Here is a 55213-nt window from a genome sequence, read left to right as displayed (position 1 = left end):
TCCCACGACAGAGCTGCTCACGAAGCGGCGCGCGGTCGATTTCTGCCGCGTCGCGACTTCGCTCTGTCGCATGGCCTGAGGGTGATTCCCGCGGCTGCGTGCCGCTTTCCGCGAATCCTTCAGGAGCATCCCGCACGATGCAAATCAACCCGCGTGGCCCACGTTCCGGTGCGGCCCTGACATCCCCGGTTCCCGTGGCCGCCATGGTCCCGCGCAGCGGACGGCTGCTCGCGGCACGGGCGGGTCTGGCACTCGCGGTCGTGGGACTGATCGGATTCGCGGTCGGGCTCGCCCCACCGGCCTTGGGTGCGACAGCAGCGGCACTGCTGGCCGCCTTTCTCAACGCAGCCTTCGGCCACTGCCCCGGCTGCGAAACGTACTTGCTCATCCGCCGTCTACAACCTGGGAGAATGTCATGAGTCGTTCCGCCGTGCTGGTGGACGCCGATTGGGTTGAGGCCAACCTCGACACGCCCGGTGTCGTGCTCGTCGAGGTCGACGAGGACACCAGCGCCTATGACAAGGGCCACATCCGCGGTGCCGTGAAGATCGACTGGAGGGACGACCTCCAGGACCCGGTCCGCCGTGACTTCGTCGACAAGGCGGGCTTCGAGGCCCTGCTGTCGGCCCGCGGCATCGCCAACGACGACACCGTGGTCCTCTACGGTGGCAACAACAACTGGTTCGCCGCCTACGCGTACTGGTACTTCAAGCTTTACGGCCACGAGAACGTGAAGCTGCTCGACGGCGGCCGCAAGAAGTGGGAGCTCGACTCCCGCGAGCTGGTCACCGACGTGCCCGAGCGGCCGGCCACGAACTACCAGGCCAAGGACCAGGACCTCTCGCTCCGCGCGTTCCGCGACGACGTGGTCGCCGCGATCGGCACCCTGAACCTGGTCGACGTGCGCTCGCCCGACGAGTTCACCGGCAAGCTGCTCGCTCCGGCCCACGTCCCGCAGGAGGCCGCGCAGCGGGGCGGCCACGTGCCCACCGCCCGCAACATCCCGTGGTCGAAGGCGGCCAACGACGACGGCACGTTCCGCTCCAACGAGGAGCTCAAGGAGCTCTACGCGGGGGCCGGCGTCGACTTCGGCAAGGACACCATCGCGTACTGCCGCATCGGCGAGCGCTCCGCGCACACCTGGTTCGTGCTGCACGAGCTGCTCGAGCAGCCCAACGTGAAGAACTACGACGGATCGTGGACCGAGTACGGCTCGCTCGTGGGCGTGCCGATCGAGCTGGGGGAGGCTCGCTGATGACAACCCAGGGTTGCGCCGCTCCGGAGCAGACCGTCGCGCTGCCGGCCGGGATCGACCTGTCCACCCAGGCCGTCATCCAGGGGGTCGTCTCCGGCCCCGGTACGGCCTACGCGCGGCTGCTCGACGACTCCGGTGAGTTCACCGGTGAGGTCGTGGTCTCCGACGAGGGCATCTTCCGTTTCTTCGCCGCCCCCGGCCAGTGGACGGTCCGCATCATCGCGGGCGGCGGCGTCACCAAGGACGTGTCGGTCGAGGCCAAGCTCGGCGAGGTCGCCCAGCTCGCGGTCACCGTCTGATCGTCTTCTTCCGCATCCACCGAAGGCCGGTGCGTTCCGCCGCGAATGCACCGGCCTTCGCGCTGTACGGCTGAGGCGCAGGCTCCGGGGCCTGGTCCGCCCGTCCCGTGATGAGCCCTACGGTTTCGCCGGGGTCCGTGCGTGTGCACGGTGATCGGAGCCCCGGTCTCGACACCGGCCCGCGCCACCGCCCGCATCGTGCGCTCCACCCGGCGACCGTATGTATGCCGGTCAAGCTCGTCCCCTCCCCACGACTGCTCGCCGTGGGCCGTTCCGCGTTAGGCGAGGAACTCGAGGACGCGCGGGATGACGGTGTCCGGGGCTTCGAGGCATGGACTGTGACCGGCGGTCTTGATGCGCCAGAGTTCGGCGTTCGGAATCGCCTCGAACATCTCGTCCGACCAGGCCGGCGGGCGGGCCTGGTCCTGGGTCCCAGAGATGACGAGTGTCCGCGCGGTGATCAGAGGCAGCAGGTCGAGCGCGCTCTCTCGCTGGACGACGCCCCGTGCGGCATGAGCGATCCTGGGGGAGAGTTCGCCGAGACGCTTGGTCCACGTCTCGTGAATGTCCGAGCGAGCCGGGTCGTTGAGAACGGTCGCCGCGAACAGGATGCCCTTGACGAAGTCGACGACCTCAGGGGTGAATCCCTCCCGCTCGAACCGGTCGACGAACGCCCCGAACAGGTCGAGGTTCTCGTCGGTCTCGGCTCTCGCCGACGAGCCCATCAGCACCAGCTTGTCGACCAGATCGGGCCGGCGAGCCGCGATGCGGACCGCGACGTCGCCGCCCATCGACTGCCCGACCATCGACAGGGAGGTGAGACCGAGCCGGTCGACCAGGGCCAGCACGTCGTCGGTGCACTGATCCATGGTCACGGTCGCATCGACTTCGTCAAGGCGGCCGACCTGTCCGAGGAACTCCGGTGCTATGAACCGGAACCGCCCGGCTCCCGCGGCGACGAGACCGTCGAAGGCGCGCGGATCGAGGAACAGTGAGTGCAGGCAGAGCACCGGGCTCAGATGCGTTTCACCGGTGTCGATGGTCATGGGAACTCCAGATCTTTGGTGGTGGGGGGCCGGTGGAGTGGGGGCCGGGTGCGCTCACCATCCGACGGTAGGAGTCACGTCATCGGCATGTCAATAACCGCATGCTGTTTCAAATAATGAAAAATTCGATAGTTGACACAGGATTCACAGTTTGAAACATTGCGGAACATGACCACTGTCGCCGACGTCATCGCACGCACACTGGCCCGCCACGGGGTCGAGACGATCCTGGGCCAGAGCAATCCGACCGAGTTGATGCTCGCCGCCGAGCGCATCGGAATCCGCCAGATCCTGTACCGGACGGAGAACGCGGGCGGCGCGATGGCCGACGGCTTCGCTCGGATCTCCGGCCGGATCGGGGTGGTGGCGGCCCAGAACGGCCCTGCCGCGGCCCTGCTCGTCGCCCCGATGGGAGAGGCGCTCAAGGCGTCGATACCGATGCTCGTACTGGTTCAGGAGGTGCCGTCAGGCAGCCGGGATCGCAACGCGTTCCAGGAGCTGGACCACTTCGCGCTGTTCGCGAGCGTCTCGAAGTGGACGCGGCGCATCGACGATCCCACACGGGTGGAGGACACCATCGACCAGGCGGTCACGATGGCGAACAGCGGACGGCCCGGGCCGGTCGTGCTGCTCGTCCCCCGGGACGTCCTCGGAAAGCCGGCCGTGCCCGGGCGATTCGCGCGCACCGCGGATCTCGGGGCCTTCCCGCTCGATCGTCCCCGGCCGGACGCCGCCGCGGTATCGCGGGCGGCACGGCTCATCGCCACGGCCCGGTCGCCTCTGGTCGTCGCGGGCGGCGGAGTTCACGGTTCGGGTGCGGTGGCCGAGTTGGCCGCGCTGCAGGAGATCGCCCATCTACCCGTGGTCACGACGAACATGGGCAAGGGCGCCGTGGACGAATCGGGTCCGCTGTCACTGGGGGTCGCCGCCAATGTCACCGGCGAGCGCGGACCCGCGCACTTCCACCTCCCCCTGATCGCCGAAGCCGATGTCGTCCTGCTGGTCGGCACCCGGACGAACGAGAACGGCACCGAGGGCTGGACGCTGACATCCCCCGACGCCACCTACATCCACATCGATGTCGACCCGCTCGAGGTGGGGCGGAACTATGAGGCGATACGCCTGCTCGGTGACGCCCGGGCCGCGCTCGGGGACCTCACGGCCGCCCTCGCGGCGACCGATCTCACGCTCCGCGTCGCTCGGTCAGAGGGGCTCAGAGCCGCCATCGCCGCCGGCCGCCAGCGGCACTTCGAGGCCGTCACCCCGCTGTTGGAATCCGGGGAGACCCCCATTGCCCCGGAGCGCCTTTTCGCCGAGCTCGGCCGGCTCCTGGAGCCCGACGACATCGTGGTCGCCGACGCCAGTTACTCCTCGTTCTGGATCGCCGGTTACCTCCTGGCGAAGCGGCCCGGCCAGCGCTTCGTCATGCCACGAGGTCTGGCCGGTCTCGGTTGGGGACTGCCGCTGGCCCTGGGAGCGAAAATCGCCGCGCCTGGGCGACGCGTCATCGCGGTCGTCGGCGACGGTGGGTTCGCACACGTCTGGTCCGAGCTGGAAACCGCGGTGCGAGAGCGTCTTCCGGTGACCGTCGTGGTGCTCAACAACTCGGTCCTGGGAGCCCAGAGGCATGTCGAGAACGCCGTGTTCGGCGAAACGACCACCGGCGTGGAGCTCGATCCCGTCGACCACGCCGCCATCGCGACCGCCGTGGGAGCCACCGGGATCGTGGTGGATCACCCGGACGCCATCGCCCCCGCATTGCGGAAAGCGTTGGTCTCCGGCCACACCACGGTGATCGACGTGATCGTCGACCCCGACGCCTACCCGCCCGTCCGGGCGTTCGACCCGTTCACCGACCGGCTCAATGCCCCGCTTCATCGGGCCATGCCCGCCTCGCATGCCTGATAATTTCAGATAGTGAACAGTTCGTCGGCCAAGTCCACACAGCAGACCCTGCAGACCGTCGAGCGAGCGCTGAGCTTTCTCGAGTACGTGGCGGCCGCCGACCCTCCGCCGACGGTGAAACAGGTCTCCGTCGGCCTCGGCCTGAACATCACGACCTGCTATCACCTGATGCGGACTCTGCTCGCGCGTGGCTACATCGAGCGCCGAGCCGACGCCACGCTCCGGCTCGGAGCCGGCGTAGGCGCCCTGTTCCGGACCTACCAGCGCAGTTTCAACATCAACGACAAGCTCGCGAGCATCGTCGGCGAGCTTGCCGACACGACTGCGGAAACCTCGTTCCTGTCGACTCTCGACGACAAGAACCTGATCTTGAAAGTTCTGGTCGAAGGGTCGCAACCGCTCCGTGCGAGCGGGCTCTACGTCGGCCTCACCGGCAACGAGCCACACCGCGCTTCGGGCAAGGCCGTGCTCGCCCACCTCGATGCCACGCTGCGGGACGAGATCGTCGCACGCAACCTCACCGGCATGGCACCGTCCGCACAGCGGCGGTTTCGCACGGCTCTGCTACGGGAACTCGAGGAGGTCAGGGCGAGGGGGTGGGCCGTTGACGTCGACTCCAGCCCCGGCATCACGGCGATCGGTTCCCCGTTCTTCGAACATGACGGTTCCGTGGCCGGCGCCGTCGGAATCGTCGCACCGACATCGCGGTTCAGCGAAGCCCGGGACAAGATGGTCGGTACGGTGCTCGACGCGGCGAACAAGGCGACGTCGGTCCTCGGTCTCGCACCATGAGGCCGCGTGGCGCATACCCGCGCGTGGCCGAGTCGGTGTGGGTGGCAGCAGGGGTGACCGCCGGCCGGACCGGCGAGGTCATCTCGTCATGACGTTGCCGACGGGGGCGGGAGCGAGCCGATAACATGCGGCAGGTGTCTGGAACGTCCGCGATCGCCGCTCCCTCCCAGGCCGCCGGTGCCGAGAAGCCGACCTGGATGCTGTCGCCGTACGCGCTGCCGTTGCACGCCTTCCGCATCGCCGCGAAGTGCGCGCTGCCGCTGATCATCTGGTTCTCGCTGGGGCGCCTCGTTCGGTGGGGGCTGCTCCTGCTGGCCGCGACGCTCTCGCACGGGTCGTGGTACCAGGCACGGCTGGTCGTGGTGATGTTCCTGTTCACGCTCGTCGTGATGACGTCGCTGGCCACGACGGCCGGAATGCTGTACGTCATCCGCGACGCCCTCATGGAGACCGGGGCTCGCCGGGAGGCGGGCGAGGGCAGGGAGAGCCTGCTCGGCGCGCTCAACCGCACCGCCCTCGTCTTCGCCGGCATCTACCTCACCTGGGGCTTCGTCACCCAGGACGTCCGTGACTTCATGGAGATCGACCTACGGCGGCAGCCGGATCGCATCCTGGTCGACGCCTTCGCGGGTGAGGACAGCGGCGTGATGGCCGGGCTCATCGGCCTGGACGCGAAGGTCTCCCTGGTGACCATGGTGGTCGCCTATGTGATCAAGACGTTCTTCGGGCGGCGGCACGAGGCCGGCGCCGGGCGTTTCTCCGGGATCCTCGCCACCTTCGGCGAGCTCGCCTTCGTGTTCTACGGGATCAACGCGCTGCATGCGGCCGTGGGGGCCCGCTCCGACTGGCTGGGCGGCCGGGCCGTCGTCACCGCATGGCACGACTGGACGGATCAGGCCAAGGCGAGCGTTCCGGGCTGGGAGCAGGTCACGGGCTTCATCGGCGCCGTCTGGCCGTACGTCATCGACGCGCTGGTCGTTCCGCTCGCCTGGCTGACGGTCGGCATCCTGGTCTACGGCGCGTACGCGGAGGACACCCGGACCACGATCAGGGGCACCCGGCTGGAACGGGCGGCGGAGCATGTCGAACGAGCGCACAACTGGACGCGACTCGCGCTCATCAGGCTGAGCGCCGGTTGGACGGGGCGTTGGATCCCGCTGCTCAACTCGCTGCGGCTGACCATACGCGGCGGAGCCCCGCTCTTCGGGCTGTTCGCCCTGTGCTACGTGGGGCTGCGCGTGGGCGGGGACTACCTCGGGCGGGCGGGCCGCTATCTCGCGGCGTTCGACGAGCCGTACATCTGGTTCATGACCTATGTGCCCGTCGCCATCGTCGTCGATCTACTGGTGACCACGCTGAGCATGTGTCTCATCGCCGCCACCTTCGACCTGGCCGCGAGCAGGCGGCGGCGCGGCCTCCAGTAGTTCCAGGGTGCGGTGGTTCCAGGGCGCTGCGCCGTCGGCTCAGCGCAGGAACCGCAGCACGTGGTCCGGCTTCTCCTCCGTTTTCACGGACTCCTTCATCATGTCCTCGACGGACTGTCCGGGGACGCTTCTGGAGATGCTGGGGCGCAGCAGGATCTCGACCTGATCGGCGACGGGCGGCGGCACCACGCCGACCAGCTCGATCCGGTACGGCGTGCCGACCTTGTTCTCCTCGGTGTCGGCCGGCGTCTCGTTGCTGAGCTCTTCCATGAGCCAGATCCGGCCGGTCTCGTCGGTCAGCCGCACCTCCGGAGAGCCGTGGCGGATGGCGCCCTCGCCATCGATGGCGGTCCTCGTGACGACGGCCTTCATCCACTGCCGGTCAGAGGTGTCCGGTTTGCCGGTCGGATCGGGGATCTTCTCGAGCCTGGCCTGCCACGAAACGTGCTGCCAGGTCGCGGAGCGTCCCGGCTCGACGAGGTGCACCTGGTCGCTCGGGCGGGCGTACTTGTAGACGTTGTAGCCGAACCAGGTGGGCGCGCCGATGGAGAGGACGAGGGACAGTGCCGCGCCCACTCCGAGCAGCGCCGTACGCCGGCGGCCTCGTCCGGTCTTCCCGCCGCCGGAGGAGTGGTCCGATGGAGCGGCCGGGTCGGCGGGTGACGGTCCCGCGAACGGTGATCCGGCCGATGGCGAATCCACCGGTGGATGCTCCGGTGAAGGCGAATCCGCCGATGGCGGCAGGGCGGGGGAGGCCCCGCCGTGCGACGGGGAGGAGGCGAGCGGGGTGGCTCTGAGGGCGGGGAACGGCTGGGTCGAGTCCCCCTCATGGAGGGGCGGCCACACCCGGACGTCCTGCGGCTGCCGCAGGGTGCCGGGAATCGGGATCGCGGCCGGTGCCTGAGGCGGTCCTTGCGGCAGCGGACCGCTGTAGGTGATGTCGGACGGGTCGTCCGGGATCTCCGTCGGCTGGCTCGGCGGGGGCGCGAACCAGTCGCGCTCACGCGGCGTTTCGTCGGCCGGGGTCCGGTTCGTGCGGGGCTCGTTCATCGCATGTTGCTCACGAGTGAGTAATAGTCCTCCGCCTGTGCGATGAACCGGCGGGCGGTCCCACCGGACAGGCCCAGGTCGATCTCGGCTTCGGGGGCGGAGTAGTCGGTGATGAACCCGGTCGGGGGCGCGACGACGAGACGAGCGCCCGACACGGCGTCCTTGGGCACCTCGAAGACCAGGACTCCCCTCGACCAGAACCCGGGCTGGTAGTGCCGGTTGAACGCGGTGAGGCTCTGGTTCACCTTGTCAGTCGTCTGGTAGCGCCGGCCGTCCCTGGTGAGCAGCACGACATTGGGGCCGGGGCTCAACCGCATCGGCTCATTGGCGGTGGTGACCGAGATGTCGGCCACGAGGAACAGGTTGCTGGTGCCCACCTTGGTCACCTGGTCGCCGTAGTCGGTGGTGTCGACCGCGAGCGCGGCGGTCATCGAACTCACCTTGATGCTGAACCGGTGGGTCTCCACCACCTCGCCGATCTGTCCCTTGATGGTGATGAGCGAGGAGCGCTGTTCGGCCGGCAGGGCGAAGGTCTGCGCGTAGACGGCGGCCGCCGCGAGCGCGACACCGACGACGGCGGCGACGAACCGCGCGCCGAGCCTCCGCTTCCCCGGTGGTCGTCGGTGTGTCTCGGCGGAGTGCCGGGCCGGGCGGGAGGTCTCGGGCTGCGTGACGGCCATCATGTCCGCTCCTGCCGTACGGGCAGGGAGACCCGCGCGGCGACGGTCGGGGTGAACTCGCCGTCCTTGTCTTCCTCCCCGACGAGCCGCCAGTAGTGCGTCTGGTCAAGCGTGCCGTGCGGGGCGTAGACGAGCCGGCCTACATCCACCCGTATCTCGGGGGGCACCGTGGCCGTGGGCTCCAGCTCGTACTTCACGACGACCGTGGTCGTGATCCCCGGATGGAGCTGACGGCTCTTGATCCCGTAGCTCAGCACGCTCACGTCGGCGCCGTACTTGCTCTTGATCTCCGGTTCGACGCGGAGCAGCGAACCGGCGAAGGAGTAGGGGATCTCCGGGATCGCCTTGCCCGGCTCGGGCAGGAGCCCGACGGACGTGGTCGCCTTGCCGAGGTTGGTGACCTTGATGGTGATTTCGAGGATGCGCCGGGCCGTGCCGAATTCGCCCTGCTCGATCGTGTCGATCGCCTCGAGCAACTCCGTACGGAACTGACCCTGGTCGATGGCCTGCCCGGGAGCGACCTGAGCGGGCTTCTTCGGCGGAGCCTCGTTCAGCCCGCCGAACGCGGCGGTGACGCCGACCCCCGCGGCGGCCAGCGCCGCGGCGACCGGGACCAGGACCGGGCGTCGGCGACGGATGCCATGACTGGGTGACGTCATGGCAAGCGATGGTAGTACGACCACACTTGCCTCATCTGCCCCGTTGATCCTTTTCCTTGCCGGGGCGCGCCGTGGATCCCGGGACTGTGCCGTTGATCCCGCCTCCGGCGGGACTGTGCCGTTGGTCCCGCCTCCGGCGGGAAATAGCGCACGAATGGCGGGAAGCCCACCCTGACAGGGCTTCCAACTCCTACGCTGGTGATCGAGGCGGACATGGAGGACTGGGCTCGTGGGCGACCCGCACCCTGAGCATGCCCAGCCTCAGGCAGATCGGATCTACCTGGGCTGGCAGTACGCTCTGCTGTACCCGGATCCCGGACCACCACCGAAGCGTCCGGCCCGGGATGACGTCGTCGCCGAGGAGGACACGGCCGGGCAGGACGACGAGTGGCTCCGGCGGGCACGGCTCCAGGAGGATCTGCTCAACCGCCCGGTACGGATCTTCCGTACGTTCATGACGGTCGTGACGGCGGTGATCCTCGTCCTCGGCCTGCTGGGTCTGCTGGCCTGGCCGCTCGTGCTGCTCGGCCTGGTGGCGGCCGGCGGTATCGCCGGCATCTGCGCGTACGCCATCCGGCAGGGCAACCGGACCGTCGACGCACGGGTGAGCCAGCGCAGGGAGCTGGCGCGGCGCGAGCAGGAGCGGCGCCGCCGCGAGATCGCCAAGGCCCAGGAGGAGCACGCGGCCAGATATCGCGACTGGGCCGAGAAGAAGAACAGGTTCGACCGCCAGCTCACCTGGTACGCGGTGGCCGTGCCCGACGAGATCGACCGGGTCGACGTGGCGGGCGGGACGCTGCCGGGGTGGTCGGCGCTGATCACGCTGATCGGCGCGACCCGCCTCTACAGCGGGGGCCATCTGACCGTCCTCGACCTGTCCGAGGGCGCGATCGCCAAGGACCTGATCGAGCTGGCCAGACGGGGCGGCGACGATCCGCTCGTGTGGGTGCTCCCGGTCGACCTGCCCCGCCTCGATCTCGGTGCGACGCTCAAGCCCGAGGCGTTCGCCGACGTGCTCGCGCACGTGGTCAGCGTCAGCGAGGAGACGAGCCGGGACATCGGCTTCGACAACGCGATCCTGGAACGGGTGCTGGAGGTCCTCGGCGAGAACGCCACGATCAGCCAGGTCACCGCGGCGCTGCGGGCCCTGGCCCAGGTGGGCGACCCGCGCGACGACATGAAATTCGGCCTGCTGACCGCGACCCAGCTCGAACGCATCGGCATGCTCTTCGGCCGGGGCGTGGCCGACCGTGTGGTCATCGAACGGGCCTGGGCGCTGGAGTCCCAGTTACGCAAGCTGGAGACGCTCGGCACCGAGGCCGTACGGCTGCCGCCCGCCCGGCTGCGCGTGGTGAGCATGGACCGGCAGGCCGGCGTCTTCGGCAACCGTGTCCTGGGGACGTACGTCGCGACCGCGCTCACGCACATCCTGCGCCAGTCGCCGGCGAGCGAGCGGCCCTGGTACCACACGATCATCGTGGCCGGGGCGGACAAGCTGCGCGGCGACGTGCTCGACCGGTTGATGGACGCGTGTGAGACCTCGCGTACCGGGCTCGTCCTCACCTATCGCAGCCTCACCCCGACCGTGCGGGAGCGCCTGGGCCGCGGGCACGCCGCCGTCGCGTTCATGCGCCTGGGCAACGCCGAGGACGCCCGGGTGGCGAGCGAGCACGTCGGCACAGAGCACCGGCTGCAGCTGGCCCAGCTCACCGAGACGTTCAGCTCGGCGGTCCACGGCACGGGCGGGTTCTACACCTCCACCGTGGGCGCCGGCCGGCCCAGCCAGGAGGAGAAGGGCGAGGGAGACCTCAGGGAGGACATCACCGAGTCGACGGAATGGGGCCGCCACGCCAACACGGTCGCCGAGGGGGTGCTCCAGCGGTCGCGCGAGTTCCTGGTCGAGCCGCACCAGCTTCAGCAGCTCCCCACGACCTCCGTGATCGTCACGCACGCGACGGCCGAGGGGCGGCAGGTGCGGCTGGCCGACGCCAACCCGGCGATCCTCACCCTCCCCAAGACCACGTTGTACGAGTTCGGCGAGGTGCGGCGGGCCGCGCTGTCCGCCGAGGCGTCGGAGCCCACCGGGCCGGGGGAGCGGGGAGCCTCGGGTGAGCGGGGGACCTGGACGCGGGACGAGAGGGTCTCATCGCCGGGTGAGCCGCCGGAGGAGACCACCCTGCCCGATGTCGCCGGGCCCGAAGCCGTACGGCCCGACAGGGCGCCGGCCGATCCCCCGCCGGAGGACGCCCCACCGCCGAATCTAGGTCCCCCGCCCCCGCGGCTCGACTGGCGCAGGCGGCCATGACACCGTCGGGAACGGGTAAGGGCATCGTCAACACGGCCATGCGGACATGTTCGTTGAAGGAGTCTCTTCCCTGTTCGTCGTCAACTGAGGGATCTCATGCAGCCGTTCCCCCTGAGCGGGCCGTGGTACCGAATCAAGGCGATCACGGCCCCTTCGCGTAGTTCATCCGCAGAGTGGGACTTCGTCACGGTTCTCCCGGCCGTCCTTTCCGCCGCCCAGCGCAACCGCCCGTTCGTCATCGGCTGGCTGTCCCGGGGCTCGGGCGCACCGCTCGAACTGATCACCAATGCCGGGCCGCTCACCCCGCCCCGTCCGCCCAGGCGGGCGGCGGTGTCCGGCGAGGCGCACGTCTCGGGCCCCCAGCCGCTGCTGTTCCCCGGCGGCGCACGCGGGGTGGAGATCGGCGACGAGTGGCTGGACGACCTGGCCGACCTCGTGTGGACGCCGTGCCCCGGGCGTCAGGCGCCGCCGTTGTACGGCAGGCGCGAGCCGGAGCCCGACGAGCACAAGCGGCCGACGCTGTTCGAGTCGACGCTGGTCACGCTGATGTCCCGGCCGTTCGGCTGGGTCGTGGTGGCCGAGCCGACCGACCTGCTCGACGACGAGGTCGCCCACCTGCGCACCCAGCTCAACGTGCTGCGTCAGTACGGCGACGCCTCCGAGCGGTCGCGGTTCGACGCCGAGCGGGCCGAGCGCAGGATGCAGGAGCTCGACGCCTTCCGTGAGGCCGGGCTGTGGAACGTGCGGGTGCTCGCCGGCGCCGCCGGGCCCGACGAGCTGCGCCAGATCGCGCCCGTGCTCGTCGGTTCCGTGGAGATGAGCCATCACCCCTACCGGCTGCGCAGCGTGATGTCCCTGGCCGCCCTCGCAGGCGGAGCCGATCGCGATCACACGGGTGGTCCGGTGTACGGCTTCGCCGAGGCGCTGGCGGTCAACCTCCAGGACCCGGCCGACCCCGCCGACGGGGCGTCCGCGCCGTTCGCGGCCACGGCGGGGGCGCTGGCCGCGCTCGCCGGACTGCCGCGCCGGGAGGTGCCGGGCGTTCGGGTGCTGGACGCGGGGTTCTTCGACGTGACGAGCGAGGCCGAGGTGGAGGGCTCGGGCGAGCTGATCGATCTCGGTGCGATCGTCGACGGACAGGACCGGGCGGTCGGCACGTTCCGGGTGCCGCTGGCCACGCTCAACCGCCACGCCTTCGTCACCGGGGCCACCGGCTCCGGCAAGTCCCAGACCGTCAGGCACCTGTTAGAGCAGCTCACCGAGGCGGGGATCCCGTGGCTGGCGATCGAGCCGGCCAAGTCGGAGTACGCCGCGATGGCAGGCCGGGTCGAGCACCTGGCCCCGGTGACCGTGATCAACCCGTCGGCGCCGGACAACGTGCCGATCAGCGTCAACCCGCTGGCGCCCGAGCCGGGCTATCCCGTCCAGGCGCACATCGACATGGTCCGCGCGCTCTTCATGGCCGCCTTCGACGCCGAGGAGCCGTTCCCGCAGATCATGTCGCTCGCGCTGCAGCGGGTCTACGAGGCCAACGGGTGGGACGTGGTCACCGGGGGAGCCGTCCCCGGCGCGGCCGTACAACCCGCTGTGCCGACCCTGGAGCAGCTCCAGCAGCACGCGCTCGAGGTGATCCAGGAGATCGGCTACGGCAACGAGGTCCAGGCCGACGTCGAGGGGTTCATCAGCCTGCGGCTGCGCAGCCTGCGGGTGGGCAGCGCGGGCAGGTTCTTCGAGGGCGGCCACCCCGCCGACATCGGCGGGCTGCTCCAGCGCAACGTCGTGCTCGCGATCGAGGACGTCGCCAACGACGAGGACAAGGCGTTCCTGATGGGCACGCTGATCATCAGGATCGTCGAGCACCTGCGGATGCGGGCCAGGCAGGAGACGCGGCACGAGGGCGGGCCTCCCGGGCTGCGCCACGTCATCGTGATCGAGGAGGCGCACCGGCTGCTGCGCGACCGGGGCGCGCGGCGCGCCTCCACCCACGCGGTCGAACTGCTCGCCGGAATGCTCGCCGAGATCAGGGCGTACGGCGAGGGCATCATCGTGGCCGAGCAGATCCCGACCAAGCTGGTGTCCGACGTCGTGAAGAACACCGCGCTCAAGGTCGTGCACCGGCTCCCCGCCGAGGACGACCGGCAACTGGTGGGAGCGGCGATGAACCTGAGCGAGGACCAGTCCCGGCAGGTCGTCTCGCTCCAGCCCGGGCATGCCGCGGTCTTCGCCGACGGCATGGACCGGCCGCTGCGGGTGCACGTGCCGCTGGGGGAGCAGCGGGAGCACCTGGTGGTCAGTCCGGTGCCGCCGATACACGGCCGCCGCTCGGCCGCCTGCGGCGACGCGTGCCGTACGGGCAAGGCGTGCACGCTGGTCGAGCTGCGGGAGGCCGACCTGTTCGCGGCCGCGCCCGAATGGGCCTGGCTGCGGATCTGGACCGACACGGTGATCCTGGCATTCGTGACGAACCGGTCGCTGCCCGGCGTGCCGCGCGTTCTCTCCGACGCCTGGGCGGAGCTGCCGGCCAGGCGGCGCGAGTGCCTGCTGGCCACGCTGATCGAGCGGGCGGTCGCCGCCCGCGCCTGGTCGCTGCGCACGTGGGTCGACCCGACGCTGCTGACCGCGAAGGCGGCCGAGGTCGCGGCCGGGCTGCTCGGCCGGCCGGAGCGGACGCCGCCGATGCGCGCTGGTGAGCGCCCGGGGCCCTCATGGGTGATTCCGCAGGTCCGCTGGCTGCACGAGGTGGACAGGCTGTTCCCACTCGGCCGCCCGGCGCCCGACCTGCGCAGCCCGGCCCCCGCGATGGAATATCCCCTGTTCGGGACCGAGCGCCAGACGACCGGCGCGGCCCGGCCCACCGGGGGTGATCCGGCGGCGGCGGATGGGCGCGACGGCGCGGTGGCGGTGAGCGTACGCACGGAACTGCTCGGCCACCGGGCCAAGGCGCTGCGCCATCACCCGCTGTCGATGGAGGTCGACCGCAACCGGGCGCTGGCCTGGCGGGTGATCCTCGGCGACGACGAGCACGAGGGCATCCAGCGGGACGTGACGACCGTCGCGATCACGGTGGAGCCGCGTGACCGGATCAAGTACGTCGCCCAGACGATGGCCGCCGGCTGGCTGGAGACCGTGCTGTCGTGGCCGCGCCGCTTCGTGCTCCCCTTCGACGGGGAGACCCCCGCCGAGCTCTCCTTCACCGGCCCCGAGGGCCCGGGACCGTCCTGAACGACACCCCGACAACCCGGTGACGGCCCCCGGCAGACGTCGAATGACGTGGCGGGAGGGGGACTAGGATCACGGGCATGAGTCAGCTTCCGTTGCGGGCGCAGCTTGCCAGCGCCCTCGGCCGTACGGCGGCGACGCTGTCGCGGGCCACCGGACGCGGTGACGGTTCGGTCATCGGCGGCAGGGTGGGCCTGATGCTGGAGCCCGACCTGCTGCGCAAGCTCGCGGCGGACCGCAAGCTCGTGCTGGTCAGCGCCACGAACGGCAAGACCACCACGACACGGTTGATCACCTCGGCGCTGCAGGAGCTCGGCGACGTCGCGACCAACGCGTTCGGCGCCAACATGCCGGCGGGGCACGTCTCGGCGCTCGCCGCCGCCAAGGACGCTCCGTACGGCGTGCTGGAGGTCGACGAGAAGTACCTTCCCGAGGTGCTCGACACGACCGGGGCCGGGGTCGTCTGCCTCATGAACCTCAGCCGCGACCAGATGGACCGGGCGGGTGAGATCTGGCTGCTCGCCCAGAAGTGGCGTCGCGCGCTCAGCGGCAAGCCGGCCCATGTGATCGCCAACTGCGACGACCCGCTGGTGACCTGGGGGGCCTCCACCGCCGCCAGGGTCACCTGGGTGGCGGCCGGGCAGCGCTGGCGTGAGGACTCCTGGTGCTGCCCCGAATGCGGTGGCCCGCTCGACCGGTCCGCGTCCGGGGCCGCCTGGGCCTGCCGTGAGTGCACCTTCCACCGTCCCGAGCCCAACTGGGTGCTCGAAGGGGAGGACGTCATCGACCCGCGCGGCGCCCGCTGGCGGCTCGACATCCAGCTTCCCGGGGAGGCCAACCGGTCGAACGCCGCGATGGCGCTGGCGGTCGCCGAGACGTTCTGGGTCGATCCGGCCCGGGCGCTGCCCAGGTTGCGCATGGTCACCTCGGTCGCCGGACGTTACACCATGGTCGAGCGCGACGGCCGCGCGCTGCGGCTGCTGCTGGCCAAGAATCCGGCCGGCTGGCTGGAGGCGTTCGACGTCGCCGATCCCGCGCTGCCGATCATCCTGTCGGTGAACGCGCAGGGCCCCGACGGTCGTGACACCTCCTGGCTCTGGGACATCGACTACCGGATCCTGGCCGACCGTCCCGTGTTCGTGACCGGGGAGCGGCGTCTCGACCTGGCGCTGCGGCTCGCCGTGGCCGGTGTGCCGTTCCAGCTCTGCGACTCGTTCCAGCAGACGATGGCGGTCGTGCCGCTCGGCCGGGTCGATGTGATCGCCAACTACACCGCATTCCAGCAGATCCGAGCGGAGTTCGGCCGTGCAGTCTGAATTGTCCATCGTCTGGATCTATCCGGACCTGCTCAGCACGTACGGAGACCAGGGCAACGTGCTGGTGTTGGAGCACCGTGCCCGAGCCCGGGGCATCGCGACCCGGACGGTCCACGTCCGCTCCGCCGACCCGGTGCCGCAGTACGGGAACATCTACCTGATCGGCGGTGGGGAGGACCGTCCCCAGATCCTCGGCGCCGAGCGGCTGCGCAGGGACGGCGGACTGCGGGCGGCCGTGGCGCGCGGGGCGGCGCTGCTGGCGGTCTGCGCCGGCTATCAGATCATGGGATCGGTGTTCGGCGGCGAGGACGGCCGGCCGGTGGAGGGCCTCGGGCTGCTCGACATCAGCTCGGGCCGGGGCGAGCGGCGCGCGGTGGGCGAGCTGGTCGCCGACGTCGATCCGGCCCTCGGCGGCCTGCCCAGGCTCACCGGGTTCGAGAACCACATGGGCGTCACCAGGCTCGGTCCCGGTGTGCGCCCGCTCTCCCGGACGGTCGTCGGTACCGGCAACGGCGACGGCACGGAGGGCTGCTACGCGGGCAGGGTCATCGGGACCTATCTGCACGGCCCCGCGCTCGCTCGCAACCCCGCCCTCGCCGACCTGCTGCTCAGCTGGGTCGTCGGGCCGCTCGCTCCGGTGGACGACGTCTGGTATCAGCGGCTGCGCGAGGAGCGCCTCGCGGCGGCGCTGCCGGGTGCGGGATCTTCGCTGTAGGGACGGACGGCGGGTCGGCTACGGCACCGCCGGACCACGCCCTGGAACCGGCGGGTGCCGAGCGGTGCGGCCGAAGGCGAGGAGGAACCGATCAGTAGACCAGGGCCTGGGTGTCGTCGGTGAGGATCTCCTCGACGAACGTCGGGGCCCCGGCGATCCGCACGCCGTCGATGACGTCGTCGACGGTGATGCCGCGGCGGGCGGCGCACTGCGTGCACAGCGTGACCCTGCCCCCCGCGAGCACCGCGTCGAGCAGATCCTGCAGCGGCGGCGCCTCCGCCAGGGAGAACTCCTTGGCCCGACCGGGCAGTGCGAACCACGCTGATTCGCCGGTCAGCCAGAGCGAGACCGGTATGCCGGAGGCGAGGGCGGCCGCCGCGACGGTGAACGCCTGGTTGCACCGCTCCGGTGCGTCGGCTCCGGCTGTCACCTTGATCACCAGTGATCGTGCCATGCTCGCAGCCTAGCTCCTGGGTCTCGGGGCGGCGGCGCCACCTGCCCACAAGTACGGATATATGCCTATGCGGGGTGGGACGGGCGATCCGAGGTCCATCGGCGCCGAGCGGTGCCGTACGGCTTCTAAGCTCGTTCCATGGAGCAACATCCCGACCTTGAGCCGATCGCCTTCCTCCTTGGCCGCTGGGAGGGAGCCGGTGTGATCGGCTATCCGACCATGGAGAGCGCCAACTTCGGGCAGGAGGTGGTGTTCGGGCACAACGGAAAGCCGTTCCTCACCTACGAGAGCCGGACCTGGCTGCTGGACGCGGAGGGCGCCAAGGTTCGCCCACTGGCCAGGGAGTCGGGTTTCTGGCGGATCCTGCCCGAGCGTCAGTTGGAGGTCTGCCTCGCCCATCCCACCGGGATCGTGGAGATCTACGTGGGCGAGGTCGTCTTCCACAAGATCGAGCTGCGTACCGACATCGTCGCGCGAACCGCGACGTCCAAGGAGTACAGCGCGGGCCACCGGCTCTACGGCCTGGTGAACGGCAACCTCATGTACGCCTATGACATGGCGGCAGTCGGACACCCGCTGCAGTCGCACGCGTCGGCCGAGTTGAAGAAGGTCGCCGACTTCGCCCCGGACACCGACGCCTGAAGCAGAAAAGAAGAACCCCGGGCGTGCTCCGCTCCGGAGAGAATTCTCACGGAGGCGGGCCGGCTGGACCATGGCAGAGAACGTGACACGTGCTCCGCCGCCGGCTGCCCGGGGTTCCGGTGACTGCTGTGGATTCGCCAGACGTCGTACGACATCTGGACGGAAGGCCCAGATGGACGCCGTCTAGCGGACAGCCACCTCGCTAGCCCAAGAATGATCAACCATTTTTTGGACCACCTCCCTTCTGCGTATCTGCACGCTATGCGAGTGGTCCAGGGGCGGGCAAATGATTATTCGTAGGGATTCCTCCGAATATCGACATGTCGTGTGGTCCCGAGGGGGCGTCCGGCACGCCTAAGATCTGGGCATGGCCGAGACTTGGCATGAGGAGCTGCGCGCACGGGGCTACCGGGTCACCCCACAGCGTCAGCTCGTGTTGGAGGCGGTCACCGAGATGGGCCACGCGACGCCCGAGGAGATCTGCACCCGGGTGCAGGAGACGGCGCGCGGGGTGAACATCTCGACCGTCTACCGCACCCTGGAACTGCTCGAAGAACTCGGGCTGGTCACCCACACCCACCTCGGTCACGGCGCCCCCACCTACCATCTCGCCTCCGAGGCCGATCACGTGCACCTCGTCTGCCGGGGGTGCGGCGAGGTCACCGAGGTCGCCCCCGACCTGGTCCAGGCCCTGGTCTCCACGCTCGACGGCGAACTCGGATTCGCGACCGACGTCAGCCATCTCACCGTTTTCGGCAACTGCCGCAACTGCCGCTGAGCTCGTACGGCTCCCGCAGGAGGGGGCACGCCTCCGGGAAAGGGAGGCCTGATCGTGGGGGCCGTACCGACCGAATAGTCTTGACGGCATGCGGAGCCCATTGCTTGACACACCCGGGGCGGTCGCCGGGGAGACGCCGGACGATTCCGTGGCCGCTCACTACGGCGACCTGTACGGGGAGCAGCGCGCACTCGCGGCGGGCCAGGCGCTCGTCGACCGGAGCAACCGCGGGGTCGTACGGATCTCCGGCCCCGACCGGTTGCGGTGGCTCAACGACCTCAGCTCCCAGAAGCTCGACACGCTCGAAGCCGGGATCCCCACCCAGACCCTGCTCCTCGACGGACAGGGCCGGGTCGAGCACCACCTGACGCTGGTGGACGACGGTGACGCGGTCTGGGCCCATGTCGAGCCGGGCACCTCGGGAGAGCTGGTCGCCTTCCTGGACAAGATGAGGTTCATGCTGCGGGTCGAGGTGGCCGACATCGGCGCGGACTACGCCGTGGTCTCCGTCGCCGCGCCGGGCAGCACTCCCGGCGCCGGCGCCGGCACGGGCGCGGCCGCCGAGGGCGTCGTGGCGATCGGCGGCGATCTGCTGGTGCCGCGTGACCGGCTGGCCGGGCTCCCCGCCGAGCTGGGGCTGCGGCCGGCCGGGCTCTGGGCGTACGAGGCGCTGCGGATCGCGGCCCACATGCCGCGGCTGGGCTTCGAGACCGACCACAAGACGATCCCGCACGAGGTCGGCTGGATCGGCGCCGCCGTACACCTGAGCAAGGGCTGCTATCGGGGCCAGGAGACGGTGGCCCGAGTCCACAACCTCGGCCACCCGCCGCGCAGACTGGTCTTCCTGCACCTGGACGGCAGCGTCGACGTGCTGCCGCCGCACGGCGCGCCCGTGACGCTCGGCGTCGGCAAGCCGGTGGAGGCCGAGCCGGAGGCGGCCGTCGAAGGGGCGGCGGAGCCGGGTCAGCTCGGGTTCGTCGGCTCCTCGGCCCGCCATTACGAGCTGGGCCCGATCGCCCTGGCCGTCGTGAAGCGGACCGTGCCCGTGGACATCGATCTGCTGGCGGGAGGTGTGGCCGCCGCGCAGGAGGTCATCGTCCCCCCGGACGCCGGCCGCAATGTCAAGATCGACCCCGCGCTGCGCCGCCGCATCCGCTAGGGAGTGTTGAAAGCGCCGCCCGTCGCCGCATCCGCCGACGCCCCCAAAAAAGATCCCCCGTGATCTTGCGAATTCTCGCAGCGTCCCCGCCTGACCTGCGACGACTCCAACCGTGATCTTGCAAAAACTCGCAGACTGTGGCGCTGACCTGCGGTGGAGGTCTCCGTGATCTTGCAGTGAGCCGGGGGCGGACGGAGCGGCCGGTCAGACCTCGAGGATCAGGGTGATCGGGCCGTCGTTGGTCAGCGAGACCTTCATGTCGGCGCCGAACACGCCGGTCTCCACCCGGGCGCCCAGCGCCCGCAGTTCCTCGATCACGGCCTCGACCAGCGGCTCGGCCACCGGCCCCGGCGCCGCTGCCTGCCAGGTGGGCCGGCGGCCCCGGCGGGCATCGCCGTACAACGTGAACTGACTGATCACGAGCAGCGGCGCGGCCACATCCGAGCAGGACTTCTCGCCGTGCAGGACGCGCAGCCCCCACAGCTTGGCGGCTAGCCTGGCCGCCTCCGCTCGCCCGTCGGTGTGGGTGACGCCGACGAGCACGAGCAGGCCGGGCTCGTCGATCGCCCCGACGACCCTGCCTTCGACCACTACTGAAGCGGAGCTGACCCGCTGAACGACGGCACGCATGGCCCCGAATTCTGCCATGCCGACCGGGTTCATAAACTGCGGGTCATGGCTGAGCTGATCGTCGAAGTGGTCCGTTCCGGGTTTGTCGAGTCCGTCCACCGCGCGCGAGTGCATGTGGTGAACGCCAACGGATCCCCGGTCATGGTGCACGGCGACACCGGGAGCCTCACCTCTCCCCGCTCGGCGATGAAGCCGCTCCAGGCGCTGGCCATGCTCCGCTGCGGACTGTCGGCGGCGGACGAACTGCTCGCGCTCGCGTGCGCGAGCCACAGCGGGGAGCCCTTCCACGTGGACGGCGTACGGAAGATCCTGGCCATGGCGGGGCTGGACGAGTCGGCCCTGGCATGCCCCGCCGACCTGCCGCTCGACCGGGAATCGCGCGATCGGGTCGTCCGCGAGCACGGCGCGCCGGCCAGGATCTACATGAACTGCTCGGGCAAGCACGCGGCGATGCTCGCCACCTGCGTGGTGAACAACTGGCCGACCGAGGGTTACCTGCGGCCAGGGCATCCGCTCCAGCGGGCGATCAGGGCGACGGTCGAGGATCTCACCGGTGAGCGGGTCGCGGCGACGGGCGTGGACGGCTGCGGCGCCCCGCTGTTCTTCGTCTCGATGGCCGGTGTCGTGCGCGCCTTCCGCCGGCTCCCGATGGCCGCCCCCGGCAGCCCGGAACGGCGCATCGCCGACGCCATGCGCGCCTATCCGGAGTGGACGAGTGGTACGGCACGGCCCGAGGCCGAGCTGATGCGGGCGATCCCCGGCCTGCTGATGAAAGTGGGCGCCGAAGCGTTCAACGCCTTCGCCTTCTCCGACGGCCGGGCCGGCGCCGTCAAGATCGACGATGGTGGCGACCGGGCACGCACACCGGTGACGGTGGCCGCCCTGCGCGCGGTCGGGCTGGACGCGCCCGAGCTCGCGGGACTGGCGACCACGCCGCTGTTCGGCGGCGGCGAGCCGGTCGGCGAGATCCGCGTACGGCGCCCCTGACGCTCTCGCCCCCATCGCAAGCGCGCACGCGCTCCCGGCCCCGACCATCCGGGATATCACCCGTCCCGCATCGTCATTCGGTGGAAGGATGGGGACGTGTTGGATCGCTATCGATGCCCGCCGTTGCTGCAGATCGAGAATCTCGGTTATTCGACCTCGAACACACGACTTTTCGGGGGACTCGATCTGAACGTTCATCAGGGTGAGTCGGTGGTGCTCTGCGGGCCGAGCGGAACGGGGAAGACCACGCTGTTGACGTGCATCCTGGGCCTGACCAAGCCGAAGAAAGGCAGAATCCTGGTGGCGGGGGAGGACCTTACCGGGATGTCGCGGCGGCGGCTCGCGTCCTTTCGCCGGAAGCACATGGGGATGGTCTTTCAGTTCGGTGAATTGCTTCCCGAGTTGTCTCCTGTCGAAAATGTGGCTCTTGCCGCGCTTCTCGCAGGTGCCGATCGAAAAAAGGCGTACGATCTGGCGCGGCACCTGCTCGCGGACCTCGGCGTTCCGCTCGACGGAGCGCCCACCGCCTACCTCTCCGGTGGAGAAAGACAGCGAACGGCCGTGGCGCGAGCACTGATCACCGGGGCGCCGCTGATCCTCGCGGACGAGCCCACGGGTGCACTCGACCAGGACAGCAGGGATTCCGTTGCCGACCTTCTCTTCGAACTGCCGAGACGACGGAACTGCGCGCTCCTGCTCGTGACTCATGACCAGGCCGTCGCCGCCCGCGCCGACCGCAGGCTCGACCTGATCGCCGGTCGCCTGATCGGGACTCAGGCATGAGGCCTCATGCGTTATGGCGTCAACTCCTGCGGATCGGCCTCGCGGCGGGCCGGAATTCGCCGGGCGGCAGACTACGGTTCGCCGCGCTCATCACCGCGGCAGCCGTCGTGACCCTCGTCCTCATGTCCTGCCTCGCTGTCATCGCGACCTACGACGGATGGGACCGGCGGGACGTCGCACGGGGTGTGGAGATCGCCCGGCACGGCGACAGTCCCGTCGTCGCCCTCTACAAGAGGGCAGGGGACTCCGTGGGCACGAGACCGCACGAGGTGGTGTACATCGAGCCGAAGTCACCACAGGCCTCTCCACCCCCTGGGCTTCCCCGCTGGCCGGAACCGGGCGAGGCGTTCCTGTCGCCGGAACTGGTGCGTGTCGGCGAAGGCGAGGGGATCACCCGGCGGTACGGAAAGTTCGCCGGGATCATCGACTCCAGCGGACTCGCGACCCCCTCCGAACGGCTGGCCTATGTCCGTCCAGCGGTGACCGGCCACCATGGCTGGTCCAAGATCGCAAAAATCGGCTCGGCGCGATCCACGCCGATGGGCGACACCCTCAACCGGGTGCCCGCCGGCCAGCTTCTCAGTGCGATCGGGTTCACCGTTGGCGGGGTGGCGATCGTGTTGCTCGTCGTCGCCGCCCGCTGTGGATCGAGTTCGCGAGACCGGAGGGTGCGTCTCCTCACCGCACTCGGCGGGAACCGGTGGCACCTGGCGCTGGTGAATCTCGGCGAAGCCTGCATTCCCGTGGTCATCGGTACGCTGCTGGGAAGCGTCCCCTACCTGCTCATGTCGCTGTGGGACGTCCGTATTCCCCTGATCGACCAGGTCGTCGGCTCCGCTGACCTGCGCGCCTGGGCATGGGTGACGCCGATGGTCGCGCTCGCCGGATGCGGACTGATGTTGTTCGTGGTCGTGGCGCTTCACCTGGCCGGCATCGACGGGGGAGGCACCCGACCCCGGGTCTTCGCCGACAGGATTCCCCGCTGGAGGCTGTACGCCGGACTGCTGGGTCTGATCGCGATTGTCACCACCCCTTATCTTCCCAAGCTGACGAGCTTCCTCGCCTATATCGCCGGCACCACTCTGCTCTGGGGCATGCTGCCTTCCGCCGCCGGTGCGGTGATCCGATATTGGGGGAACTCCGCCGCGTCCTTCGGCAGGTGGGCCGGTCGCGCCGACGTGTTGATCGCGGGCCGCTGGGCTCATGCCCGTCCCGGCGTGGTCGTACGGCTCGTGGCGGTGATGGTCATCGGACTCGGCGTGATCACTCAGGCCCAGGTGTGGACCAGCCGACTGGGCGACTCCGGCCAGAACGCCCGAGCCCTGCAGCGAGAGCTCCACGATTCGGTGCTGGTGGTCACCCCGCAATCGATCACACCCGCTTCGGTGGACGCCTTCACGCGGTCTCTTCCAAAGAACGCGAACATCTTCCTCGTGAACACGGCGAAGAAACCGACGGAGCCATCCGTACTCCGTGGATCATGCGAGGCGATGCGGTCACTCGGAATCGCCTGCTCGTCCGATGGAGACCATATGACAGGCGGCGATGCGCGCATCGCGATCTTGGGGAAGTTCATAGGTTTCGGAGGTGAGATCAAGTTTCGGGAAGGAAATGTCTCCGGCAACACGCAGAAGGCCGATCAAATCGCCGTGGTCTCTCCGCCGGGAACGACGGGTCTGAACGCCCGGGTGAAGGAGACGGCGAATCGCGCGTTCGGGCTCGCTCAGGTGAAGCGGCCGTACGATGGCTGGATACTCGGGGCCGATCGGCTCGTCAACATGGCCGACTGGGTCAAGTTGCTCACCATTCTCACGCTGATCATTCTGGCGCTCGCCGTGGCCTTCAGCTCGGCCGCTGAGTTTCTCGTGTTCACGACCGCGGTCGCGCCACTTGCGGTCCTGACAGAACGGCGGAGATTCCTGCTTGGGATCGCGATCTGGAACCTGACCGTACCCACGGTCATCGCCGTCGCGTTCGGGGTCTGCGTGGCCGCCTGGCAGGGCTCGTTCTTCATCTCCTTGTCGAAGTCCGGGATGTTCTCGTGGAGCCTGCTGGCGGCATGCGCGGCAGGGGCGCTGGTGCTCGCCATCGCCATCGGCCTCATCGGCGGCACGGGCGCGATACGAGCCACCGCCCGCTGGCGTCCTGCCGCTGACTGAGCGGCTTTTTCATGCGCATCAGAGGGAGCGGGTGTGGCGGGCGGCGGAGATCGCGCCGGATGTGGTCATCGTGAACGTCCGCATCGAGTCGGCGAACCTCGACAGGTCCCACTCGGCCGGCCCCTGGTACCAGTACAGATGATCTGTCTGCTGCCCGTTGCCGGTGAAGTCGCTCACCACCCGCGCCCACCGGTCCACGCTGTCGAAGATCACCGCGTACGGCAGATAGCGTGAGAACAGCTCGATCCGCTTGGCGGCGGGCACGTCGTCGATGGTGCCGGCCGCGAGGTGCTCCCGGAACCCCATGACGTGCGCGAGGGCCGTGGCGCCCTTCGCCGTCTTGGCCGGCATGAACTGCCCGCCGTAGGCCAGCGCCGCCCCCGCGATGATCACGGCCAGTCCGAGCACGCCGTACGTCGTGAGCCACGCGAGCAGGGCGGTCGCCGCCATGCCGAGCACGATGACGACCACGCCGACGGTGGTCCACCGGGACCGGACGGAGTCGGGGCGCCTGGCGAACCATCCCTGGGTCACCACATCCTGGTACAGCGCGTCGCGCACCTTGTCGAGCCGGGCGGCGAACGACCCGCGCAACTGCGACAGCAGCACCGCGTCCCGGCCGTCGAAGATCGCGTCGTAGAGTGCGCGCTCGTAGGGGAGCAGGCTGCCCAGCGGTGCCTTGGGCAGCTTGACGAGCCGCCAGTCCGGCGTGTCGTACGTCTGCCGGGGCTGTTCGTCGACGCGCAGATAACCGCGTACGGCGAGATCGACGATGGTGGCGGTCACGTCGATGACGTCGGCGTGCTCGTCGAAGAGCGTGCCGATCTGGCCGGGGCGCACCCCGTCCGGCGGGGTGAAGTGACCGTTCTGGTGCCCGCTGATCTCCCCCGACTCGCTGCCGATGATCCGGGCGTCCCGGCCCCGGGCCCAGTACAGCAGGCCGACGCCGCCCAGGAGCAGGATCAGCAGCCCCACGAGCGACATCACGGTCACCGCGTTCAGCGTGAACGCGTTGGACAGCTCGAACCGGCGCTCCAGGATCGGGGCGGTGCCGGTGGCGCCCTGCGGATAGCCGACGATGACGGTGAGCATCTGCCCGGCGTCGAGACCCTGCTGCTCGAAGAGCGCGCTCGTGCCGGCCTCGTCGACCGATGCCGCCGTGCACGCCATGGCCGAGGTCGGCTCACCGGCGAAACAGGACACGTTCTGCACCCTGCCGGGGCCGGTGACCCGCACCGTCGCGGTGCGCACCGGGCCGGTCACGGCGGACCAGCGGAACTCCTCGCCGGTCGCCCCGGGGGTGACGGCACCGGTCACGTCGTACTCGACGGTGCCGCTGCCCTTGATGGTCAGCGTCTCGCCGTCGAAGGTCGCGCCCTTGACGTTCGAGATCCGGTAGACGCGGTCATGGCCGTCGTCGTAGCGCGTGCGGGTGAGCATCGCCCGCCGGAGCGGACCGCCGGACAGGGCGATCGTCTCCTTGACGTGGAGCACCCCGTCCTTGCCGAGTTCCATGACCACGTCGTCCTTGGTGACGGTCGTCGGGGGCTCGGCGTGGGCGGGGGCGGCCACGAGACCGACCGTGGCGGCGATGGTGAGCATGGCGAGCAGGGCCGCCAGCCCGAGCCGGCGCGCGTGATCCATCATGAACTCGCACCCTACCGGTGCCGAATGTCCGGCTTGTGCATCCACTGGTCCTGGGAGGTGTTTCGTACAGGTCGTCGTGGATCCGGATGGGCGCCTCGGACACCGAGGCGCCGTCCGGGCCGCGCGTAGCAGGACACGGTGGTTGAAACGCAACCTAGGCTGTTGGGTCATGGCACGTACGCGCCTGTACCGGAACGGTGTCCTGGCGGCCGAGGGCTTCCCGGTCGCCGAGGTGTCGGATCACCTGGAGGATCCGTCGGCCGTCGTGTGGGTGGACCTGCACACGCCGACGGAAGACGAACTGCGCGCTATCAGCGAGGAACTGGGCCTCCACGAACTGGCGGTCGAGGACGCGCTGCAGCGCAAGCAGCGGCCGAAACTCGACGTCTACGACAGCCACAAGTTCCTGAACGTGTACGCCGCCCGCTTCGACGTGGAGTCGGGACGGCTGGAGGTCGCCGACGCGGCCGCGTTCATCACCGCACACGCGCTGGTCACCGTCCGCTCCTCCGACGCCTTCGACATCGACGAGGTCGTCCGGCGCTGGGACGAGTCGCCGCGGCTCGCCGAGCACGGTGTGGCCTTCCTGATCCACGGTCTGCTCGACTACGTGGTGGACAGTCACTTCGACACCGTCGAGGCGATGGACGAGCAGATCGAGGTGCTCGAGGAGGCGGTGTTCGACGAGCGGCCGGTCGGCCCCGACGAGCAGCGGCGCACGTTCGAGCTGCGCAAGAGCCTGGTCACGCTGCGCCGGATCGTCATGCCGATGCGAGAGGTGGTCAGCACGCTGCTGCGCCGGAACGGGGAGATCGGTGACGGCGCCCTGGCTCCGTACTTCCAGGACGTGTACGACCAGGTGCTGCGCGCCTCCGAATGGACCGAGTCGCTGCGCGAGCTCCTGGGCAACGTCCGGGAGGCGCAGCTGACCATGCAGGGGAACCGGATGAACCTGATCATGAAGCGGGTGACGAGCTGGGCGGCCATCATCGCCGTGCCCACCATGATCACCGGATTCTACGGGCAGAACATCCCGGTTCCCGGTTTCGGCGAGACGTGGGGGTTCGTGACGTCCACGGCGGCCATCGTCTTCGTGTCGGTGGTGCTCTACCGGGTGTTCCGCGCCCGCGACTGGCTCTGATCGCACGTCATCCGCGGATCACCAGGGACCGTACGGCCCCTGGCTGCTGCTGCCGCCGCCGCGATACTCGTTGACCGCGGGCTTCACGTCGGCCAGATAGATGCCGGCGGCGATGACCGAGGCGATGGTCAGGAGACTCGGCAGCCCCATCCCCGCTCCGTAGTAGTTCACCGCGGCGGCGAAGGTGAACAGCGTCGCGAAGCCCAGGATGATGAGCCAGAGCGGTTTGGTCTGCTTGCCTGCCGCCGGGAAGGCCCGCGTGGGGATGCGCAGCGCGTGGATGAGCGCCCAGGCGCACATCACGAAGGCCGCGATGGAGAGCAGCCAGAATATGAGGGTCAGGATGCTGGTCACCGGCCCGAACATTGACTCTCCCAGACGGTCATGGTCGCTTGACGTCCCCCAGACTAATGTCCTGCGGCGACATCTGTCGCGAGTGCGGACGAGGATCGCCGCCGCGACCGGCGAAACCAACGGCCCGCCTCCCGGATCGCGGGAAGCGGGCCGATGTCACGCCTGGGGCGGATCCCGGGTCTGTGGGCCTCAGGTCCTGCCGGGGCGCCGGTCTCGGGTCCGTTCTTTTCGGACGCCGAGCGCCGTGGACGGCGGACTCAGGACTGGGTCGTCGTCCTCGTGCGGGTGCCGGCCGGGCGGCGAGTGGTGGTGGTCTGAGCGGAGGGAGCCGGCCGGGCCGCGGCGGGCTCGGCCCTCTCCGAGACGTCCTCGAGCTCCAGGGCGGTCTCACCGGTCACCTTGCTGACGATCCTCCGGCCGCGGATGGCGAGGTCGTCGTAGATCCGGTTGAACCGGGTGGTGGCGGCGTCCGCGTACTCCCGGGCCTTCTCAGGGAAGTCCCTGGCCACGGTCTCGGCCTTGCCCTGCATGGTCGACGCGTACTCACGCGCCCGCTCGACGGCGAAGTCGCCGACGCCGGTGAGCGCGTAGAACGGCTTGGAATCCGCGATCCTTTTGACCTGTGTCGCGAGGGTCATGGGCTATCCTTCCTTTACTTCCGGTGTGATGCCGTCGCGCGAGGGAACCGGGTCGTCCCCGAGAGGCTCAGCCGATTGCGGCGGCTGAGCGGATTCGACCCGGTTCTCCTTGCGGAACGATTCGTAGATATCGATGAGCACCTGGCGTTGCCGCCCGGTGAGTGTGACGTCTGCCCGGATCGCGGCCAGCACGTCGCTGTCCTGCTGCCGATCCTCGATGAGGCCCGCCTGCACGTAGAGCGCCTGTGCGGAGATCTGCAGGCCTTTGGCGATCTGGTTCAGGATCTCGGCGCTCGGCTTGCGCAGACCCCGCTCCACCTGACTCAGATACGGGTTGGACACGCCGGCCTGAGCGGCGAGCTGGCGGAGTGAGATCTTCGCCTGCTGCCGCTGCTGGCGGATGTATTCGCCGAGCGAGCCGACCTTGGGCAGTTCCATGGCTCTAGTCTGCCCCCTGGTGCTTGCAATTGCAAACTCGGCGATTAACTTAAGCTAGCGCCCAAGAATCAGCCGGGAATCAGCCACAGCAGCGGCGCCGACGCCGTCAGCACCGCGGAGCCGGCCAGGATGAAGAAACGGTGCGGGGCCGGGATCGTGGTCTCCGGCCGCACGAGACGGTTCACCCTGGCCATCACGTTCGCTCCGGCGGAGGCGCCGGGCAGCCCGAGCCCGCCCGGTGCGCCGAGCGCACCCAGCGCGCCCTCCGGGGCGGGCAGCGTGCTCGCGGCGCCGAACCGCAGCAGTGCCGTGGCCAGTCGCCGCGGGCTGCAGCGCCGGCGGGCACGGTCGTCCGCTGCCATCTCGATGAGCAACTCGACCGACAGCTGCGCGTCCCGGATGAGCTTCGACCACGGCAGCGCGCGGCGCAGCGCCGCGAACGGCAGCAGCACGAGGTCGTGCCGCTCCCGCACGTGCGCGCTCTCATGGGCCAGTACGGCATCGAGCTCGTCGGGGGACAGCAGTCGCAGCGTCCCGTTGCTGATCACGACCTGCGACCTCAGCCCGGGCAGGCAGTAGGCGGCGGCGCCCGGGAAGTCCACGACTCGGACACCCGGCACGGCGGGCTCGTCGCGGGCGATCAGCGAGAGCAGCTCGCGGTGCCGGCGCCGGGCACGCAGCGTACGCGCTCCGGCGACCAGCGGCAGCGCCACGAGGAGGGCCAGGAGCATCAGACCGGCCGCGAGAGCGAGCAGCCTGACGATGTCCCGCGGATCCCCCACGCCGTAGCCGAAGCCCGTGAGCAGGCTCACGAGGCCGTGGACCACGCCCCTGCCGTACGGCTCCAGCGCATAGGCGAGCAGCGCGCCGGTGGTGGCGAGTCCCCAGGTGACGCCGACCGACTGCCACAGCAGGATGGCGGTGCGGGGCGCGTGCCAGGTCCACTTGGCGTGGGTGAGCCCCTCCGCCGCCAGGACACAGGCGGCGGCGAGCGCCGCGAGGACGGCCGCCGCGATCAATTGTCCTCCAGCTCCGTCAGGGCTCTTCGCAGGATCTCCGCCTCGGAACCGGACACCGCCTGCGCGAAGCGCGTCAGCGCGGCGTCGCGGTCGCCGGTCATGTCGAGGGCCTCGAGCATGAGCTCGGCTACGTAGGCGTCCCGGCTCGCCGCGGGCTGGTAACGCCAGGCCCGGCCGTCCCTCGTGCGGTTGAGGAAGCCCTTGCGGGAGAGCCGGTCGAGCACGGTCATCACGGTGGTGGGCGCCAGATCGCGGTCTTCTATGAGGCGCCCGACCTCACGGGCCGTCAACGGGGCGTTCTGCGCCCACAGAATGTCCATGATGGTGCGTTCAAGCTCGCCGAGTCCCTTCACATCCACAAGGCTACCCGGAGTAGTACTACGTGTCGTAGAGAGGTGGGAGTCATGAACATCTCGCTCGTCCAGGGCGATATCACCACGCAGCGGGTGGACGCGATCGTCAACGCGGCCAACTCCTCCCTGATGGGGGGCGGCGGCGTGGACGGGGCGATCCACCGGCGCGGCGGCCCCGAGATCCTGGCGGAGTGCCGGGAACTGCGCGCGTCCCGCTATCCGGACGGCCTGCCGACCGGCCAGGCCGTGGCAACCACGGCAGGGCTGCTGCCGGCCCGGTGGGTGATCCACACGGTGGGGCCCGTTTACTCGCGTGGCGAGGACAGGTCGCATCTGCTCGCCTCCTGCTACCGGGAGTCGCTGATCGTGGCCGCGTCACTGGGCGTCGTCACCGTGGCGTTTCCCGCGATCTCCGCAGGGGTCTACCGGTGGCCGATGCGCGACGCGGCCCGCATCGCCCTGTCGACGGTACGGCAGGCCGGACCGGCCGGGTCGTCCGTCGCCGAGGCGCGATTCGTGCTGTTCGACTCCGCAGCCTATGCCGTATTCGAGGAGATCTTGGCGGAAACGAGGTAAGTATTCGGTTAACCATCGCGGAGCCACTTCAGCATGTAGATCTCGTCGCGGTCGTCACCGGGCGCGACGCGGATCGACCTCGGCACCCGGCCGACCTCGCGATAGCCGACGCTCGCGTAGAACGCGTCCACCCCGGTGCCGCCCCGGCAGGTCAGCTGCAGCGCATCGAGCCCGAGTGATCGGGCGGCGTCGTCGGCCGCCAGCATGAGGGCCCTGCCGTACCCCTTGCCCTGGTGCTTGGGGTGGACCATGACGCGCACCAGCCACCGCCAGTGCGCGCGCAGGCCCGACTCGCTGTCGGCGAGGATCAGCCAGCACGCCGCGCGGCCGTCGTCATCGTCGTCGAAACCCACCAGCAGCGCGTCGGGGGACGCCGACCCGGCCGTGCGGGCGAACGCCTTCTCGGCCGTCGCCCTGATGTCGTCGGCGGTCACCGGCGGCACGAATCCGACGGCGCCGCCGGCGTTCGTCACATCGACCCAGCAGGTCAGGAGGTCCTCGAAGAGTCCGGGTGTCATCTCGGGGTCGAGGACGAAACGCATGCGCCGACGCTATCAGGGGCGACGGCGCTCCAGGGCAGGGTGATCTCGCCGAGCCGCCACCGTGAGGGGCCCCCGGTGGGCGGCGCCGTCGCCACCGGCCAGTCCTCGGCCAGCAACTCGGCCGCCCTGATCCAGCGCTGGCGGGAGCCGTACGCACCGAAGGGCGCGCAGGCGGCCCACGCCCGGTCCCAGGCGGAGAGGAAGCCGTGCACCCGCTCGCCCGGAACGTTGCGGTGGATGAGCGTCTTGGGCAGCCGTTCCGCCAGCTCGGAGGGGCGTACGAAGCCGGTGAACCGCGCCGCGAAGGTCAGCGTGCGCGGGCCCTCGGCACCGAGCGTCACCCACACCGCCCGGTGCCCGATCTCCGAGCAGGTGCCCTCCACGATCACCCCGGACGGGTGGAGGCCGGCGCGCAGCACATCCCAGTGCGCCCAGGCGTCGGCCTCGCCGTACTGCCTGAGCACATTGAACGCGCGTACGATCAGCGGCCGGCGGGCCACCGGCAGCTCGAAGCCGCCGCGTACGAACGACAGCCCTTCCCGTTCGTACGGCTTGGCCGCCGCGACCCGCTCGGGATCGATCTCGACGCCCACGATCTGTACGGCCGGGCACACCCGCCGCAGCCTGGTGAAAAGCTCATATGTCGTTATGTGCGAGGCGCCGAAGCCGAGATCCACCACGAGGGGCGTGGCCGCTTCCCCGCCGTCCGCCGCCCCGAGCGGGACGGCATGGGCTCGCGCGGCCGATCGGAGCAGCGGGCCGTGCACGGCGGCGATCCACCGGTCGGACCGCCGCAGCCGGTTGTGCCCGGTGGTCCCGCGGGTGATCGTCCCGATCGGCCGGCTCCTCACGTGCCCGACGGGACGTGGTGCACCTTGTGCTGGGCGGCCTGCGCGCGCGGCCGGACGACCATCCGGTCGATGTTCACATGCGGCGGGCGCGTGACGGCAAAGGTGATCACGTCGGCGATGTCGTCCGCGGTCAGCGGGCCGGGGACGCCGTCGTAGACCTTCGCGGCACGTTCGGCGTCGCCGTGGAACCGCGTCAGCGAGAACTCCTCGGTCTTGACCATGCCGGGCGCGATCTCGACGACCCGCACCGGCTCGCCGCACAGCTCCAGCCGCAGCGTCTCGGTCATCGACGTCTGGGCGTGCTTGGCGGCGCAGTAGCCGCCGCCCCCCTCGTACGAGACGAGCCCGGCGACCGACGTCAGCATCACCAGCACGCCGTCGCCGGAGGCGATCAGCTTCGGCAGCAGCGCCCTGGTCATCCGCAGCGAACCGAGCACGTTCACGTCGTACATGCGCTGCCAGTCGGCCACCCGTCCCATCGAGACGGGCTCCAGCCCGATCGCGCCGCCGGCGTTGTTCACCAGCACGTCGCAGCGCTCGATCGCGGCCGCCAGCGCGTCGACGGACTCCTGGGCGGTCACGTCGAGCGTGGCGGGCGTGATCCCGGGGATCTCGTCGGCCAGCTTGTCCAGCCTGTCCCGCCGCCGCGCCGCCGCCACCACCTCGAAACCCGCGGCGGCGAGCCGCCGCGCGGTCGCCTCGCCGATCCCACTGCTCGCGCCGGTCACCACCGCGGTCCTGCGCTCCGTCACCGCAATCGCCCTTCCCTCGTCGCTCGGAACCCCACCTGAACCCACCTGAACCCCGCGCGGGCGGCGTCGCGGGACACGTCCGGAGCGGGGTCACCATCCTCTCAGGAGATGGCGGTGGCCGGGTGCGGACGTTCGCTCGGGAAGTTTGTGGAGAATTTTTGGGTTGTAAGCCTCTCGGAGGTGGTTCGGGTGACGCTCAGACGGCGTCGGATCAGCCGTGTCGCGACGATCAGCGTGCACACATCCCCGCTCGACCAGCCGGGTACGGGGGACGCGGGAGGGATGAACGTCTACATCGTCGAGGTGGCCAAACGCCTGGCGGCCCTCGGCATCGAGGTGGAGATCTTCACCCGGCGCACGGCACGCGATCTGCCGCCGGTGACCGAGATCGTCCCGGGCGTCCTGGTGCGCCACGTCACGGCCGGGCCGTACGAGGAACTGGACCGCGGCGACCTGCCCGGTCAGCTGTGCGGCTTCCTGTCCGGTGTGCTGCGCACCGAGGCGATGTACGACCCCGGCCGCTACGACGTCATCCACTCCCACTACTGGCTTTCCGGGCAGGTCGGCTGGCTCGCCAAGGAGCGCTGGGGAGTGCCGCTCGTGCACACGATGCACACGATGGCCAAGGTGAAGAACCTGCTGCTCGCCGAGGGCGACCGGCCGGAGCCGAAGATACGGGTGCTCGGCGAGGAGCAGGTCGTCGAGGTCGCCGACCGTCTCGTGGCCAACACCGAGGCGGAGGCAGGGGAGCTCATCGAGCTCTACGGCGCCGCCCGCGACCGGGTGGCGGTCGTGAACCCGGGCGTCAACCTCACCGTCTTCCGGCCGGGCTCGAAGAGCGCGGCGCGACACCGCCTCGGCCTGGCACAGGACGCGCACGTGCTGCTGTTCGTCGGCCGCATACAGCCGCTGAAGGCGCCGGACATCCTGCTCAAAGCAGCCGCGCGCATGCTCATCGAGAACCCGGAGCTGCGGTCGAAGCTGGTCGTGGCCTGCGTCGGCGGCCCCAGCGGCAACGGCCTGGCCCGTCCCTCGCTGCTCGCCGACCTCGCCGTCAGGCTGGGCATCCTCGATGTCGTACGGCTCGCGCCGCCGGCCCCGCAGGAGGAACTGGCCGACTGGTATCGGGCGGCCGACGTGACGGTGGTGCCCTCCCACAACGAGTCGTTCGGCCTCGTCGCGCTGGAGTCCCAGGCGTGCGGCACCCCGGTGGCCGCCGCGTCCGTGGGCGGGCTGCGCACGGCCGTCAAGGACGGCGTCTCCGGCGTGCTCGTCGACACCCACGACCCCGGCGACTGGGCCCGGGTGCTCGGCCGCCTCGTGCGGCACCCGTCGCTGCTCGACGAGCTGTCCGGCAACGCCGTACGACACGCGACGGCCTTCGGTTGGTCGGCCACGGCGGCGCGGCTGGTGGAGGTCTACGCGGGCGCGCTGGCCCAGCTCCACCGGATGCCCGTCGCGGTCAACTCGTAGGCTGGAGCCATGAGACCGGACCAGGATGGCCGCGACTCCCCGGACGCGGACCCCGAGAACGTCATCGAGGCCGCGCTGCGGTCGGCGGAGCTGTCCTACGAGCGGCCCAGGCCCGGGGCGTTCCTGGTCAAGCTGCCGGGCCAGCACAAGCTCGCCACGCTGACCTGGCTCGTCGTCGGCGACCAGGCGCTCAGCGTGGAGGCGTTCTTCTGCCGCCGGCCGGACGAGAACCACGCCGAGTTCTACCGGTGGTTGCTGCTCAAGAACGGGTCGATGTACGGCGTGCACTTCGCCGTCGACCCGATCGGAGACGTGCACCTGGTGGGCAGGCTGCCGCTCGGCGCGGTGACCGAGGAGGAGATCGACCGGATCCTCGGCTGTGTCCTGACCTACTCCGACGAGTCGTTCGACCGCGCGCTGGAGCTCGGCTTCGCCTCCTCGATCCGGCGGGAGTGGGAGTGGCGGGTCAAGCGGGGCGAGTCGCTGGCCAATCTCCGGCCCTTCGCCCGGGTGATCGACTCCTGACACCGTGAGCCGACGGGGTGAAAGTAGGATTGGCCGCATGGCGACTTTGGTGCTGCTGCGGCACGGCGAGAGCGAATGGAATCTCAAGGGTCTGTTCACCGGCTGGGTGGACGTCACACTCTCGCCGACCGGTGAGGAGGAGGCACGGCGGGGCGGGCGGCTCCTCGACGAGACGGGTATCCGCCCCGATGTGGTGCACACCTCGGTGCTCACCCGGGCGATCAAGACGGCGAACCTCGCCCTCGAGGCGGCCGACCTGCTGTGGCTGCCGGTACGCCGGTCCTGGCGGCTGAACGAGCGGCACTACGGCGCGCTGCAGGGCAAGGACAAGGCCCAGACCCGCGCCGAGTTCGGCGACGAGCAGTTCATGCTGTGGCGCCGGTCCTACGACGTCCCGCCGCCGCCGATCGCCGATGACGACGAATACTCCCAGTACGGCGACCGCCGGTACGGCACGCTGCCGCCGGAGCTGCTGCCCAGGACCGAGTGCCTGAAGGACGTCGTGGAGCGCATGCTGCCGTACTGGTACGACGAGATCGTGCCGGACCTCGCGGCCGGTCGTACGGTGCTCGTGGTGGCGCACGGCAACTCGCTGCGTGCGCTCGTCAAGCACCTGGAGGGCATCGGCGACGCGGAGATCGCGGGGCTGAACATCCCGACCGGCATCCCGCTGCGCTACGAACTGGACGCCGACTTCCGCCCTGTCGGCAAGGGCGAGTACCTCGACCCCGAGGCGGCCGCCGCCGCCATCGAGGCGGTCGCCAACCAGGGCAAGAAGTAACCGGCCGTGATCTTGCGAATTCTCGCAAGGATGGTCGATGACCTGCGCGAATTCCGTTCGTGATCTTGCAGAAACTCGCGTACGGCATGGCTGAGCTGCGGTTTCACCCTCCGTGATCTTGCACTGAAAGATCACGGAGGGTGTTCGGCCTGGTCGGCGGGCACGTCTGCGAGTTTTTGCAAGATCGCAAACTGTTGCTGCGCAGGTCGGCAGGTGTGTCTGCGAGTTTTTGCAAGATCACGGGAATGGGGCGGGTGGGGTGGCGGCGGTGTCCATGTCCCGGCCGCCGGTGACCAGATAGACCACGTCGCGGGCGACCCGTACGGCATGGTCGGCATAGCGCTCGTAGTAGCGGCCGGCCAGGGTGACGTCGATCGCGGTCTCGATGCCGTGGTCCCAGTCCTTGGCGAGCAGGACGCGGAACAGCCGCCGGTGCAGCCGGTCCATGTCGTCGTCGTCCTTCTCCAGTTCCCGCGCGAGCCGGATGTCTCGCGACACGACGCAGTCGGCGGCCTTGGTGATCAGGTTCTCCGCGATGGCGCCCATCTCGACGATCGTGCCGCGCAACCCCGGCGGGATCGCGGACTCGGGGTGGCGCATCCGCGCGATCTTGGCGATGTGCCCGGCGTGGTCGCCCATCCGCTCCAGGTCCGCCGCCATGCGCAGCGAGGTCACGACCGTGCGCAGGTCGACGGCGACGGGCTGCTGGGTGGCCATCAGCTCGTAGATCGAGGCCTCGATCTCGGCGTGCAGCAGATCGACCCGGTCGTCCTGGGCGATGACGGTCTCGGCCAGCCCCAGATCGGCGTCCAGGAGCGCCGTGGTGGCCTGTGACATGGCCGTACGGACCAGCCGGGTCATCTCCACCAGGCGGCCGGTGAGGGCTTCCAGCTCTTCGTGGTAGGCGTCGCGCATGCGATCAGCTAATCGGGTGCCCATGAACGAATATCGACCGTTGGGTGAACTTTGCCGGAAAGTCCTGGTCATACCCGGTACGGCAGGGCGAAGGGCCGGAATCGCCGCCTAGCATTCTTAACGTGAACGAGTTGCTGGCGAGCCTCGCGGCGATGGGCGGATTCGTCGCCGGCTCGGTCGTGATGCTCGCGATCCGCCGGCAGGCGAACACCGAGACGTCCGGAACGTCCGTACGGCCCGCCGACACGCTGCCGCCCGGCGTCGCGTCGGTCCTCGCCGTGCTGCCGTCCTCGGCCGTCGTCCTGGACCGGGAGGACCGCGTGCTGCGCGCGAGCTCGGCGGCACGGGCCTTCGGCCTGGTGCACGGAGACTCCCTCATGGCGGCCGAATTGCTCGCGCTGGCCAGGAAGGTGCGCAGGGACGGCGAGATCCGCGAGAGCGAGATCGAGACGGCCGGGCACAAGTTCGGGCAGGAGTCGACGACGTTCGCCGTACGGGTGGCCCCGCTGGGCGCGCACGGTCTGGTGCTCGTCCTCGCGGAGGACCAGACCGAGCGGCAGCGGGTCGAGGCCGTACGCCGGGACTTCGTGGCCAACGTGAGCCACGAGCTGAAGACCCCGGTCGGCGCGCTGAGCCTGCTCGCCGAGACCGTACAGGGCGCGGCGGATGAGCCCGAGGCCGTGAAGCGCTTCGCCGGCCGGATGCAGCACGAGGCGGCCCGCCTGACCTACCTCGTCCAAGACCTGATCACCCTCTCCCGGATCCAGGGCGGCGAGCCGATCCCGACTCCCGGACCGGTGCCGATCGACGAGGCCGTCCACGACGCCGTCGACCGATGCAACACCAAGGCATCGGCCAAGGACATCACGCTGGTGACGGGCGGCGCCGAGGATCTGGTGGCCTGGGGCGACGACGAGCTTCTGGTCACGGCCCTGCGCAACCTGATCGACAACGCCATCGCCTACAGCCCGGAGCACACCCGTGTGGTGGTGAGCGCGCGGACGGTGCGGGGCGCGATCGAGGTGAGCGTCAGCGACCAGGGCATCGGCATCCCGGAGTACGCCCAGGAGCGCATCTTCGAGAGGTTCTTCCGGGCCGACCCCGCCCGCTCCCGCGCCACCGGCGGGACCGGGCTCGGCCTCGCGATCGTCAAGCATGTGGCCGTCGCACACGGCGGCGAGGTCAGCGTGTGGAGCAAGGAGGGCTCCGGATCGACCTTCACCCTCCGCCTGCCCGCTTTCGAGGACGGTCAGGCGGCCGATTCAGCGAGTACGGCGACCACCCCTCGACGTACGATCACCCCCCTGGAGGCCGCCAAGTGACGCGGGTTCTCGTCGTGGAGGACGAGGAGTCGTTCTCCGATGCTCTGTCGTACATGCTCAGGAAGGAAGGGTTCGAGGTCGCCGTGGCGGCGACCGGCCCGGACGCGCTGGAGGTCTTCGACCGTGCCGGGGCCGACATCGTCCTGCTCGACCTGATGCTGCCGGGCCTGCCCGGGACGGAGGTGTGCCGGGCCCTGCGGCAGCGGTCGAACGTCCCGGTGATCATGCTGACCGCGAAGGACAGCGAGATCGACAAGGTGGTGGGCCTGGAGCTCGGTGCCGACGACTACGTCACCAAACCGTTCTCGTCCAGGGAACTGGTGGCCCGCATCCGCGCTGTGCTGCGGCGCCGCGGCGACATCGAGGAGCCGCAGTCGGCGGTGCTCGCCGCCGGGCCCGTCCGCATGGACGTGGACCGGCACGTCGTGGCCGTGCGCGGGCGGCAGGTGCAGCTTCCGCTCAAGGAGTTCGAACTGCTCGAGGTGCTGCTGCGCAACGTCGGACGTGTGCTGACCCGTGGCCAGCTCATCGACCGGGTCTGGGGCGCCGACTACGTTGGCGACACCAAGACACTGGACGTCCATGTGAAACGCCTGCGCGCGAAGGTCGAGGCGGACCCGGCCAATCCCCGCTGCATCCTCACCGTCCGCGGTCTCGGCTACAAGTTCGACCCGATAGAGGACTGACTCCCGGTCCCGGTCGCGGTACGGCCGTGCCGTACCGCGACCGGACGCCGGTCATCTCAGGTCTGCTCGTTGAGGTCCTGGTCCGGGGTCTCCGGCGTGGTGTCCGGGCTCGGCGACCCGGACGGCGCCGGGGACTCGGCCGGCATCGGCGTCTCGGACGGCGAGGCGGACGGCTGAGGGGCCGGCGGGAGCGAGGCGAACTCGCGGCTCCTGGTGATCACCGGCACGTCGAGCGCGATGGCCCCGGCGTTCTTGAACTGCAGGGTGAGCTGCAGGGTCTCGCCGCCGCGCAGTGGCTGCGTGAGCCCCTCGACGGTGACGCCGGGCGTCTTGACCAGCGTGCCCGGCTGCACCTCGATCGGGTTGGGAACGTTGACGCGGACGGCCTGCTGCTCGTTCGCCGTGATCGAGGTGAGGGAGTCCGGGTTCTTGTTGTGGCTGACGAGCGTGAGGTAGACCGGCGCGGAGCCTCCGGCGGCGATCTGCTGACCCGAGTCCGGGCCGAGGACGAACGCCTGGCTGATCATGACGCCGTTCTTGCCGTAGCTCATGCCCGAGCCGGTGTTCTCGATGAGTACGCCCGCTTCGGTGGGCGAGTAGGGCATGTTGGTGTTGGCGTCGAAACCGGCGCCACACGCGGCCAGTGCAGGGATGGCGGCGAGGAGCGCGGCAACGGCGATCACCCTGCGGCGGCTGCTGCTGGTCACGGTTCGAGGTCTCCTTGGTACGGGCGTGTATGGGGCAGCAATCACCTTATCCGCGCCGCTGACCGGTTCGACGGCGGCTCCCGGGGCGGCGGAAACCCGCACCAGCGCAGGTCACCCCGTATGTCGGAAATGCCCATTCATAGAGTCGACGGCTTGTCAAGTCCTAAAACGAGGCTTTGACCTGCAGTTATGTTCCTTTCACTGTTCCGGGAGGCGGTAGCCGCGTGGTATCCTGGAGTACAGCGGAAGGGGTACTCGTCACATGACTTTCCAGGTCGGCGACACTGTCGTCTACCCCCACCATGGGGCTGCTCGGATCGAGGCCATCACGACCCGAACCATCAAGGGTGAGGAAAAGACCTATTTGGTGCTGAAGGTCGACAAGGGCGACCTTACCGTACAGGTGCCAGCGGAAAATGCCGAGCTCGTCGGTGTGCGCGACGTCGTCGGCCAAGAAGGACTCGAGCGCGTTTTCGACGTGCTGCGCATGCCGCACACGGAGGAGCCCACCAACTGGTCTCGCCGCTATAAGGCCAACCTCGAGAAGCTCGCGTCGGGCGACGTCAACAAGGTGGCCGAGGTCGTCCGCGACCTGTGGCGTCGGGACAAGGAGCGTGGCCTGTCCGCCGGCGAGAAGCGGATGCTGGCCAAGGCGCGGCAGATCCTCGTCAGTGAGCTCGCCCTCGCGGAGAAGACCAACGAGGACAAGGCGGAGGCCCTGCTCGACGAGGTGCTGAACTCCTGAACATGACATCGCCAAGGGTGGGCGTCGGAGTCGACGTCCACCCTTTCGCATCAGGTAGGGAGCTCCACCTCGCGGGGCTGCACTGGCCCGGGGAGACCGGGCTCGCCGGGCACTCGGACGGCGACGCCGCGGCCCACGCGTGCTGCGACGCGCTGCTGTCGGCGGCGGGGCTCGGAGACCTCGGCGGGCTGTTCGGCACCGCCGACCCGCGCTGGGCGGGCGCGTCCGGTGTCGCCCTGCTCGAGGAGACCGTACGACAGGTGCGGGCGGCCGGTTTCGAGATCGGCAACGTGGCGGTCCAGATCATCGGAAACCGCCCCAAGCTGGCCCCGCGCCGTGCGGAGGCGGAGAAGGCGCTGGGGGCCGCGGCCGGCGCGCCGGTGAGCGTCAGCGCCACCACCACCGACGGTCTCGGTCTCACCGGCCGGGGCGAGGGCATCGCGGCGATCGCGACCGCCATCGTCCTCAAGTGAGCCGGTCGGCCTCCGTGTGGTGGGTGAAGGCGATGCGTGAGAGGCCCGGATAGCCCGGGAGAGCGCATGGGACGGGCGTGGTGAACCGGTCGTGGAAACGAGCCACGCCTCTCTTTTTCGTTTGCTGGACGCATGTTTTCCGGAGATGGGGTATCCCTCCCTTCGAGAGTGAAAGGGTCACCCTCAAGGGGAGGTCGATATGACAATCGGTACGATTTTCGGCGCCATCATCATCGGTGCGATCATCGGTGCTCTCGGGCGTCTCTTCCTACCGGGCCGGCAGCCGATCGGCTGGATTCTGACGATCGTGGTCGGCATCGTCGCCGCGCTGATCGGAACCGCTCTCGCCCAGGTCATGGGTGTGTCGACCACGCCAGGCATCGACTGGATCGAGCTGGTCATGCAGGTGGTGCTGGCGGTCATCGGCGTCTCGATCGTGGCCGGAATCCGCGGCCGTTCCCGCGCCTAGGGAGTGTCCGGCAGATGCCGCCCGGCGCGAGCGCGGGTCCAGGTGGAAGCCTCACCCGGAGGATCCCATAGCGGAGCCTACGGGTGACGGCGCCGGGGCCCGGCGGAGATTCCGAGAATGCGAGGAGTTTCCGCGGGGTGGCGGATGCGCCGTCTGGGCCGCGCGCAGCAGGGCACGGTTTGCCGGACACGGTTTGTCGGGCACGGTTTAGCTTTCCCCGGCTTCAGGGGCGTACAGGGTGGCCCGCGGTCGCGGGCGTGGCCCGCAAGGCAGGTGTGCGCACCGCAGGCGCCTCCGTCGAGTGCGATGGGCGTGGTCCATCGTGGCGGCGGAGTCGGTCGGCGCGGTGACATGCACATGCGGAGGCCCGCCTGGTCGTTTCGGCGACCGGGCGGGCCTCCGCATGTCCGGAGGAGGTACGGGAGCCGCCGCGGCGTGATCCCGTCGGCGGCCCTGTTTCCGTTTCGGAGCTTCGCTACTTCGGCGGAAGCGGGGTGCTGCGCATGCGTCCGGACGGCGGCGCCAGCGGCACGTCGCCGCGCTCCCCGTCGTCTGTCTCGCCGTTCTCGGTCGCGGCCCCGTCGTGGGCGTCGTCGTCGGCGGATCGCTCCTCCGGGTCGGCGGCCTCCCTGTCACGAGCGGGGTCGGGGACGCCGGTGATGTGCCGGAGCGGTTGCGTGTCGACCCCGGACTCGTCCACCTGCGCGTCCGGGGCGGACATGTGATCGGGCACCGGGGCCGCCAGCGGACCGGACGCGGGTGTGTCCTCCGACGTCGGCTCCGTGGCGGCGGCCTCGGCAGCCGCGGGGGTGTGCACGGGCCCGGACCCGGTGGGGGTCTCGCCGGTGTCCCGGCGTCTGGGATGGACGAGCACGTCACCGGCGTGGGGACGGACCAGGTCACCCCAGCGGAGGGGGCGGTCGCGCGGTGCTTCCGCAGCTTGAGCGGGCTCCGGTCGCGGCGGAAGGGCTGCGACCGACGGCGGCTCGGCCGTAGGCGCCTCCGGGGCCGGAACCTCGGTCTCGGTCTCCCCGGAGTCCGTGCCCTCGGTCTCGGGGGTCCGGATGTCGTCGTGGGCCTCGGCCGGGTCACCGGTGTCCGGGGCCGGGTCGGCAGCGACGTGGGGAGTCAGGTCCGTCTCGCCGTGGTCGGCGGGAGTGGGCGGCGTGGTCGGCGCGGTTGCCGTGGCGGCCGGGCCCGCGGAAGCGGGTCGGGGCTCGGTGGCGGAAGGAGCCGGACCGGGCCGGGCGGCGCTGCGTTCGCGGTCGAACGGCAGGAAATCCTCGGCGTGCCCGTCCTCGGCGGCGTCCTCGTCCTCGTCGTCGTCTCCGTCGTCGTCATCGTCGAGGTCGGCCCGGTTCGTCCGCGCGTGCTTGAGCAGGAGCAGCAGGAGCCAGAGCCCGAGGACGAGCATCACCCAGGGGAACAGCGCCACGACGATGGCGGCCGGCCTCGGTTCGAGGGTCGTGCCGGCGGCGGTGGCCACGGCCGTCGCCGTGGCGGTCGCCAGCAGGAGGATCAGGATGAAGCCGGCCTGCAGCCGGACCAGGAGTCGTACACCGCGCAGCAGCGGAACGCACACCAGCGCGACGATCAGCAGGATGTCGAACGCCGCCGGATACAGATAGGCGAGCTGTGGATCCGCGTTTCCGGCGAGGGCCAGTTGGCGCAGATCCTCGAAAGAAAGCGCGCAGGCCGCCCCGGCCAGCAGGGCGAGGGCGAGAGCCGCGAGGCCGATGGCCGTACGGCGCAGCGCGAGCGGGGCGTCGACGGATCGGGACGGACGGGACGCGGAACGTGCGGCGGCGCGGTTTCCCGCGGCCGCGGTGCGGCGTTCCGAGGTGCTGGCGACACCGTGCCCTCGGGAGTCGGCGCCACGGTGTCCTTGAGCGGGGGGAGTCGCGTTCATGGCTTTTCGAGCCTACAGAATCGGCCAGGCGGGTAGATCGTGCAGCAGCGTGCACCTTCACCGGCGAGTCGCGGAGGTCGCCCGCGGGGCGGCCGAGGTTCGCCGGCGGGCCGTACGGGGGGCCGGCGCGACCGGATGCGGCGTGAATCGCCACCGCTCTGGAATCATCTGCGGTGGACGAGCGTTGGGCGCTCGTTGTACGGATGTTCTTCAAACGGACAGGGAGGATCTCGATGCTGCCGGACAGTGCGCGTGATCTCTTCGACGGGGTGAACTTCGCCACCGTCGCAAGCCTCAACTCGGACGGAAGCCCTCAGGCGTCGGTGGTCTGGGTCAAGACCGATGGCGACGACATCCTGTTCTCGACGGTGAAGGGCCGACGCAAGCACCGGAACATCGTCCGCGACCCCCGGGTGTCGATCGTGGTGATCGACGCGGCCAACCCCTATCGGTACGCCGAGGTCCGCGGCACGGCCACGCTCGCCGACGACAAGACGGGGGAACTGATCCAGGAGCTCTCCCACAAGTACACGGGTCAGGACTGGGTGGAGGCCGATCCGGACAGCGAGCGCGTCATTGTCCGTATCACTCCCAACAAGACCTTCTCCCGCTGAGTCGGTTTTCACGCGATTAACGGGACTTACGGGGCACAAGTGCTTGCCGTACGGTAGGAAATGCCTCCACGAGGCGCTCACGAGGGCGTAAGTAGGGCTTGCGCCGTAGCGTCAGGCGTTAGCCTTGCGTGTGTGAGCCTGCACCTCTACGACACCAGCACACGTGCTGTCCGCGAATTCGTTCCGGTCGAGCCCGGCCGGGTCTCGATGTACCTGTGTGGTGCGACCGTCCAGGCTCCGCCGCACATCGGCCACATCCGGTCCGGGGTCAACTTCGACGTGCTCCGCAGATGGCTGATGCGGCAGGGCTATGACGTGACGTTCTGCCGCAACGTCACCGATCTCGACGACAAGATCATCCGAGTGGCCGCCGGGGAAGGCGTGCCGTGGTTCGTCGTCGCGGAACGCAACCAGCGCGCCTTCACCTGGGCCTACGACCAGCTCGGCTGCCTGCCGCCCACGGTCGAGCCGCGCGCCATGGGTCACGTCCCCGAGATGGTCGAGCTGATGCGGCGGCTCATCGACAAGGGCCACGCGTACGCCGCGGGCGGCGACGTCTACTTCGACGTCGTCTCGTACGCCGAGCGGTACGGCAAGCTCTCCAACCAGAGGCTGGAAAACATGCGGGCGGCGGGCGACACCGACACCGACTCGCTCAAGCGCGACCCGCGTGACTTCGCCCTGTGGAAGGGCGCCAAGCCCGGCGAGCCGACATGGCCGACGCCGTGGGGGCGCGGCCGCCCCGGCTGGCATCTGGAATGCTCGGCGATGGCCACGAAGTATCTCGGCGAGACCTTCGACATCCACGGCGGCGGCGTCGACCTGATCTTCCCGCACCATGAGAACGAGATCGCCCAGTCGCAGGCGGCGGGTGACGGCTTCGCGCGCTACTGGCTGCACAACGGCCTGCTCAAGCTCGGCGGCGAGAAGATGAGCAAGTCGCTCGGCAACTCCCTGCTGATCCCCGAGATGCTCCGCAAGGTCCGTCCGGTCGAGCTGCGCTACTACCTCGTCGCGGCCCACTACCGGTCGGAGATCGACTACTCGGAGGAGGCGCTCCAGGAGGCCGCGGCGGGCTACCGGCGCATCGAGGGGTTCGTCACGCGGGCGGCCGAGGTGATCCACGACGTGGACGCCGACGCCCCGCTGCCGCAGGCGTTCATGGACGCCATGGACGACGACCTCAACGTCTCCCAGGCGCTGGCCGTGATCCACGAGGTCGTCCGCGAGGGCAACGTGGCGCTGGCCCAGGGCAACAAGGAGCAGGTCGCCCGGTTGCTCGCCGAGACGCAGAACATGCTCGACGTGCTCGGCCTCGACCCCAGGTCGGAGCAGTGGCGTTCGGGCGGCGACTCGGGCTTGCGCGAGGTGGTCGACGCGCTGATCGCGGTCGCGCTGGAGCAGCGCCAGGCCGCCCGCGAGCGCAAGGACTACGCGGCTGCCGACGCGATCCGTGAGCAGCTCGCCGCGGCCGGCGTCGTGGTCGAGGACACCCCTCAGGGCCCTCGTTGGGAGCTGTCGCGGTAGCCACGGCTTGCCGCTTCGCCGTCGCTTCTGACAAAGCTTCCCGGCGTGGGCCGTACGCTAGAGACCATGGCTGGACGGGCTTCGAGGAAGCCGACTAAAAAGCAGAGCACGCCCAAGGGGTCGGGCGGGAAGATCCGCGGTTCCCTGGAGGGCCGAGGCGCGACCCCGCCCGCTCACATGCGGCACTGGTACAAGGACAAGGCCCGCGCGCAGCGGCTTGAGCGCGAGACCGCCGGGCGGGCGTCCGGCGAGCGTACGGCTCGCACGCCGACTCGGCAGCGTCGGGACGACGCGCCGGAGATCATCGGTGGGCGCAACCCCGTCCTCGAGGCGCTGCGCGCCGAGATCCCGGCGAGTGCGCTCTACATCGCGCAGCGGATCGACAACGACGACCGGGTCCGGGAGTCGATCAAGATCGCTGCTGATCGCGGCATCGCGTTGCTGGAGGTCACCCGCGACAAGCTCGACCGGCTGACGGAAAGCACCGTCCATCAGGGCATCGGCCTGCAGATCCCGCCCTACGAGTACGCCCACCCGGAGCAGCTCGTCGAACGGGCGCAGGACGCCGCCGAGGTGCCGCTCATCGTGGCTCTTGACGGGGTGACCGACCCCCGCAACCTGGGCGCCATAGCCCGTTCGGCGACCGCGTTCGGCGCGCACGGGCTCGTCGTCCCGTCCCGCCGCTCGGCCGGCGTCACGGCGGGCGCATGGAAGACCTCGGCAGGCACGCTCGCCACCCTCCCGGTCGCTCGTGCCTCGAACCTCACCCAGACGCTCACCGCGTACCGCGAGGCCGGCCTGTTCGTGATCGGCCTCGACGGGACCGCGTCCGTGGACGTCGCCGACGCCGAGTTGGCCAGCGAGCCGCTCGTCGTGGTCGTCGGCTCCGAGGGCAAGGGCCTGTCCCGGCTGGTGCGGCAATCGTGTGACCTGGTCGTACGGATCCCCATGAACGCCGCGGCCGAGTCGCTCAACGCGGGCGTCGCCGCCGGGATCGCCCTCTACGAGGTCGCCCGACGCCGTCGCCGGTGATTCCACCGTGACGATAGGGCCTCCGGCCCACTAAACTCGTCTCGGTAGGCCGCCTTAGCTCAATCGGCAGAGCATCTGTCTTGTAAACAGAAGGTCTGGGGTTCGATTCCCCAAGGCGGCTCTCGTATGCAAGGCCCCTGACCAGCCGTTCCCTGGTCGGGGGCCTTGTGCTTTCGCGGGTCATCCGGTCTCTTCCGTGTCGTTGGGAGCCACCCTGGGAGCCACCCGCTTCCGTTTCCCCAGCAGAGCGCCGGTAATGGCCTCCGTCGCCGCCCGCCGGTCGCCCTCCATGAGATGGCCGTAGACATCCTTGGTGATCGCGACGCTGGCATGCCCAAGGACTTCGGAGACCACGTGCAACGGTGTCCCTTGGGCGAGCATGAGCGAGGCGCCGGAGTGGCGGAGCTCATGCGGGTGCCAGTGGCCCAGGCCCGCGTTCTTGGTGAGCCTCGAGAAGACGTGAGAGAAGTTGTCGGGGTCGGACGGACGGCCCGAGGCGGTAGGGAAGATCAGGCCATGTTCCAGCCATGTATCGCCGGCCTTGAGCCGTGCGGCGTTGTGTCTCGCCCGGTGGGCCTTGAGCGCGTCGACGAGTTCGGAGGTCAGCGCGAGCGTCCGGCGTGACTTCGGGGTCTTGACCTCGCTTATTACGATCTTCGTCTTGGTCTCCGCGTTCGTGTCGCGGTTCTTGAGTCGCTTCACCGAATGCGTCACCCTGAGCGTCTTCGCCTCCGGGTCGAATGAGTCCCACATCAGGCCCAGGGCTTCCCCCCGGCGTAGGCCGAAGACGAGCGAGAGGAGCACCACCAGGCCCAAGCGGTGTTCCGCGACCGTGTCAAGGAGCATGTGCGCCTGGTCGACCGTGAGGGTTCGGCCCTCTGCCTGACGGATGCGCGGGGGAAGGGAGAGCGCCGCGACGTTCCGCACGATCAGACCCTCTCGCTCCGCCTGGCTGAGCGCCTTCCGGAGCACCGCCCGCATGTTCCGGATGCTGTTGCCCTTGTAGCCCTGCTCCCGCTTGGTCTGCCAGAGGATGTCGACGTGGGCGACGGTGAGGCCGGTCAACTTGTGTCGGCCGAGGCCCGGCTCGAGGTGCAGGCGGACCGTGTCCTCGTAGTCATCCAACGTCGAGTCGGAGATGTGGCCCGGCAGAGTGGCCAACCACCGGTCGAGGAACGCCCCGACCGTGATTTTGTCGTCGGGCACCGGAAGGCCCTTGTCCAGACCCTCGCGGATCTTGCGGATCTTCTCGACGACCTCGGCCCGGGTCTTGCCTGAAACCTTTTTCCGGATTCGCTTGCCGTCTGGCCCGTACCCGAGCGAGATGGCCCCGCGCCACCGGTCGCCGTCCTTGTAGATGGAATCCTCGTTCTGGCCGCGCTTTCTGGTCACGCCGCCTGCTCCTGTTCCAGTCGGGCGACGAACTCGGTGAGAGCCGCCGCGGGGATCCTGCGAAGACCGTCGATGCGGACGGAGCGCAGCGCGCCGCATCGCATCAGGGCGTAGACCTTGGTCCGTCCGATGCCGAGGAGTTTCGCGGCCTCTTCGGGCCGGACGAGCAGGGGAGAGAGATCATCTTTCATGCCGCCTCCTCTCTGACTGCCGAAAAATCTTGTCCCTCTGCTTCGGTTCTCAGCCGGTACATGTGGTCGCGCCAGCGCTGGCGTTCGTGGACCGAGCGCAACAGCCGTACGCCGATGGGGGCCAGGTCGGGATCGGTCGGCATGACCGGCCGCCAGAGGTAGCGGTGCGGGTCAGATGATTGATCGGGCAGGCCGAGGGCTTCCAGGACCCAGGTACGGCGGTCCTGCTTGTGCTCGGTCAAGGTCTTGTTCGACCACTTCCGCGAGACCAGGACGCGCCGGCCCGCGTAGCCGAGGTGTTCGGGCTTGTGCGCCTTGCCCTTGCACCGGCCCGGGGCCATCCCCGCCTTGGCGCCCTTGGGCTGGATGCCGTACCGCAGCCAGTTCGGGCACGTCGGCGAACACGGCTCGAACCGCAGCGCGTCAAGCATCCGCTCGGCGTGCAGGCGTTGAGCGGGGTTGTCGGTATCGAGGCCGTCGCCGATGCTCTTGGTGAGGTACTTGGCCAGGTAGCGGATGCACTGATCGGCATCCGGAGACCCCGCAAGGACGCCTTGGACGTCGAGCTGTTCGCCGAAGCGGAGCACATGCAGGGGTTCGGCGTCCTCGTCGGCGTCGAGGTCGTCGAGGGCCTGATCCCAGGTCGGCAGGACCTCACCGGTTGCCGGGTCGAGGTAGCCGACACCATCGGCCCACACCGGCAGGTGGTCACCGTCGAAGCGGACGGTGTCGACGGGTGGCCACCACACTTGGTGGTAGGTCGCCGCGACGATCTGCCGCAGCTCTGCCCGGGGCAGGGTGCCGCGTACGGCCATGTGGAGGTGCGGCGCGAGCCGCTTCTGAGGCTCGACCGTGGCGAAGTACTGCACGTCATAGCCCGCCACCCGGCGGAGGTTCTGAACGAAGCGGTCCACCAGTTTGGAGAAGTGCAGCGCATCCCGGGCCGCCCGCGCATAATCGTAGGTCGCCGGATCGACGGGCACGCCGTCGCGGACCTTGCCGTACGAGGGCAGGGTCAGTGTGAGGAACATCGACGGGCGGAAGGTCTTGCCGTCCTTCGTGGTGAAGGTCCGCCCGAGTGTGGTGGCGCTCATCTGCCGCTTGGGCAGGTCCGGGGCATCCTGCCGCCGTCTGGTCGACCGGGACCGCTTGCCCGAGGTCCGGCCCAGCACGTTGCCACGCATGCCCGCGGCGTTGATCTCCTCGTCCAGGTCGGCGAGCGCGGCGTCCAGGTCGGTGGTGTCATCGCCGGCCTCTTCCGCTTCGTCGCGCCAGACCTGGGCGTCGGCCCGCAACTCGACGAGGTGACGCTGATAGTTGTCGGCCTCGTCGGGGGTGTTGACCGGCTCGGTCTCCAGGTGCCAGCCCTCCCGACACTGCGCCATCCGAAGTTGCCGATTGCGCTTGGCGCACGGCGGGCACTTGCTCTCCAGCGTCGCACCGCACGGCACATCGACGATCTCGGTTGCGCCGGTCATCACGTCGAGGCGCTTGAGCGGGACCGGGCGGATGCACACGCCGTACTGTTTGGCGATCTCTTCGACGACGTCCCGGGCGAGCGGCATTGCCATCCGCACCGCCCGAGGCGTCGACCGGTCGTTCGGGTGGGTCACCAGCCACCCCCACACGAGTCGATCAGGTCAAGGGCGTCGAAGGTGTCGAGGCTGTCGACGGCCCCGAGTGGGCCGAGGACGCCGCGGTCGTCGGCCGAGTCGACGGTGTCGAGGAGGTCGGGCAGGCCGGGGCCATCGACCAGGACGCGGGACTTGTGCCCGCATTCGGCGCACTCGACGATGCCGCGCAGGGCGTCCAGCCAGAGCGTGTCGAGGGTGCCGCAGCCGGGGCAGTGCAGGCCGTCGAGGATGTGAGCGAGACAGGTCATGGTCAGGCCGCCTCGCTTCCGTACTCGTAGCCCTCGGCGGTGTCGCAGTAGCCGTGCCCGGTGTCCGTGCTCGCGGAGCCGTTCCCGATGTCCGTGCTGTCCGTGCTGGCGTGGCCGTAGCGCTGGACCATGTCGCGGATGTCGGCGTCGGAGACGTACGCGGCCCGCACCCGCACCGGATCGGGTGAGGTCTCCAGGCGGAGATAGCCGACCCCGGCCCCGCGCTCAGGAACGGGTGAGATGTGGTCGGCCAGCGCGCCCCGGTCCCGTGCGCCGTCGCCGAGGACCATGTCCACCTGTTCCGATTCGTCGAGCCGTAGGGCGATCTTGTCGGGGAACAGGTTGCGGATGTTCATGACCTCCTTGCGTGGGTCCTGAAGCGCCGCCATCACCCCGACGCCGACCGCCCGCCCTTGGGTGGTCAGCGTGGCCAGGGCCGCCATGATGCGCTGGCGAAGGTGCTTGTCCGGTTGGTAGGCGGTCAGGAACGCCACCTCATCGACGATCACGAGGATGAACGGGTCATCCACGGTCGGAGTGTGGGAACGCTGAAGGCCGGCGAAGCGGTCGGCCCGCTCCTGCATCACCGAGACCGCTTCGTCGAGCAGGTCGGCGCACGCCGCCGGATCGGCCGCGTACCGGTCACCGAAGAGCGAGCGCCCGAAGGACAGCTCCATCCGCTTCGGATCGAGCGCCCAGACCTGGACGAGGCCCGCGCGGATCGCGGGGAGCACACCGCGGATGGTGCTCCACAGGTAGGAGCCCTTCCCTGCCCCGGTCGCGCCCGCGATCAGGACGTGGGTGCCGTGGACCTTCAGCCGCAGCGGTCGCCCGTCTTCGCACCGGCCGATCTCGACCGGCCCCACCTCTGGATCGTCGGGAACGGGGACGGCGGGCAGTGGCACGGCCAGAGGGTCACGGCGGGGGAAGGTCAGCACCAGACGGCCCGCCCGAGCGACCGCGACCCGGCAGGAGGGGGCACCGAACCCGTGGGCCAGGTGCTCGGCGCGGTCGGCCCAGTCCTTGACCGCCTGCCCGGCCAGCATCTTCACGCTGACGCGGTCGGCCCACTCGTCGCAGGTGACTCGGCGGAGGTGGGGCAGGTAGTCCCGCCCGCGCAGGTACCGGCCGAGGCCCGAAACCGTCATGACGGGCTGCCAGTGCCGCCGGTATACGAAGATGCGCCGCCACCAGGCAAGCAGCCGCCAGCCGATCAGGCGCAGGAAGGAGTCCCGTTCCAGCAGGAACCACGACAGGCCCATCGCCGGGACGAAGGCGGCCACGGTCAACGCCATGGTCCGGCCGTAGAAGATCCAGACCACCCCGAGGCCGACCGGCAGGGCGACCGCGACGGGGTGCCGGACGACGAGGCGGACCAGGCCCGCGATCAGGCGGAACAGCCAGATCACCAGCGTGACGATCGCGGGGGTCTTGACGACGGCCGGACGGAACACCACCGCCGTGTCCGGGGTCGTGGAGACGAGGTTGCGTGCCTCGTCTCCGGGCAGTTTCTTGAACATTAGACTCAGGTCCTCTTCTGATGTGGAAGTCGGGAGAGAGGTCAAGGGGCCGCCGGAAGTTGCCGCTTCCAGCGGCCCCGTCTTCGTGTCAGGCCGCCGTACCGGTCGCCTGCGCGCGCCGGTCGGACCGGCCGGAGAGGTCGGGCGTGGCGAGCTGATCGGCGTGAAGGCGCTCGCAGTCGGCCAGGTAGCGCGCGGCGGCGGTGAAGATCTGCCGGGCGATCTCCAGGTCGGTGGAGGTGACCGCGCCGGCCCCGGTGGTCGAGATCGACACATCGGCGGTCTTGCTGCTGACGTCGAGGTAGGGCCGCCCGGAGTCCAGGACACCGGCCGACACCCGCAGGCCGGGCGTGTAGAACGACACCCCGACGCGCGGCGCTTCGTCCGAGTCGATCGACACCGTGACGTAGGTGTAGGGGTCCCGGCTCACGCAGCGGCCTCCTTACCCGCCGAGCCGGTGGTCTTGGCCGACTGTGGGCGCGGTGCCCGCATCACTCGCGCGGAGATCGAGTAGGCCAGGCGGCCGGTGGCCTGCTGCACGTACGGCTTGACTTCCAAGCCGTCGAACTCCACCGGCGCGATCGGTAGCCCCGGCAGCGACGGCGGGACGTCCGGCGCGTCCTCGGCGAGGATCTTCACGGTCACCGTCTTCTGCGCCGCCTTCAGCGAGGGGTCGGCGTCCATCACCGGCACCTGCCACACCGGCAAGCCGGTGACCTTGTCCTTGGCTTGGGTGTCCCGCTTGGCGTCGAAGTCTTTGGCGGCCTGCACCTCGCCCACGACGTAGCAGCCGTGCGGGAACAGCAGCGCGAAACTGATCGGAATGGGTCCCTGAAGAGCCATGACGAATCTCCTTCCTTCCAGGACGAGAGGCTATCCGCTCATCCACTTGTCCGACTGAGTTGATGGTAGACCTTCCCCACTCGTCCGCACAAGTAACCAAGCGGAATTCGAGCGGGGAAAGGCCGTCAGCTCACTGGGTACACGTCTTCCAGCTCATGCAGCTCACCCGGCAGGGCCAGGCTCAAGGCCAGGAGCACCGAACCGGCGGCATCATGCACGGTGGCCAGCACCCCGAGCACAGGAGCAGTCGAACCGAGGAGGTTGGCCTCCTCCTGGGTCGGCTTGCGGGCGGCCAGGCGTTCGGTGACGTGATCGAACCGCAGACGCTTGACCGCCTGGAGATGCTGACGCACCCCGTACCGCAGCGGATCAGGCTTGTCCAGGTCGGTACCGAGCGCGATCTCCAACGGGAACCAGAAGGTCTCCACCGCCGAAGTCCGCTCCCCCTGCTTGGCCAGGCGCATGCGGGCGATCACGGGGGTCCGCTCGTCGACGCCGAGCAGGTGGGCGATGTGACGGGGCGCCGGTACCCGTTCCACGCTCACGATGGACTCGGCGGTCTCAGCGTGTTCGGCTGCGCTCAGGCCGGGCCGTACCCGATCCGCAGGAGCCTCGGGCCGGCCTTTGACGAAGGAACCGCGGCCGTGCTCGCGTTCGATCCAGCCTTGCATCGCAAGGGTCTGCAACGCCCGGACCACGGTGGTACGGCCCACGCCGAACTCGCGGACGAGCTGCGTCTCTGAGGGCAACATGGTGCCGGGGGCGTACTCGCCGTCTCGTATTCGTTGCTGGATCGCCGTCATCACCTGGGCGTACTTCGGAGGGGCGAAGTCCATGCTCATACCAAACCGCCCAATCACTTTTCCACTTGTCTGCACAAGTACAGTAGCGGCTGAGGCGGAGCCTGTCAGCAGGTCAGCGGCTTGCAGGGGTGGGGGTTATCGCACGTGGCCGGACAGCAAGGCCGCCCACACCTGCTGCGCCTCGGCCAGCTTCCAGGCGTGCGTCTGGGCGACATCCGGCCCGGCCGGGTCGCCGCTCATCCGGCGGATGAAGGCCATGCCCCCGCCCGAGCACAGCTCGTACCAGGTCTCGCGGTGCTCGCCGCAGGTCCAGGCCAGTACGCGGAACCGGGCGAACCGCTGGGAGGCATGCCACGCCAACGGCTTGGCGTCATCTTTCAGGGGCGGCAGGTGCGGCGCCAGGCACGCGTCCAGGTCGTCGATCTGGCCAGGGATGGGGCTGATGCTCTTGTCGGGGGTTTGGGTGGTCACTGGGCCGTCCTTTCGAACCGGACCTGTCCGGCCGCATCCAGGGTCGCCCGGAAGATCACCTTTCGGGACCAGTCGTCGGGGACGGTGCCGAAGTCGTAGACGCGGTGGATGATGTGCCCCCACGCCTGGGCCTCCGGAGCGGTACGGCGCAGCGCCAGCCGCAGGGCGTCCATCGAGGCGGCCTGCTGGTTGCTGGTCCCGCACGCTCCGAGCTGCTCGACGCCGCCGATCGTTTGGAAGACCTCCCACTCGAACATCTCGGCCGGCAACTGGCCGCCGTCGCAGTACAGGCAGTCCTCACGGGAGGAGGTGGCCAGCCCGAGCACGGTGGCCGCGACCTGCCCGCGCCGGGTGACGATCTTCCAGCCGCGCCCGTCGCACGCGGTGCACTTAACTGGTGCTGTCATGCCGCAGAGAATGCACCGGAGGTAACTCCCTGGCCTATTCCCTTGGGATATATCACCGGGGTATATAGAGTTCCCAGCAACAGCCGACATGCGCCACCAACCGGGGGAAACGACCGGAGGCCGGAATGCACGGGAACGCTTTCGAACCGATCCAGATCCCCGCATGGGTATGGGACCGTGACGAAAGCCGCGAAACCCTAAAAAACCGTGACATGGCCGGGCTGTTCAACCTCGCGGTCAAGTACGCCGGGGCCAGCCAGATCCGCATCAGCGCGGCAACCGGCATCGCCCAGGGCCGCGTCAGCCAGCTCATACGCGGCCAGAGGCAAATTACTGACCTTGAGGTGTTCGAGCGCGTCGCTACCGGTCTGGGCCTGCCCGACCACGCCCGCATGTTGCTCGGCCTGGCCCCACTCGACATCACCTCACCGAACGGCAACAGCGACGACGAGCACCAGGAGCAGACCCGGGAACTGGTCGCACGGATCGAGGCGGCCGCCGCGATCGACCCCGCAATGGTGATGATCCTCACCACCGACACCAACAATTTGCGCCTGTTGGATCGCCGACTCGGCAGCGTCGCCATCGCTGAGAAAATGCGCGCCCAAATATCCCAAATACGGCGCGCCCATCACCACGCCGTACGGCCCGGCATACGCGCGCAATTGGCGCACGTGCTGTCCGAAACCGCCGCCCTGGCCGGATGGCAGGCCATCGACACCTGCGCCCTGAACGACGCATGGGACCACCACGAGAGCGCCATAGCCGCTGGCCACGAAGCCGACGATGCCGCGGTCCTCGCCTACGCGCGAGGGCAGCAGGCATACGTGCTGGTCGATCTCGGGCGTCCGGCCGAGGCCGCCGAGGTCATCTGTCACGTCCGTGCCACCTACGACCGCCGCGTCCCCGGCCACCTGAGAACCTGGTTGGCAGCGGCGGAAGCCGAAGCCGCCGCCATCCTGGGCGACGAGATGGCCTGCCGTACTGCCCTGGACCAGGCCGCCGCCCTCCTCCCAGGGGATGAGGCTGACGCGAGCCTGCCCTACCTCGCGTTGAATGCCCACCACCTGGCCCGCTGGCGTGGAAACTGCCTGGTTCACTTCGGCGACCCCGAGACCGTCGAGGATCTGCGCTCAGCGCTCGCGGGCATGGACGGCACCTTCAACCGCGCCGAGGCCGGGCTACGGTGCGACCTCGCCCACGCTCTCCTCGCGATGGGCGAGGCCGACGCTGCTCAGCCGCACCTGTACCGGGCCGAACATCTGGCCACCATGACCGGCTCACGCCGCCAGGGCCGGCGAGTCCACGAACTACGGCAAGCCCTTACCCGCGCGACCCGTTAAGCCGTTCCCGCGCGTACAGCAACCCGACCAGCACCCCGGAGTTCCACACATCCCCACGGGCGATCATGTCCGGGATCTCCTTCATCGGGATCCACTCGATGAGATCCGCCTCAACCTCCCCCGTCGGCTGCCCGACCAGTTCGGCCCCGCGGGCAAGGAACACCAGGTGCTCGGAGTCGACCATGCCGACCATCGGCTGAAACGTGATCAGGTACTCGATCTCCCGGACCCGATAGCCGGTCTCCTCCTCCACCTCCCGAGCAGCCGTGTCCTTGGGGTCTTCGCCGACCTCCACCAGGCCTCCGGGCAACTCCCAGCCCCACCGGTCGAACAGGAACCGATGCCGCCACATCATCAGCACCCGGTTCTCATCGTCGACCACGACCGTCATGGCCGCCCGCCCCAGATGCACCGCGTGATGCTCGAACCGCTCACCATCCGGGATCTCGACATCGACCAGGCCCAGCCGGATCCACTCGTTGTCATAGATCAGCCGCTCACCGTGCACGATCCAGCGCGTCTGCTCGTCGTTGGTAGCCACACAGCGAAACTACAACCCCGAGCCGCCGCCGTACATGTGAAAGATCGATTCGGGCTCTTCGGGTGACTAACCTA

The 55213-nt window shown here is 69.5% G+C and carries 59 protein-coding genes and 1 tRNA gene; 31 read left to right on the top strand and 29 right to left on the bottom strand.

Annotated elements, in window-relative coordinates; genetic code table 11:
• Positions 1-137 precede the first annotated feature (137 nt).
• The 3 genes from AP234_RS35520 to AP234_RS30040 are packed head-to-tail and all read left to right on the top strand — an operon-like array spanning position 138 to position 1554.
• Positions 138-419 carry a DUF4395 family protein gene (locus AP234_RS35520; RefSeq protein WP_083502569.1) on the top strand — a complete coding sequence of 94 codons (282 nt, stop codon included), beginning with the start codon at positions 138-140 and terminating at the stop codon, positions 417-419.
• A complete protein-coding gene (locus AP234_RS30045) occupies positions 416-1255 on the top strand; it encodes a sulfurtransferase (RefSeq protein WP_055483125.1) in 840 nt (279 codons plus the stop codon). Before AP234_RS35520 ends, AP234_RS30045 begins: the two co-directional genes overlap by 4 nt.
• Entirely contained in the window at positions 1255-1554 is a 300-nt protein-coding gene (locus tag AP234_RS30040; RefSeq protein WP_055483124.1) for a DUF1416 domain-containing protein, read from the top strand. The genes AP234_RS30045 and AP234_RS30040 overlap by 1 nt, the downstream gene beginning before the upstream one ends.
• Before the next feature lie 278 nt (positions 1555-1832).
• Here the strand turns inward: AP234_RS30040 and AP234_RS30035 are convergent, their stop codons facing one another.
• Positions 1833-2600, bottom strand: coding sequence for an alpha/beta fold hydrolase (locus tag AP234_RS30035; RefSeq protein ID WP_055483123.1), 768 nt, complete (start codon positions 2598-2600; stop codon positions 1833-1835).
• Positions 2601-2732: 132 nt separating this feature from the next.
• On the opposite strand from AP234_RS30035, the gene AP234_RS30030 reads away from it, so the two are divergent.
• From AP234_RS30030 to AP234_RS30020, 3 genes are all read left to right on the top strand, one after another.
• Positions 2733-4505 carry an acetolactate synthase catalytic subunit gene (locus tag AP234_RS30030; protein WP_431999121.1) on the top strand — a complete coding sequence of 591 codons (1773 nt, stop codon included), beginning with the start codon at positions 2733-2735 and terminating at the stop codon, positions 4503-4505.
• Positions 4506-4517: 12 nt separating this feature from the next.
• The gene (locus tag AP234_RS30025) at positions 4518-5297 is read left to right on the top strand and encodes an IclR family transcriptional regulator (protein ID WP_055483121.1); all 780 of its coding nucleotides are present in this window, start codon (positions 4518-4520) and stop codon (positions 5295-5297) included.
• Between the two features lie 134 nt (positions 5298-5431).
• Positions 5432-6721, top strand: a complete 1290-nt coding sequence (locus AP234_RS30020) for a hypothetical protein (protein ID WP_152990690.1) — start codon at positions 5432-5434, stop codon at positions 6719-6721.
• 39 nt (positions 6722-6760) lie between these two features.
• On the opposite strand, the gene AP234_RS30015 is transcribed toward AP234_RS30020, so the two are convergent.
• From AP234_RS30015 to AP234_RS30005, 3 genes are read right to left on the bottom strand one after another with little or no spacing between them, the layout of a single operon-like run.
• Entirely contained in the window at positions 6761-7771 is a 1011-nt protein-coding gene (locus tag AP234_RS30015; protein ID WP_055483119.1) for a hypothetical protein, read from the bottom strand.
• Positions 7768-8454, bottom strand: a complete 687-nt coding sequence (locus AP234_RS30010) for a DUF4352 domain-containing protein (RefSeq protein ID WP_055483118.1) — start codon at positions 8452-8454, stop codon at positions 7768-7770. Before AP234_RS30010 ends, AP234_RS30015 begins: the two co-directional genes overlap by 4 nt.
• Entirely contained in the window at positions 8451-9110 is a 660-nt protein-coding gene (locus AP234_RS30005; RefSeq protein ID WP_055483117.1) for a hypothetical protein, read from the bottom strand. Before AP234_RS30005 ends, AP234_RS30010 begins: the two co-directional genes overlap by 4 nt.
• Before the next feature lie 229 nt (positions 9111-9339).
• Here AP234_RS30005 and AP234_RS30000 point away from each other — a divergent pair, with 229 nt between their 5' ends.
• From AP234_RS30000 to AP234_RS29985, 4 genes are all read left to right on the top strand, one after another.
• Positions 9340-11415 carry a hypothetical protein gene (locus tag AP234_RS30000; RefSeq protein WP_055483116.1) on the top strand — a complete coding sequence of 692 codons (2076 nt, stop codon included), beginning with the start codon at positions 9340-9342 and terminating at the stop codon, positions 11413-11415.
• 96 nt (positions 11416-11511) lie between these two features.
• A complete protein-coding gene (locus AP234_RS29995; RefSeq protein ID WP_055483115.1) occupies positions 11512-14637 on the top strand; it encodes an ATP-binding protein in 3126 nt (1041 codons plus the stop codon).
• A 77-nt stretch (positions 14638-14714) separates the two neighbouring features.
• Positions 14715-15950, top strand: coding sequence for a MurT ligase domain-containing protein (locus AP234_RS29990; protein ID WP_055483114.1), 1236 nt, complete (start codon positions 14715-14717; stop codon positions 15948-15950).
• Complete coding sequence (locus tag AP234_RS29985) at positions 15940-16665, top strand: type 1 glutamine amidotransferase (RefSeq protein WP_055483113.1); 726 nt, start codon at positions 15940-15942, stop codon at positions 16663-16665. The genes AP234_RS29990 and AP234_RS29985 overlap by 11 nt, the downstream gene beginning before the upstream one ends.
• A 91-nt stretch (positions 16666-16756) precedes the next feature.
• Here AP234_RS29985 and AP234_RS29980 read toward each other — a convergent pair whose 3' ends face one another.
• Positions 16757-17119, bottom strand: coding sequence for a DsrE family protein (locus tag AP234_RS29980; protein WP_055483112.1), 363 nt, complete (start codon positions 17117-17119; stop codon positions 16757-16759).
• A gap of 138 nt (positions 17120-17257) precedes the next feature.
• Between AP234_RS29980 and AP234_RS29975 the strand changes: the two genes are divergently transcribed.
• The 3 genes from AP234_RS29975 (at position 17258) to AP234_RS29965 (ending at position 19698) form a co-directional block, all read left to right on the top strand.
• Entirely contained in the window at positions 17258-17761 is a 504-nt protein-coding gene (locus AP234_RS29975) for an FABP family protein (RefSeq protein ID WP_055483111.1), read from the top strand.
• A gap of 367 nt (positions 17762-18128) precedes the next feature.
• Positions 18129-18539, top strand: coding sequence for a Fur family transcriptional regulator (locus AP234_RS29970; RefSeq protein WP_055483110.1), 411 nt, complete (start codon positions 18129-18131; stop codon positions 18537-18539).
• An 88-nt stretch (positions 18540-18627) separates the two neighbouring features.
• Positions 18628-19698 carry a YgfZ/GcvT domain-containing protein gene (locus tag AP234_RS29965; protein ID WP_055483109.1) on the top strand — a complete coding sequence of 357 codons (1071 nt, stop codon included), beginning with the start codon at positions 18628-18630 and terminating at the stop codon, positions 19696-19698.
• 204 nt (positions 19699-19902) lie between these two features.
• Here AP234_RS29965 and dtd read toward each other — a convergent pair whose 3' ends face one another.
• Positions 19903-20328 (bottom strand): D-aminoacyl-tRNA deacylase, encoded by a 426-nt coding sequence (gene dtd / locus AP234_RS29960; RefSeq protein WP_055483162.1) that lies wholly within the window; start codon positions 20326-20328, stop codon positions 19903-19905.
• A gap of 45 nt (positions 20329-20373) precedes the next feature.
• On the opposite strand from dtd, the gene AP234_RS29955 reads away from it, so the two are divergent.
• From AP234_RS29955 to AP234_RS29945, 3 genes are all read left to right on the top strand, one after another.
• Positions 20374-21315 carry an asparaginase gene (locus tag AP234_RS29955; RefSeq protein ID WP_055483108.1) on the top strand — a complete coding sequence of 314 codons (942 nt, stop codon included), beginning with the start codon at positions 20374-20376 and terminating at the stop codon, positions 21313-21315.
• Between the two features lie 96 nt (positions 21316-21411).
• On the top strand, positions 21412-22098 hold the full coding sequence (locus AP234_RS29950) for an ATP-binding cassette domain-containing protein (RefSeq protein ID WP_235558462.1): 687 nt from the start codon (positions 21412-21414) through the stop codon (positions 22096-22098).
• A complete protein-coding gene (locus AP234_RS29945; protein WP_055483107.1) occupies positions 22095-24257 on the top strand; it encodes a hypothetical protein in 2163 nt (720 codons plus the stop codon). Before AP234_RS29950 ends, AP234_RS29945 begins: the two co-directional genes overlap by 4 nt.
• Positions 24258-24275: 18 nt before the next feature.
• Here the strand turns inward: AP234_RS29945 and AP234_RS29940 are convergent, their stop codons facing one another.
• Positions 24276-25904: a DUF2207 domain-containing protein gene (locus AP234_RS29940; protein ID WP_063843137.1), complete on the bottom strand. Its 1629-nt coding sequence runs from the start codon at positions 25902-25904 to the stop codon at positions 24276-24278.
• 169 nt (positions 25905-26073) lie between these two features.
• Between AP234_RS29940 and AP234_RS29935 the strand changes: the two genes are divergently transcribed.
• Positions 26074-27045, top strand: a complete 972-nt coding sequence (locus AP234_RS29935) for a magnesium transporter CorA family protein (protein ID WP_200926781.1) — start codon at positions 26074-26076, stop codon at positions 27043-27045.
• A gap of 18 nt (positions 27046-27063) precedes the next feature.
• Here AP234_RS29935 and AP234_RS29930 read toward each other — a convergent pair whose 3' ends face one another.
• From AP234_RS29930 to AP234_RS29910, 5 genes are all read right to left on the bottom strand, one after another.
• Positions 27064-27399, bottom strand: a complete 336-nt coding sequence (locus tag AP234_RS29930) for a DUF2516 family protein (RefSeq protein WP_235558460.1) — start codon at positions 27397-27399, stop codon at positions 27064-27066.
• A 257-nt stretch (positions 27400-27656) separates the two neighbouring features.
• Positions 27657-28037 (bottom strand): hypothetical protein, encoded by a 381-nt coding sequence (locus AP234_RS29925; RefSeq protein ID WP_055483105.1) that lies wholly within the window; start codon positions 28035-28037, stop codon positions 27657-27659.
• Between the two features lie 3 nt (positions 28038-28040).
• Positions 28041-28475 carry a helix-turn-helix domain-containing protein gene (locus AP234_RS29920; protein WP_055483104.1) on the bottom strand — a complete coding sequence of 145 codons (435 nt, stop codon included), beginning with the start codon at positions 28473-28475 and terminating at the stop codon, positions 28041-28043.
• A gap of 68 nt (positions 28476-28543) precedes the next feature.
• On the bottom strand, positions 28544-29494 hold the full coding sequence (locus AP234_RS29915) for a M56 family metallopeptidase (RefSeq protein ID WP_055483103.1): 951 nt from the start codon (positions 29492-29494) through the stop codon (positions 28544-28546).
• A complete protein-coding gene (locus AP234_RS29910; protein WP_083502574.1) occupies positions 29491-29847 on the bottom strand; it encodes a BlaI/MecI/CopY family transcriptional regulator in 357 nt (118 codons plus the stop codon). Before AP234_RS29910 ends, AP234_RS29915 begins: the two co-directional genes overlap by 4 nt.
• Before the next feature lie 51 nt (positions 29848-29898).
• On the opposite strand from AP234_RS29910, the gene AP234_RS29905 reads away from it, so the two are divergent.
• Entirely contained in the window at positions 29899-30423 is a 525-nt protein-coding gene (locus AP234_RS29905) for an O-acetyl-ADP-ribose deacetylase (protein WP_055483102.1), read from the top strand.
• Positions 30424-30431: 8 nt separating this feature from the next.
• Here AP234_RS29905 and AP234_RS29900 read toward each other — a convergent pair whose 3' ends face one another.
• The 3 genes from AP234_RS29900 to AP234_RS29890 are packed head-to-tail and all read right to left on the bottom strand — an operon-like array spanning position 30432 to position 32568.
• Complete coding sequence (locus tag AP234_RS29900; protein ID WP_055483101.1) at positions 30432-30965, bottom strand: GNAT family N-acetyltransferase; 534 nt, start codon at positions 30963-30965, stop codon at positions 30432-30434.
• A complete protein-coding gene (locus AP234_RS29895) occupies positions 30938-31816 on the bottom strand; it encodes a hypothetical protein (RefSeq protein WP_055483100.1) in 879 nt (292 codons plus the stop codon). Before AP234_RS29895 ends, AP234_RS29900 begins: the two co-directional genes overlap by 28 nt.
• Positions 31813-32568, bottom strand: a complete 756-nt coding sequence (locus AP234_RS29890; protein ID WP_055483099.1) for an SDR family NAD(P)-dependent oxidoreductase — start codon at positions 32566-32568, stop codon at positions 31813-31815. The genes AP234_RS29895 and AP234_RS29890 overlap by 4 nt, the downstream gene beginning before the upstream one ends.
• Before the next feature lie 189 nt (positions 32569-32757).
• Here AP234_RS29890 and mshA point away from each other — a divergent pair, with 189 nt between their 5' ends.
• From mshA to AP234_RS29875, 3 genes are read left to right on the top strand one after another with little or no spacing between them, the layout of a single operon-like run.
• Positions 32758-34041: a D-inositol-3-phosphate glycosyltransferase gene (gene mshA / locus AP234_RS29885; RefSeq protein WP_235558458.1), complete on the top strand. Its 1284-nt coding sequence runs from the start codon at positions 32758-32760 to the stop codon at positions 34039-34041.
• A gap of 9 nt (positions 34042-34050) precedes the next feature.
• The gene (locus AP234_RS29880; protein WP_055483098.1) at positions 34051-34566 is read left to right on the top strand and encodes a YbjN domain-containing protein; all 516 of its coding nucleotides are present in this window, start codon (positions 34051-34053) and stop codon (positions 34564-34566) included.
• A 37-nt stretch (positions 34567-34603) separates the two neighbouring features.
• Positions 34604-35347, top strand: a complete 744-nt coding sequence (locus AP234_RS29875) for a phosphoglyceromutase (RefSeq protein WP_055483097.1) — start codon at positions 34604-34606, stop codon at positions 35345-35347.
• 237 nt (positions 35348-35584) lie between these two features.
• Here AP234_RS29875 and phoU read toward each other — a convergent pair whose 3' ends face one another.
• Positions 35585-36262 carry a phosphate signaling complex protein PhoU gene (phoU, locus tag AP234_RS29870; RefSeq protein ID WP_055483096.1) on the bottom strand — a complete coding sequence of 226 codons (678 nt, stop codon included), beginning with the start codon at positions 36260-36262 and terminating at the stop codon, positions 35585-35587.
• A 152-nt stretch (positions 36263-36414) separates the two neighbouring features.
• On the opposite strand from phoU, the gene AP234_RS29865 reads away from it, so the two are divergent.
• A complete protein-coding gene (locus AP234_RS29865; RefSeq protein ID WP_083502573.1) occupies positions 36415-37584 on the top strand; it encodes an ATP-binding protein in 1170 nt (389 codons plus the stop codon).
• A complete protein-coding gene (locus AP234_RS29860; protein ID WP_055483095.1) occupies positions 37581-38270 on the top strand; it encodes a response regulator in 690 nt (229 codons plus the stop codon). The genes AP234_RS29865 and AP234_RS29860 overlap by 4 nt, the downstream gene beginning before the upstream one ends.
• Before the next feature lie 56 nt (positions 38271-38326).
• On the opposite strand, the gene AP234_RS29855 is transcribed toward AP234_RS29860, so the two are convergent.
• On the bottom strand, positions 38327-38977 hold the full coding sequence (locus AP234_RS29855) for a hypothetical protein (protein WP_063843136.1): 651 nt from the start codon (positions 38975-38977) through the stop codon (positions 38327-38329).
• 262 nt (positions 38978-39239) lie between these two features.
• Here AP234_RS29855 and AP234_RS29850 point away from each other — a divergent pair, with 262 nt between their 5' ends.
• The 3 genes from AP234_RS29850 to AP234_RS29840 all read left to right on the top strand — a co-directional run bounded on the left by AP234_RS29850 (position 39240) and on the right by AP234_RS29840 (position 40664).
• Positions 39240-39722, top strand: a complete 483-nt coding sequence (locus tag AP234_RS29850) for a CarD family transcriptional regulator (RefSeq protein WP_030510364.1) — start codon at positions 39240-39242, stop codon at positions 39720-39722.
• Between the two features lie 2 nt (positions 39723-39724).
• On the top strand, positions 39725-40195 hold the full coding sequence (gene ispF, locus AP234_RS29845) for a 2-C-methyl-D-erythritol 2,4-cyclodiphosphate synthase (RefSeq protein ID WP_200926780.1): 471 nt from the start codon (positions 39725-39727) through the stop codon (positions 40193-40195).
• Between the two features lie 199 nt (positions 40196-40394).
• Entirely contained in the window at positions 40395-40664 is a 270-nt protein-coding gene (locus AP234_RS29840) for a GlsB/YeaQ/YmgE family stress response membrane protein (RefSeq protein WP_055483093.1), read from the top strand.
• Positions 40665-41139: 475 nt separating this feature from the next.
• On the opposite strand, the gene AP234_RS29835 is transcribed toward AP234_RS29840, so the two are convergent.
• The gene (locus AP234_RS29835) at positions 41140-42573 is read right to left on the bottom strand and encodes a DUF2637 domain-containing protein (RefSeq protein ID WP_055483092.1); all 1434 of its coding nucleotides are present in this window, start codon (positions 42571-42573) and stop codon (positions 41140-41142) included.
• 233 nt (positions 42574-42806) lie between these two features.
• On the opposite strand from AP234_RS29835, the gene AP234_RS29830 reads away from it, so the two are divergent.
• The 4 genes from AP234_RS29830 to AP234_RS29815 all read left to right on the top strand — a co-directional run bounded on the left by AP234_RS29830 (position 42807) and on the right by AP234_RS29815 (position 45867).
• The gene (locus AP234_RS29830; protein ID WP_055483155.1) at positions 42807-43187 is read left to right on the top strand and encodes a PPOX class F420-dependent oxidoreductase; all 381 of its coding nucleotides are present in this window, start codon (positions 42807-42809) and stop codon (positions 43185-43187) included.
• Positions 43188-43319: 132 nt separating this feature from the next.
• The gene (cysS, locus tag AP234_RS29825) at positions 43320-44714 is read left to right on the top strand and encodes a cysteine--tRNA ligase (protein ID WP_055483091.1); all 1395 of its coding nucleotides are present in this window, start codon (positions 43320-43322) and stop codon (positions 44712-44714) included.
• 66 nt (positions 44715-44780) lie between these two features.
• A complete protein-coding gene (gene rlmB, locus AP234_RS29820; RefSeq protein WP_055483090.1) occupies positions 44781-45746 on the top strand; it encodes a 23S rRNA (guanosine(2251)-2'-O)-methyltransferase RlmB in 966 nt (321 codons plus the stop codon).
• A gap of 48 nt (positions 45747-45794) precedes the next feature.
• Positions 45795-45867 (top strand) — tRNA-Thr (locus tag AP234_RS29815).
• Positions 45868-45926: 59 nt separating this feature from the next.
• Here the strand turns inward: AP234_RS29815 and AP234_RS29810 are convergent.
• The 10 genes from AP234_RS29810 to AP234_RS29765 form a co-directional block, all read right to left on the bottom strand.
• Entirely contained in the window at positions 45927-47138 is a 1212-nt protein-coding gene (locus AP234_RS29810) for a tyrosine-type recombinase/integrase (protein WP_055483089.1), read from the bottom strand.
• The gene (locus AP234_RS29805; protein ID WP_055483088.1) at positions 47135-47329 is read right to left on the bottom strand and encodes a helix-turn-helix domain-containing protein; all 195 of its coding nucleotides are present in this window, start codon (positions 47327-47329) and stop codon (positions 47135-47137) included. The genes AP234_RS29810 and AP234_RS29805 overlap by 4 nt, the downstream gene beginning before the upstream one ends.
• Entirely contained in the window at positions 47326-48942 is a 1617-nt protein-coding gene (locus AP234_RS29800; protein WP_063843139.1) for a replication initiator, read from the bottom strand. Before AP234_RS29800 ends, AP234_RS29805 begins: the two co-directional genes overlap by 4 nt.
• Positions 48939-49211 (bottom strand): hypothetical protein, encoded by a 273-nt coding sequence (locus AP234_RS37460; protein ID WP_055483087.1) that lies wholly within the window; start codon positions 49209-49211, stop codon positions 48939-48941. The genes AP234_RS29800 and AP234_RS37460 overlap by 4 nt, the downstream gene beginning before the upstream one ends.
• 2 nt (positions 49212-49213) lie before the next feature.
• Positions 49214-50731 carry an FtsK/SpoIIIE domain-containing protein gene (locus AP234_RS29790; RefSeq protein WP_083502566.1) on the bottom strand — a complete coding sequence of 506 codons (1518 nt, stop codon included), beginning with the start codon at positions 50729-50731 and terminating at the stop codon, positions 49214-49216.
• A gap of 88 nt (positions 50732-50819) precedes the next feature.
• On the bottom strand, positions 50820-51161 hold the full coding sequence (locus AP234_RS29785) for a hypothetical protein (RefSeq protein ID WP_055483086.1): 342 nt from the start codon (positions 51159-51161) through the stop codon (positions 50820-50822).
• Complete coding sequence (locus AP234_RS29780) at positions 51158-51574, bottom strand: hypothetical protein (protein WP_055483085.1); 417 nt, start codon at positions 51572-51574, stop codon at positions 51158-51160. The genes AP234_RS29785 and AP234_RS29780 overlap by 4 nt, the downstream gene beginning before the upstream one ends.
• A 125-nt stretch (positions 51575-51699) precedes the next feature.
• Positions 51700-52416, bottom strand: coding sequence for a GntR family transcriptional regulator (locus AP234_RS29775; protein ID WP_055483084.1), 717 nt, complete (start codon positions 52414-52416; stop codon positions 51700-51702).
• A 96-nt stretch (positions 52417-52512) separates the two neighbouring features.
• Entirely contained in the window at positions 52513-52848 is a 336-nt protein-coding gene (locus tag AP234_RS29770) for a hypothetical protein (protein ID WP_235558457.1), read from the bottom strand.
• Complete coding sequence (locus AP234_RS29765; RefSeq protein WP_235558456.1) at positions 52845-53255, bottom strand: hypothetical protein; 411 nt, start codon at positions 53253-53255, stop codon at positions 52845-52847. Before AP234_RS29765 ends, AP234_RS29770 begins: the two co-directional genes overlap by 4 nt.
• Positions 53256-53380: 125 nt before the next feature.
• Between AP234_RS29765 and AP234_RS29760 the strand changes: the two genes are divergently transcribed.
• A complete protein-coding gene (locus tag AP234_RS29760; RefSeq protein WP_055483083.1) occupies positions 53381-54598 on the top strand; it encodes a hypothetical protein in 1218 nt (405 codons plus the stop codon).
• On the opposite strand, the gene AP234_RS29755 is transcribed toward AP234_RS29760, so the two are convergent.
• Positions 54579-55139, bottom strand: coding sequence for an NUDIX hydrolase (locus tag AP234_RS29755; protein WP_055483082.1), 561 nt, complete (start codon positions 55137-55139; stop codon positions 54579-54581). The genes AP234_RS29760 and AP234_RS29755 overlap by 20 nt on opposite strands.
• Positions 55140-55213 lie beyond the last annotated feature (74 nt).

The sequence above is a fragment of the Sphaerimonospora mesophila genome, assembly GCF_001417795.1.
Taxonomy (GTDB): Bacteria; Actinomycetota; Actinomycetes; order Streptosporangiales; family Streptosporangiaceae; genus Sphaerimonospora; species Sphaerimonospora mesophila.
Note: the sequence above shows the minus strand (reverse complement) of the source record. Positions and strands in the feature narration are given on the sequence as shown.

Coding starts and splice junctions, on each gene's coding strand:
- AP234_RS29805 (WP_055483088.1), bottom strand. CDS start 47,329: ATGAAAGATGATCTCTCTCCCCTGCTCGTCCGGCCCGAAGAGGCCGCG.
- AP234_RS29880 (WP_055483098.1), top strand. CDS start 34,051: ATGAGACCGGACCAGGATGGCCGCGACTCCCCGGACGCGGACCCCGAG.
- rlmB (WP_055483090.1), top strand. CDS start 44,781: ATGGCTGGACGGGCTTCGAGGAAGCCGACTAAAAAGCAGAGCACGCCC.
- ispF (WP_200926780.1), top strand. CDS start 39,725: ATGACATCGCCAAGGGTGGGCGTCGGAGTCGACGTCCACCCTTTCGCA.
- AP234_RS30015 (WP_055483119.1), bottom strand. CDS start 7,771: ATGAACGAGCCCCGCACGAACCGGACCCCGGCCGACGAAACGCCGCGT.
- AP234_RS29780 (WP_055483085.1), bottom strand. CDS start 51,574: ATGGCTCTTCAGGGACCCATTCCGATCAGTTTCGCGCTGCTGTTCCCG.
- AP234_RS30010 (WP_055483118.1), bottom strand. CDS start 8,454: ATGATGGCCGTCACGCAGCCCGAGACCTCCCGCCCGGCCCGGCACTCC.
- AP234_RS29760 (WP_055483083.1), top strand. CDS start 53,381: ATGCACGGGAACGCTTTCGAACCGATCCAGATCCCCGCATGGGTATGG.
- AP234_RS29900 (WP_055483101.1), bottom strand. CDS start 30,965: ATGCGTTTCGTCCTCGACCCCGAGATGACACCCGGACTCTTCGAGGAC.
- AP234_RS29920 (WP_055483104.1), bottom strand. CDS start 28,475: ATGGAACTGCCCAAGGTCGGCTCGCTCGGCGAATACATCCGCCAGCAG.
- AP234_RS29965 (WP_055483109.1), top strand. CDS start 18,628: ATGCGGAGCCCATTGCTTGACACACCCGGGGCGGTCGCCGGGGAGACG.
- AP234_RS29990 (WP_055483114.1), top strand. CDS start 14,715: ATGAGTCAGCTTCCGTTGCGGGCGCAGCTTGCCAGCGCCCTCGGCCGT.
- AP234_RS29875 (WP_055483097.1), top strand. CDS start 34,604: ATGGCGACTTTGGTGCTGCTGCGGCACGGCGAGAGCGAATGGAATCTC.
- AP234_RS30040 (WP_055483124.1), top strand. CDS start 1,255: ATGACAACCCAGGGTTGCGCCGCTCCGGAGCAGACCGTCGCGCTGCCG.
- AP234_RS35520 (WP_083502569.1), top strand. CDS start 138: ATGCAAATCAACCCGCGTGGCCCACGTTCCGGTGCGGCCCTGACATCC.
- dtd (WP_055483162.1), bottom strand. CDS start 20,328: ATGCGTGCCGTCGTTCAGCGGGTCAGCTCCGCTTCAGTAGTGGTCGAA.
- AP234_RS29940 (WP_063843137.1), bottom strand. CDS start 25,904: ATGATGGATCACGCGCGCCGGCTCGGGCTGGCGGCCCTGCTCGCCATG.
- AP234_RS29975 (WP_055483111.1), top strand. CDS start 17,258: ATGGAGCAACATCCCGACCTTGAGCCGATCGCCTTCCTCCTTGGCCGC.
- AP234_RS29905 (WP_055483102.1), top strand. CDS start 29,899: ATGAACATCTCGCTCGTCCAGGGCGATATCACCACGCAGCGGGTGGAC.
- AP234_RS29980 (WP_055483112.1), bottom strand. CDS start 17,119: ATGGCACGATCACTGGTGATCAAGGTGACAGCCGGAGCCGACGCACCG.
- AP234_RS29935 (WP_200926781.1), top strand. CDS start 26,074: ATGGCACGTACGCGCCTGTACCGGAACGGTGTCCTGGCGGCCGAGGGC.
- AP234_RS29970 (WP_055483110.1), top strand. CDS start 18,129: ATGGCCGAGACTTGGCATGAGGAGCTGCGCGCACGGGGCTACCGGGTC.
- AP234_RS30005 (WP_055483117.1), bottom strand. CDS start 9,110: ATGACGTCACCCAGTCATGGCATCCGTCGCCGACGCCCGGTCCTGGTC.
- AP234_RS29775 (WP_055483084.1), bottom strand. CDS start 52,416: ATGAGCATGGACTTCGCCCCTCCGAAGTACGCCCAGGTGATGACGGCG.
- AP234_RS29835 (WP_055483092.1), bottom strand. CDS start 42,573: ATGAACGCGACTCCCCCCGCTCAAGGACACCGTGGCGCCGACTCCCGA.
- AP234_RS29925 (WP_055483105.1), bottom strand. CDS start 28,037: ATGACCCTCGCGACACAGGTCAAAAGGATCGCGGATTCCAAGCCGTTC.
- AP234_RS30045 (WP_055483125.1), top strand. CDS start 416: ATGAGTCGTTCCGCCGTGCTGGTGGACGCCGATTGGGTTGAGGCCAAC.
- AP234_RS29945 (WP_055483107.1), top strand. CDS start 22,095: ATGAGGCCTCATGCGTTATGGCGTCAACTCCTGCGGATCGGCCTCGCG.
- AP234_RS30035 (WP_055483123.1), bottom strand. CDS start 2,600: ATGACCATCGACACCGGTGAAACGCATCTGAGCCCGGTGCTCTGCCTG.
- phoU (WP_055483096.1), bottom strand. CDS start 36,262: ATGCGCGACGCCTACCACGAAGAGCTGGAAGCCCTCACCGGCCGCCTG.
- AP234_RS29865 (WP_083502573.1), top strand. CDS start 36,415: ATGGGCGGATTCGTCGCCGGCTCGGTCGTGATGCTCGCGATCCGCCGG.
- AP234_RS29790 (WP_083502566.1), bottom strand. CDS start 50,731: ATGTTCAAGAAACTGCCCGGAGACGAGGCACGCAACCTCGTCTCCACG.
- AP234_RS29765 (WP_235558456.1), bottom strand. CDS start 53,255: ATGACAGCACCAGTTAAGTGCACCGCGTGCGACGGGCGCGGCTGGAAG.
- AP234_RS37460 (WP_055483087.1), bottom strand. CDS start 49,211: ATGACCTGTCTCGCTCACATCCTCGACGGCCTGCACTGCCCCGGCTGC.
- AP234_RS29995 (WP_055483115.1), top strand. CDS start 11,512: ATGCAGCCGTTCCCCCTGAGCGGGCCGTGGTACCGAATCAAGGCGATC.
- AP234_RS29840 (WP_055483093.1), top strand. CDS start 40,395: ATGACAATCGGTACGATTTTCGGCGCCATCATCATCGGTGCGATCATC.
- AP234_RS29955 (WP_055483108.1), top strand. CDS start 20,374: ATGGCTGAGCTGATCGTCGAAGTGGTCCGTTCCGGGTTTGTCGAGTCC.
- AP234_RS29850 (WP_030510364.1), top strand. CDS start 39,240: ATGACTTTCCAGGTCGGCGACACTGTCGTCTACCCCCACCATGGGGCT.
- AP234_RS29830 (WP_055483155.1), top strand. CDS start 42,807: ATGCTGCCGGACAGTGCGCGTGATCTCTTCGACGGGGTGAACTTCGCC.